The sequence below is a fragment of the Hydrogenophaga sp. UC242_53 genome (genome assembly GCF_042696965.1).
GTDB lineage: Bacteria > Pseudomonadota > Gammaproteobacteria > Burkholderiales > Burkholderiaceae_C > Hydrogenophaga.
Genome location: NZ_CP170552.1, coordinates 3,864,380 through 3,920,668, shown reverse-complemented (window position 1 = coordinate 3,920,668; position 56,289 = coordinate 3,864,380). Strand labels below are relative to the sequence as shown.

45 protein-coding genes and 8 pseudogenes (2 of these 53 only partly in view) are annotated in these 56,289 nt (G+C 68.3%); 34 read left to right on the top strand and 19 right to left on the bottom strand.

Going from position 1 to position 56,289, the window contains the following annotated elements:
- The 7 genes and pseudogenes from ACFJI0_RS19695 to ACFJI0_RS19665 all read left to right on the top strand — a co-directional run.
- Window positions 1-416: the 3' portion of an alpha/beta hydrolase gene (locus ACFJI0_RS19695; RefSeq protein ID WP_382322009.1), read on the top strand. The gene continues 850 nt to the left of window position 1, outside the view; 416 of the gene's 1,266 nt are visible here — the last part of the coding sequence; its start codon lies beyond the left edge, outside the window; it ends in the stop codon at window positions 414-416.
- A gap of 82 nt (window positions 417-498) precedes the next feature.
- On the top strand, window positions 499-2,445 hold the full coding sequence (gene htpG / locus ACFJI0_RS19690) for a molecular chaperone HtpG (protein ID WP_382322007.1): 1,947 nt from the start codon (window positions 499-501) through the stop codon (window positions 2,443-2,445).
- A gap of 115 nt (window positions 2,446-2,560) precedes the next feature.
- Window positions 2,561-3,991: a class I SAM-dependent methyltransferase gene (locus ACFJI0_RS19685; RefSeq protein WP_382322004.1), complete on the top strand. Its 1,431-nt coding sequence runs from the start codon at window positions 2,561-2,563 to the stop codon at window positions 3,989-3,991.
- The gene (locus tag ACFJI0_RS19680) at window positions 3,984-5,309 is read left to right on the top strand and encodes a sensor histidine kinase (protein WP_382325743.1); all 1,326 of its coding nucleotides are present in this window, start codon (window positions 3,984-3,986) and stop codon (window positions 5,307-5,309) included. Before ACFJI0_RS19685 ends, ACFJI0_RS19680 begins: the two co-directional genes overlap by 8 nt.
- Window positions 5,306-6,487: an ATP-binding protein gene (locus ACFJI0_RS19675; protein WP_382322002.1), complete on the top strand. Its 1,182-nt coding sequence runs from the start codon at window positions 5,306-5,308 to the stop codon at window positions 6,485-6,487. The genes ACFJI0_RS19680 and ACFJI0_RS19675 overlap by 4 nt, the downstream gene beginning before the upstream one ends.
- A 25-nt stretch (window positions 6,488-6,512) precedes the next feature.
- Window positions 6,513-7,460 (top strand): response regulator, encoded by a 948-nt coding sequence (locus ACFJI0_RS19670; protein ID WP_382322000.1) that lies wholly within the window; start codon window positions 6,513-6,515, stop codon window positions 7,458-7,460.
- 93 nt (window positions 7,461-7,553) lie between these two features.
- Window positions 7,554-7,886 (top strand): annotated as a pseudogene (locus ACFJI0_RS19665) (hypothetical protein); the annotation flags it as partial.
- A gap of 92 nt (window positions 7,887-7,978) precedes the next feature.
- Here the strand turns inward: ACFJI0_RS19665 and ACFJI0_RS19660 are convergent.
- The 3 genes from ACFJI0_RS19660 to ACFJI0_RS19650 all read right to left on the bottom strand — a co-directional run bounded on the left by ACFJI0_RS19660 (window position 7,979) and on the right by ACFJI0_RS19650 (window position 10,233).
- Complete coding sequence (locus ACFJI0_RS19660; protein WP_382321998.1) at window positions 7,979-8,407, bottom strand: organic hydroperoxide resistance protein; 429 nt, start codon at window positions 8,405-8,407, stop codon at window positions 7,979-7,981.
- Between the two features lie 61 nt (window positions 8,408-8,468).
- Entirely contained in the window at window positions 8,469-8,918 is a 450-nt protein-coding gene (locus tag ACFJI0_RS19655) for a MarR family winged helix-turn-helix transcriptional regulator (protein WP_382321996.1), read from the bottom strand.
- Between the two features lie 271 nt (window positions 8,919-9,189).
- Complete coding sequence (locus tag ACFJI0_RS19650; protein ID WP_382321994.1) at window positions 9,190-10,233, bottom strand: serine/threonine protein kinase; 1,044 nt, start codon at window positions 10,231-10,233, stop codon at window positions 9,190-9,192.
- A 54-nt stretch (window positions 10,234-10,287) separates the two neighbouring features.
- Here ACFJI0_RS19650 and ACFJI0_RS19645 point away from each other — a divergent pair, with 54 nt between their 5' ends.
- The 4 genes from ACFJI0_RS19645 to ACFJI0_RS19630 all read left to right on the top strand — a co-directional run bounded on the left by ACFJI0_RS19645 (window position 10,288) and on the right by ACFJI0_RS19630 (window position 14,057).
- Window positions 10,288-11,163: a class I SAM-dependent methyltransferase gene (locus ACFJI0_RS19645; RefSeq protein WP_382321992.1), complete on the top strand. Its 876-nt coding sequence runs from the start codon at window positions 10,288-10,290 to the stop codon at window positions 11,161-11,163.
- A gap of 154 nt (window positions 11,164-11,317) precedes the next feature.
- Entirely contained in the window at window positions 11,318-12,505 is a 1,188-nt protein-coding gene (locus tag ACFJI0_RS19640) for a cation:proton antiporter (RefSeq protein WP_382321990.1), read from the top strand.
- Window positions 12,506-12,508: 3 nt separating this feature from the next.
- Window positions 12,509-13,636: a YbdK family carboxylate-amine ligase gene (locus ACFJI0_RS19635; protein WP_291121182.1), complete on the top strand. Its 1,128-nt coding sequence runs from the start codon at window positions 12,509-12,511 to the stop codon at window positions 13,634-13,636.
- Between the two features lie 163 nt (window positions 13,637-13,799).
- Window positions 13,800-14,057, top strand: coding sequence for a hypothetical protein (locus tag ACFJI0_RS19630; protein WP_382154047.1), 258 nt, complete (start codon window positions 13,800-13,802; stop codon window positions 14,055-14,057).
- 3 nt (window positions 14,058-14,060) lie between these two features.
- Here the strand turns inward: ACFJI0_RS19630 and ACFJI0_RS19625 are convergent, their stop codons facing one another.
- Together ACFJI0_RS19625 and ACFJI0_RS19620 are read right to left on the bottom strand one after the other, a co-directional pair.
- The gene (locus ACFJI0_RS19625) at window positions 14,061-14,885 is read right to left on the bottom strand and encodes an ABC transporter permease (RefSeq protein ID WP_382321988.1); all 825 of its coding nucleotides are present in this window, start codon (window positions 14,883-14,885) and stop codon (window positions 14,061-14,063) included.
- 3 nt (window positions 14,886-14,888) lie between these two features.
- On the bottom strand, window positions 14,889-15,824 hold the full coding sequence (locus ACFJI0_RS19620) for an ATP-binding cassette domain-containing protein (protein WP_382321986.1): 936 nt from the start codon (window positions 15,822-15,824) through the stop codon (window positions 14,889-14,891).
- Between the two features lie 101 nt (window positions 15,825-15,925).
- Between ACFJI0_RS19620 and asd the strand changes: the two are divergent.
- From asd to ACFJI0_RS19595, 5 genes and pseudogenes are all read left to right on the top strand, one after another.
- Window positions 15,926-16,778: pseudogene (gene asd / locus ACFJI0_RS19615) on the top strand (archaetidylserine decarboxylase).
- Window positions 16,779-16,809: 31 nt separating this feature from the next.
- Window positions 16,810-18,012, top strand: a complete 1,203-nt coding sequence (gene purT / locus ACFJI0_RS19610) for a formate-dependent phosphoribosylglycinamide formyltransferase (protein ID WP_382321984.1) — start codon at window positions 16,810-16,812, stop codon at window positions 18,010-18,012.
- 122 nt (window positions 18,013-18,134) lie between these two features.
- Complete coding sequence (locus tag ACFJI0_RS19605; RefSeq protein WP_382321982.1) at window positions 18,135-18,683, top strand: DUF3455 domain-containing protein; 549 nt, start codon at window positions 18,135-18,137, stop codon at window positions 18,681-18,683.
- Between the two features lie 25 nt (window positions 18,684-18,708).
- Window positions 18,709-19,311 carry a sigma-70 family RNA polymerase sigma factor gene (locus ACFJI0_RS19600; RefSeq protein WP_382321980.1) on the top strand — a complete coding sequence of 201 codons (603 nt, stop codon included), beginning with the start codon at window positions 18,709-18,711 and terminating at the stop codon, window positions 19,309-19,311.
- Window positions 19,308-20,009, top strand: coding sequence for an anti-sigma factor domain-containing protein (locus tag ACFJI0_RS19595; protein WP_382321978.1), 702 nt, complete (start codon window positions 19,308-19,310; stop codon window positions 20,007-20,009). The genes ACFJI0_RS19600 and ACFJI0_RS19595 overlap by 4 nt, the downstream gene beginning before the upstream one ends.
- Here the strand turns inward: ACFJI0_RS19595 and ACFJI0_RS19590 are convergent.
- A pseudogene (locus ACFJI0_RS19590) lies at window positions 19,996-22,155 on the bottom strand (molybdopterin cofactor-binding domain-containing protein). The gene ACFJI0_RS19595 and the pseudogene ACFJI0_RS19590 sit on opposite strands and share 14 nt — an antisense overlap.
- Between ACFJI0_RS19590 and ACFJI0_RS19585 the strand changes: the two are divergent.
- The 3 genes from ACFJI0_RS19585 (at window position 22,079) to ACFJI0_RS19575 (ending at window position 24,265) form a co-directional block, all read left to right on the top strand.
- On the top strand, window positions 22,079-22,306 hold the full coding sequence (locus ACFJI0_RS19585) for a hypothetical protein (protein ID WP_382325904.1): 228 nt from the start codon (window positions 22,079-22,081) through the stop codon (window positions 22,304-22,306). The pseudogene ACFJI0_RS19590 and the gene ACFJI0_RS19585 sit on opposite strands and share 77 nt — an antisense overlap.
- A 163-nt stretch (window positions 22,307-22,469) precedes the next feature.
- A complete protein-coding gene (locus ACFJI0_RS19580) occupies window positions 22,470-23,018 on the top strand; it encodes a DUF2846 domain-containing protein (protein WP_382325741.1) in 549 nt (182 codons plus the stop codon).
- Window positions 23,015-24,265: a S1C family serine protease gene (locus ACFJI0_RS19575; protein WP_382321976.1), complete on the top strand. Its 1,251-nt coding sequence runs from the start codon at window positions 23,015-23,017 to the stop codon at window positions 24,263-24,265. The genes ACFJI0_RS19580 and ACFJI0_RS19575 overlap by 4 nt, the downstream gene beginning before the upstream one ends.
- Window positions 24,266-24,280: 15 nt before the next feature.
- Here ACFJI0_RS19575 and ACFJI0_RS19570 read toward each other — a convergent pair.
- Window positions 24,281-25,788, bottom strand: a pseudogene (locus ACFJI0_RS19570) (AMP nucleosidase).
- 61 nt (window positions 25,789-25,849) lie between these two features.
- On the opposite strand from ACFJI0_RS19570, the gene ACFJI0_RS19565 reads away from it, so the two are divergent.
- Window positions 25,850-27,130 carry an MgtC/SapB family protein gene (locus ACFJI0_RS19565; protein ID WP_382321974.1) on the top strand — a complete coding sequence of 427 codons (1,281 nt, stop codon included), beginning with the start codon at window positions 25,850-25,852 and terminating at the stop codon, window positions 27,128-27,130.
- Between the two features lie 6 nt (window positions 27,131-27,136).
- On the opposite strand, the gene gorA is transcribed toward ACFJI0_RS19565, so the two are convergent.
- Window positions 27,137-28,537 (bottom strand): glutathione-disulfide reductase, encoded by a 1,401-nt coding sequence (gene gorA, locus ACFJI0_RS19560; protein ID WP_382321972.1) that lies wholly within the window; start codon window positions 28,535-28,537, stop codon window positions 27,137-27,139.
- On the bottom strand, window positions 28,534-29,439 hold the full coding sequence (locus ACFJI0_RS19555; protein ID WP_382321970.1) for a LysR family transcriptional regulator: 906 nt from the start codon (window positions 29,437-29,439) through the stop codon (window positions 28,534-28,536). Before ACFJI0_RS19555 ends, gorA begins: the two co-directional genes overlap by 4 nt.
- 103 nt (window positions 29,440-29,542) lie before the next feature.
- Between ACFJI0_RS19555 and ACFJI0_RS19550 the strand changes: the two genes are divergently transcribed.
- Both ACFJI0_RS19550 and ACFJI0_RS19545 read left to right on the top strand, forming a co-directional pair.
- Window positions 29,543-30,166, top strand: a complete 624-nt coding sequence (locus ACFJI0_RS19550; RefSeq protein WP_382321968.1) for a glutathione S-transferase family protein — start codon at window positions 29,543-29,545, stop codon at window positions 30,164-30,166.
- Window positions 30,163-31,050 carry a pyridoxamine 5'-phosphate oxidase family protein gene (locus ACFJI0_RS19545; protein WP_382321966.1) on the top strand — a complete coding sequence of 296 codons (888 nt, stop codon included), beginning with the start codon at window positions 30,163-30,165 and terminating at the stop codon, window positions 31,048-31,050. Before ACFJI0_RS19550 ends, ACFJI0_RS19545 begins: the two co-directional genes overlap by 4 nt.
- Here the strand turns inward: ACFJI0_RS19545 and ACFJI0_RS19540 are convergent.
- Window positions 31,044-31,842 (bottom strand): annotated as a pseudogene (locus ACFJI0_RS19540) (3-hydroxybutyryl-CoA dehydrogenase). The gene ACFJI0_RS19545 and the pseudogene ACFJI0_RS19540 overlap by 7 nt on opposite strands.
- On the opposite strand from ACFJI0_RS19540, the gene ACFJI0_RS19535 reads away from it, so the two are divergent.
- The 3 genes from ACFJI0_RS19535 (at window position 31,772) to ACFJI0_RS19525 (ending at window position 34,203) form a co-directional block, all read left to right on the top strand.
- Window positions 31,772-31,927: a hypothetical protein gene (locus ACFJI0_RS19535; protein ID WP_382325902.1), complete on the top strand. Its 156-nt coding sequence runs from the start codon at window positions 31,772-31,774 to the stop codon at window positions 31,925-31,927. The pseudogene ACFJI0_RS19540 and the gene ACFJI0_RS19535 overlap by 71 nt on opposite strands.
- A 124-nt stretch (window positions 31,928-32,051) precedes the next feature.
- On the top strand, window positions 32,052-33,770 hold the full coding sequence (locus ACFJI0_RS19530; protein WP_382321964.1) for a GMC family oxidoreductase: 1,719 nt from the start codon (window positions 32,052-32,054) through the stop codon (window positions 33,768-33,770).
- A gap of 133 nt (window positions 33,771-33,903) precedes the next feature.
- Entirely contained in the window at window positions 33,904-34,203 is a 300-nt protein-coding gene (locus ACFJI0_RS19525) for an antibiotic biosynthesis monooxygenase family protein (protein WP_382321962.1), read from the top strand.
- 49 nt (window positions 34,204-34,252) lie between these two features.
- Here the strand turns inward: ACFJI0_RS19525 and rocF are convergent.
- Together rocF and ACFJI0_RS19515 are read right to left on the bottom strand one after the other, a co-directional pair.
- Window positions 34,253-35,171 (bottom strand): annotated as a pseudogene (gene rocF / locus ACFJI0_RS19520) (arginase).
- Between the two features lie 502 nt (window positions 35,172-35,673).
- On the bottom strand, window positions 35,674-35,853 hold the full coding sequence (locus ACFJI0_RS19515) for a hypothetical protein (RefSeq protein WP_382321960.1): 180 nt from the start codon (window positions 35,851-35,853) through the stop codon (window positions 35,674-35,676).
- A 41-nt stretch (window positions 35,854-35,894) separates the two neighbouring features.
- Here ACFJI0_RS19515 and ACFJI0_RS19510 point away from each other — a divergent pair, with 41 nt between their 5' ends.
- The 3 genes from ACFJI0_RS19510 to ACFJI0_RS19500 all read left to right on the top strand — a co-directional run bounded on the left by ACFJI0_RS19510 (window position 35,895) and on the right by ACFJI0_RS19500 (window position 41,489).
- Entirely contained in the window at window positions 35,895-38,792 is a 2,898-nt protein-coding gene (locus tag ACFJI0_RS19510) for a right-handed parallel beta-helix repeat-containing protein (RefSeq protein WP_382321959.1), read from the top strand.
- Window positions 38,793-38,985: 193 nt separating this feature from the next.
- The gene (locus tag ACFJI0_RS19505; protein WP_382321958.1) at window positions 38,986-40,482 is read left to right on the top strand and encodes a right-handed parallel beta-helix repeat-containing protein; all 1,497 of its coding nucleotides are present in this window, start codon (window positions 38,986-38,988) and stop codon (window positions 40,480-40,482) included.
- Complete coding sequence (locus ACFJI0_RS19500; RefSeq protein ID WP_382321957.1) at window positions 40,404-41,489, top strand: DUF6352 family protein; 1,086 nt, start codon at window positions 40,404-40,406, stop codon at window positions 41,487-41,489. Before ACFJI0_RS19505 ends, ACFJI0_RS19500 begins: the two co-directional genes overlap by 79 nt.
- 24 nt (window positions 41,490-41,513) lie before the next feature.
- On the opposite strand, the gene icmF is transcribed toward ACFJI0_RS19500, so the two are convergent.
- From icmF to ACFJI0_RS19475, 5 genes and pseudogenes are all read right to left on the bottom strand, one after another.
- Window positions 41,514-44,807 carry a fused isobutyryl-CoA mutase/GTPase IcmF gene (icmF, locus tag ACFJI0_RS19495; protein ID WP_382321955.1) on the bottom strand — a complete coding sequence of 1,098 codons (3,294 nt, stop codon included), beginning with the start codon at window positions 44,805-44,807 and terminating at the stop codon, window positions 41,514-41,516.
- A 34-nt stretch (window positions 44,808-44,841) separates the two neighbouring features.
- On the bottom strand, window positions 44,842-45,732 hold the full coding sequence (locus tag ACFJI0_RS19490; RefSeq protein WP_382321953.1) for a PPK2 family polyphosphate kinase: 891 nt from the start codon (window positions 45,730-45,732) through the stop codon (window positions 44,842-44,844).
- Window positions 45,733-45,871: 139 nt separating this feature from the next.
- Window positions 45,872-47,836 (bottom strand): annotated as a pseudogene (locus tag ACFJI0_RS19485) (TRAP transporter large permease subunit).
- A complete protein-coding gene (locus ACFJI0_RS19480) occupies window positions 47,833-48,453 on the bottom strand; it encodes a TRAP transporter small permease subunit (RefSeq protein ID WP_382321951.1) in 621 nt (206 codons plus the stop codon). The pseudogene ACFJI0_RS19485 and the gene ACFJI0_RS19480 overlap by 4 nt, the downstream one beginning before the upstream one ends.
- Before the next feature lie 85 nt (window positions 48,454-48,538).
- On the bottom strand, window positions 48,539-49,648 hold the full coding sequence (locus ACFJI0_RS19475) for a TRAP transporter substrate-binding protein (RefSeq protein WP_382321950.1): 1,110 nt from the start codon (window positions 49,646-49,648) through the stop codon (window positions 48,539-48,541).
- A gap of 226 nt (window positions 49,649-49,874) precedes the next feature.
- Here ACFJI0_RS19475 and ACFJI0_RS19470 point away from each other — a divergent pair.
- The 3 genes and pseudogenes from ACFJI0_RS19470 to cqsA all read left to right on the top strand — a co-directional run.
- Window positions 49,875-50,555 (top strand): annotated as a pseudogene (locus ACFJI0_RS19470) (MBL fold metallo-hydrolase); the annotation flags it as partial.
- A gap of 24 nt (window positions 50,556-50,579) precedes the next feature.
- Window positions 50,580-50,999, top strand: coding sequence for a rhodanese-like domain-containing protein (locus ACFJI0_RS19465; RefSeq protein ID WP_382325739.1), 420 nt, complete (start codon window positions 50,580-50,582; stop codon window positions 50,997-50,999).
- Between the two features lie 163 nt (window positions 51,000-51,162).
- Window positions 51,163-52,425, top strand: coding sequence for an alpha-hydroxyketone-type quorum-sensing autoinducer synthase (cqsA, locus tag ACFJI0_RS19460; protein ID WP_291111070.1), 1,263 nt, complete (start codon window positions 51,163-51,165; stop codon window positions 52,423-52,425).
- Window positions 52,426-52,437: 12 nt separating this feature from the next.
- Here the strand turns inward: cqsA and ACFJI0_RS19455 are convergent, their stop codons facing one another.
- On the bottom strand, window positions 52,438-53,424 hold the full coding sequence (locus ACFJI0_RS19455; RefSeq protein ID WP_291111072.1) for a response regulator: 987 nt from the start codon (window positions 53,422-53,424) through the stop codon (window positions 52,438-52,440).
- A 5-nt stretch (window positions 53,425-53,429) separates the two neighbouring features.
- Window positions 53,430-54,083: a sensor histidine kinase gene (locus ACFJI0_RS19450; protein WP_382325737.1), complete on the bottom strand. Its 654-nt coding sequence runs from the start codon at window positions 54,081-54,083 to the stop codon at window positions 53,430-53,432.
- 23 nt (window positions 54,084-54,106) lie between these two features.
- Between ACFJI0_RS19450 and ACFJI0_RS19445 the strand changes: the two genes are divergently transcribed.
- The 3 genes from ACFJI0_RS19445 to ACFJI0_RS19435 all read left to right on the top strand — a co-directional run.
- Window positions 54,107-54,274, top strand: coding sequence for a hypothetical protein (locus tag ACFJI0_RS19445; RefSeq protein ID WP_382321949.1), 168 nt, complete (start codon window positions 54,107-54,109; stop codon window positions 54,272-54,274).
- 573 nt (window positions 54,275-54,847) lie between these two features.
- Window positions 54,848-55,516: a helix-turn-helix transcriptional regulator gene (locus tag ACFJI0_RS19440; protein ID WP_291111076.1), complete on the top strand. Its 669-nt coding sequence runs from the start codon at window positions 54,848-54,850 to the stop codon at window positions 55,514-55,516.
- Window positions 55,517-55,583: 67 nt separating this feature from the next.
- On the top strand, window positions 55,584-56,289 hold the 5' portion of the coding sequence (locus ACFJI0_RS19435) for a type III pantothenate kinase (protein ID WP_382321948.1). It continues 65 nt past the right edge of the window; only the first 706 of its 771 coding nucleotides appear in the window; it begins with the start codon at window positions 55,584-55,586; its stop codon lies off the right edge, out of view.

Sequence of the window (56,289 nt, the reverse complement as noted above, 5' to 3'; positions counted from 1 at the left end):
TGCTGGCCTCGACCCCCTTCACCGCGCCGTTCACGCGCCTGGGCCAGCTGCGCAGCGCCGGCATCACCGACCTGCGCCACGGCCACGTGCGCGACGCCGACTGGCAGGGCCGCGAGCGCTTCGGCTCCAGTGCCGACCACCGCGAACCCCTGCCCCTGCCCGAGGGCGTGGCCTGCTTCACCATCGCCGCCACGCTGGCGCCGCAGCGCGGCCTGCTGGCCGACCGCCTGACCGGCGACGGCCTGGTGCCGCTGCGCAGCGCGCTGGGCCAGCACGACGACCCCCGGCACCGGCTGGTGTTCGCGCGCGAGAGCCAGCGCACGGTGCACCGCACGGGCCACCTGGAGCTGCTCTCCAGCCCGGTGGTGGCCGAGCAACTGCGGGCCTGGCTGGCGCCGGCCGTGGTCGAGGCTTGAAATCCGGCGGCCAGCCCATAATTCCGCCTCGCGTTGCGCTCTTCCGGAGCGCGTTCCTTCGTTTTCACGTCAGTCGACCCCCATGAGCAAACAAACCCTGTCCTTCCAGGCCGAAGTGGCGCAGCTGCTGCACCTGGTCACGCACTCGCTCTATTCCAACCCCGACATCTTCCTGCGCGAGCTGGTCTCCAACGCGTCGGACGCCTGCGACAAGCTGCGCTTCGAGGCGCTGAACAACGCGGCCCTGTTCGAGGACGCGCCCAATCTCGAGGTGCGCGTGGCCTTCGACCGCGAGGCGCGCACCATCACCATCACGGACAACGGCATCGGCATGAGCGCGCAGGAGGCGATCGACCACCTGGGCACCATCGCCAAGAGCGGCACCAAGGATTTCATGAGCCGCCTCTCGGGCGACCAGAAGCAGGACGCCCAGCTCATCGGCCAGTTCGGCGTGGGCTTCTATTCCGGCTTCATCGTGGCCGACAGGATCACCGTGGAATCGCGCCGCGCCGGCCTGCCGGCGGCCGAGGGCGTGCGCTGGACCAGCGGCGGCACGGGCGACTTCGAGGTCGAGACCCTCGAGCGCGCCGCGCGCGGCACCAGCGTGATCCTGCACCTGCGCGACGACGCCAGCGACTACCTCGACCGCTGGAAGCTCAAGTCCATCATCGGCAAGTACTCCGACCACATCAGCCTGCCCATCCTGATGCAGAAGGAAGAGTGGGACGCCGAGAAGAGCGAGCAGGTGCTGCTCGACGAATGGGAGGCCGTGAACTCGGCCAACGCGCTGTGGGCCCGCAGCAAGAAGGACGTGAGCGACGAGCAGTACGCCGAGTTCTACAAGAACCTGAGCTACGACACCGAGGCGCCGCTGGCCTGGAGCCACAACCGCGTGGAAGGCAGCACCGAGTACACCCAGCTGCTCTACATCCCGGCCAAGGCCCCGCAGGACCTCTGGAACCGCGACCGCAAGGCCGGCATCAAGCTCTACGTGCGGCGCGTCTTCATCATGGACGAGGCCGAGGCCCTGATGCCTTCCTACCTGCGCTGGGTCAAGGGCGTGGTGGACTCGGCCGACCTGCCGCTCAACGTGAGCCGCGAGCTGCTGCAGGAAAGCCGCGACGTGAAGGCGATCCGCGAAGGCAACACCCGCCGCGTGCTCGCGATGCTGGAAGACCTGGCGAAGAAGGACCAGGCGCCGGCGCCGGGCGAAGGCGCGGACGGCGTGACCGACGTGGTCTCGGCCGAGGACAAGGCCGCGGCCGAGAAGGACGTGGGCAAGTACACCGCGTTCTACGCCGAGTTCGGCGCTGTGCTCAAGGAAGGCCTGGGCGAGGACTTCGCCAACCGCGACAAGATCGCCAGGTTGCTGCGCTTTGCCAGCACCCATGGCACGGCGCTGACCGCGCTGGCCGACTACAAGGCCCGCATGAAGGAAGGCCAGGCCGCGATCTACTACATCACCGCCGACAACCGCGCGGCCGCGCAGAACAGCCCGCAGCTGGAGGTGTTCCGCAAGAAGGGCATCGAGGTGCTGCTGATGACCGACCGCGTGGACGAGTGGGCGCTGTCCTTCCTGCACGAGTTCGACGGCACCCCGCTGCAGAGCGTGGCCAAGGGCGCGGTGGACCTGGGCTCGCTGCAGGACGAGGACGAGAAGAAGGCCGCCGAGGCCGCCGCCGAGACCTTCAAACCGGTGCTGGAGCGGCTCAGGGAAAGCCTCAAGGACAAGGCCAAGGACGTGCGCGTCACCTCGCGCCTGGTGGACTCCCCGGCCTGCCTGGTGGTGGAGGACGGCGACTACTCCACGCAGCTGGCCCGCATGCTCAAGCAGGCCGGCCAGCCCGCGCCGGAGGTGCGGCCGATCCTGGAGGTCAACGCCGAACACGCGCTGGTGAAAAAGCTCGAAGGCAGCGCGCATTTCGACGACCTGGCCCACATCCTGTTCGACCAGGCCCTGCTGGCCGAAGGCGGTCTGCCGGACGACCCGGCGGCCTATGTGAAGCGCGTCAACGCCCTGTTGGTCTGAGGACAAACCCCGTGCCATGAGCACGGCATGGGGGTTGACTACACTCGGGGCCGGGGAGTCTTCAAAGGCGCAGTGCACCGCACCTGCCCCGTCCACCTGATCCACCGGCCACAACGTGTACCTACAGCGACCATTCGATCACGTCGTCACCTTCCGCAACAGCCAGGGAGAGAGCGCGCGCGGCACCCTCACCAGCCTGCAGCGGCGCTCGCTGGTGATGGAGATCTACAACCCGTACTCCATCGTGCAGGTGAGCGAGGTGCTCAGCGAGCTGACCATTCGGTCAGGCGACCGCATCATCTACAAGGGCAAGGCGGTGGTGGTGAGCCTGCTCAACACCGGCCTGATGGCGGTGATCTCGGTGGCGCTCATCGACGAATGGTCCGACCTCAACGCGATCCGGGGCAACGTGAGCCAGGTGCGCGAAGAGGCGGCCCGTTTCGTGGCCGACTGGGAGTCGCGCTTCAAGATCCGGCAGAGCTACCAGGTCACCATCAGCGAGTTCCGTGCCTTCCTGTCCGAGACCGCGCGCTGGATCGACCAGGCCGACATGGTCGATTCCCTGCCGCGCCTGCCCGACGGGCGCCTGACCGACGAGGTGTTCGGCGCGATGGCCGAGCCCCTGATGATCAAGGGCAAGGAGTTCCTGGTGCGGCTGGAGGACGAGGCCTCCCGCCTGCCGGTGGAAGACTCGCTGCTGCACCGGTCTTTCGCACAGACGGCGCTGCACCCCCTGGTGCTGCGCGCGCCCTTCGTCTACCGCACCTTCGCCAAGCCGCTGGGCTATGCGGGTGACTACGAGATGGTCAACCAGATCCTGGGCGACCCGCGCCAGGGCAGCAGCACCTACATCCAGCTCGTCAACGCCATGTTCCTGCGCGCGGCGGTGGCCGTGGCGCACCGCAACCGCATCGACATCCTGGTCGAGTTCCTCAAGAAGGCCGTGGCCAGCGCCGCCAGCAAGGGCCGGCCGGTGCGCATCCTCAACGTGGGCTGCGGACCGGGCGTGGAGATCCAGAAGCTCATCGCCACCGGCGAAGACCTCTCGCGCCTGCAGTTCACCCTGATCGATTTCAGCCTGGAGACCCTGAACTACACGCGCCAGAAGATCGAGGAGGCCGCGCAGCTGCACAAGTCGAAGGTGCAGGTGGAGTACGTGCAGGAATCGGTGCACGAGCTGCTCAAGCGCGCCACCCGCGACACCGCACCGGCCGACGGCGAGGGTTTCGATTTCGTCTACTGCGCCGGCCTGTTCGACTACCTGTCGGACAAGGTGTGCGCGCGGCTGATCCGTTACTTCCTCTCGCGCAGCAACCCGGGCGCCCATCTGCTGGTCACCAACGTGCACGCCGACAACCCGGAGCGCTACGGCATGGAGCACCTGCTGGAGTGGCACCTGATCTACCGCGACGAGAAGCAGATGCAGTCCGTGATGGAAGAGGTGAACGCGCCCGCGATCATGTACACCGACGCCACGGGCGTCAACATCTTCGCGGAAGTGGTGGTCAACGCAAACCTGAAGGCCATGGCACTTGAAAATGGCTGACCGGCCGAGCTCGCCCTACGAGCAGCAGCTCTCGGACTTCCGCCTGACCTACAGCAAGGCGGGCAGCATCACGTCCATCGTGCTGGTGCTCGCGGGCTTCGGCCTGGACTATTTCTCGTACCCGGACTGCCTGCTCGAATTCACCCTGCTGCGCGTGCTGGTGGTGGTGCTCACGCTGGGCATCCTGCGCGTGCTGTTCACCGAATTCGGTCGCCGCCATGTGCGCTCGCTCACCATGCTCTGGCTGCTGCTGCCGCAGATCATGATCGCCTTCATGATCTACGAGACCGACGGCGCGCAGTCGATCTACTTCGTGGGCCTGCACCTGGCGCTGTACGCGGTCGGCATCATCCTGCCGATCAGCTTCTTCGAAGGCATCGGCTTTGGCGTCGTCACGCTGGTCCTCTATGTGGTGGCCTGTGCGCTGCACCCCGACGCGGCCAGCAGCACGGCGCGCATGGTGACGAATTCGCTGTTCATCCTGTTCTCCGCCGGGGCCAGCGCGGTGTGCACCTGGTTCAACGAGAAGGCCCGTCTGCGCCTGTTCCAGTTGCAGCACGAGGTGTCCGAGAAGAACGCCTCGCTGCGCGAGATCAACCAGACGCTGGCCGAGGTCAAGGGCCAGCTGCTGCAGCGCGAGAAGATGGCGGCCATCGGCACGCTCTCGGCCGGCCTGCTGCACGAGCTCAACAACCCGGTGAACTACAGCCTGATGGCGATCAACATGGGCCTGACCTGCAAAGGCGCCCAGAGCGACGAGATGCTCAAGGAGAGCCTGGTCGATGCGCGTGAAGGCATGCAGCGCATCCAGAACATCGTCACCGACCTCAAGACCTTCGCCTACCAGAAGCCCGGTCAGGACAGCCTGCGTCCCTTCCTGCTCGAGAACGCGGTGCGCTCGGCCGTGCGGCTGGCGGGTTACGAACTCAAGGGCGTCGACGTGGTGATCGATCTGCCGCAGGACAGCCACGTGCTGGGCGACGAGCCGGCCATCATCGGCGTGCTGATCAACCTGTTGAGCAATGCCGCGCTCGCCCTGCAGGCGGCCAAGCGCGAACAGCCCCGCATCGCGGTGACGGCCACCCTGCAAGGCCACCGCCTGGGCGTTTCCGTGCGCGACAACGGCTCGGGCATCGACCCGGACAACCTGAGTCGGGTGTTCGAGCCCTTCTTCACCACCCGCGATGTGGGGGCCGGTCTGGGGCTGGGCCTGAGCGTGAGCTACGGCATCGTGCACCGGCATGGCGGTACGCTGGCGGTGGAAAGCGAGCTGGGCAGCTGGACCGAATTCACCTTTGACCTGCCGAGGCCCGAATGAAATCCGACGACGCCTCCGTGACGCGCGGCCTGCTGGGCGCCCATGCCATCCTGATGGTGGACGACGAGCTGCAGGCCTGCAAGTGGTTTGCCCGCCTGTATGGCGACGAGTTCGTGGTGCTCACCGCCGGCAGCGCGGACGAGGCCCTGGCCGTGTTGGCCCAGCGCGGCCACGAGGTGGCCGTGCTGCTCACCGACTACGCCATGCCGCAGCGCGACGGCGTGACCCTGCTCAGCGAAGTCCGCCAGCAGTACCCGCACGTGGCGCGCCTGCTGGTCTCGGCCTACGCCGACAAGGACATGGCGATGTCCGCTGTCAACCAGGGGCACGTGGAAAAGATCCTGGAGAAGCCGCTGGACGAAGCGCTGACCCGGCAGTCCCTGCGCGACGCGCTGCAGGCCAGCCAGGAACGCGCGCGCGAGCGGGCCCTGATCGAGCGGCGAGCGGCCACCTTGCGCGAGACCCTGGGTTTTCTGGCGCACGAGGTCACCACGCCGCTGGCCACGGTGCAGGGTTACCTGTCGGCCATGCGCGAGCGCCATGTCGACCCCACGGAAGGGGACCGTGGCGTGGCGCACATCCAGGAACAGAAGCCGGGCGACGTGCTGTTCATGATCGAGGCCGCGCAGCGCCGGGCGGAGTACGCGCAGTCGCTGGTGTCGACCTTCGTGCAGACCGCGCGCGACGCCTACCAGCCCGACAGCGCGCCCAGCCTGCGCGCCAGCGACCTGGTGCAGGCGGTGCGCGAGGAATACCCGTTCGACCACGACGAGGCGCAGTGGCTCACCAGCGATCTCGCCGACGATTTCGTGCTGCCCGGCCGCCGGGACCTGCTCTACCTCGTGCTCTGCACCCTGGTCAAGAATGCGGTGCTGGCACTGCGCCCGAACCCGCCGGCCCAGCCCAATGTGCACGTGGTGCTGTTGCGCGAGGCCCCCGCGCCGGGCCTGCCGGTGCAGGCCGCCATCCAGGTGCGCGACAACGGCCCCGGCATTCCGGCCGAGGTGTTGGGCCGCTTGACGCTCGAACCCCTGACCACCCGCGCCAGCAGCGGGGGCAGCGGCATGGGCCTGGTGTTCTGCCGCCGCGTGATGACCTCGCTGGGCGGCTCCATCGTCGTGAGGTCCGAGGCCGGCCAAGGCGCCAGCGTGTCCCTCTATTTCCCTTTCGCGCAATGACCAGTCAGGAGAATCCGTGAAGCCCGTGAAAATTTTGTACGTTGACGACGAGGCCATGGCCCTGAAGTACTTCGAGCGCCTGGTGAGTCCGTTGGCACCGGTGCTCACCGCGACCTCGGTGGAAGAGGGCCGGGCGATGCTCGCGGCGCATGGCGCCGAGATCGCCGTGCTGGTGTGCGACCAGCGCATGCCGGGTGAGTACGGCAACGAGCTGCTGCGCCATGCGCGCGAGTACTACCCCGGCGTGGTGCGCATGCTGACCACCGCGTATTCCGAACTGGGCGATGCCATCGAGGCCATCAACACCGGCGAGATCTACCGCTACATCAACAAGCCCTGGGAGCTGGAGAGCCTGCGCGCCGACCTGAAGAACGCGCTCGAACTGGCCGAGCTGCGCAGCGAGCGCGACAGCCTGATGCGCGACCGGCTGATGGCCCAGCAGGGCCAATTGCTGGCCAACCGCCTGTCGGCGCTGTTGATGGTGGGCGCGGCGGTGCACAGCGAGGACGTGGAGCAGGCGCTGCACCGCTTTGCCCAGGCCGCGCTGCGCGTGGGCAGCACCCAGCCGGCCATCGACTGGAACCGCTGGGACCACGCGGACCTGATGCAGGCCGAGGCCCAGCGCGGCGCGGCCATCGCGGCCCACCTGCGCCAGTGGCTGCGCGAGTTCGGCCCGCGGCGCGACGGTGCGGGCGCCCTGTCGGTGCTGGCCCAGGCCCTGGGCGGCGAACTCCAGGGGGACCATGTGCAACTGGCCGACGGCACGGTGTTGACGGCGCTGCTCTCCCTGCCGGTGGGCGAATGGCCGACGGCGCCCCAGTGCGCCTGGCTGGCCTGGCTGCTCTGGCAGGGTGGGCTGGCCGAGGCGGTGGCCGTGGACGGCGCCTGGGCGGTGCGGCCTGTGGAAGCAGCCGCTCTGCCGACGGACTGGCTCGCGGACGCGATCGAGCGCCTGGGCCAGGGGGGCGTCTGAGCGGGCTTGTGACGAAACGTTGCACAACGGAGGGCACTTTTGGCTGAACCCGCGCTCACAATGGCATCTGTTCCGCATTCAAGGACCCGTGCCATGACCACTTCACCTCAAAACCACTCTGTTGTCCTCCGCGGTGTCGCGGGGGTGTTGCTGGCGGGAGCCGCCTTGCTGGCCGGCTGTGGCTCGGCAGGCGTGGGCATCGGGGTGGGTGTGCCCCTGGGCCCGTTTTCGATCGGCGTGGGCGCGGGCACCGGCGGGGTGAGTGCCGGTGTGAGCACCGGTGTCGGACCGGTCGGCGTCGGGGTGGGTGTGAACCAGCGCGGCCAGGTCAGTGCCGGCGCGGGGGTGGGGACGAGCACGCGCATCGGCAACAGTGGGGCCAGCGTGGGCGTGGGGGTGGGCACCAGCACGGTGATCCACGATCCGCACGACCGCAACTGAGCGCCGCGAAAAGCATCAGAAAAAAAGCCCACCGGTGCGAACCGGTGGGCTTTTTTTGCTGGGTGCCAGGGAAGGGCTTACTTCAGCGTGATGGTCACGTCGATGTTGCCGCGGGTGGCGTTGGAGTAGGGGCACACTTTGTGGGCGGTGTCCACCAGGTCCTGGGCCACGGCGCGGTCCACGCCGGGCAGGCTCACGGCCAGGCGCGCGGCGATGCCGAAGCCGGCCGGGATCGGGCCGATGTCCACTTCGGCGTCGATGGAGGCGTCGGCGGGCACGGCCACTTTCTTCATGCCGGCGACGTGCTTGAGCGCGCCCATGAAGCAGGCGGAGTAACCAGCGGCGAAGAGCTGTTCGGGGTTGGTGGCGTTGCCGGCGCCGCCCATGGCCTTGGGCGGGGAGAGCTTGACGTCGAGCAGGCCGTCGTCGCTGCGCGAAGCGCCGTCGCGGCCGCCGGTGGTGTGGGCGCGGGCGGTGTAGAGAACTTTGTCGAGGGAGGTGGGCATGGTGTGGCTCCTGAGGTTGAAGGGCTTCGGGTGGAAGCTGGGGGTGGGTGAAAGGGAATGATCAGGCGGTGAGGCGGTCGCGCAGGGTTTGCACCTGCTGTGTGAGCGCCATCACTTCGGACACGTCGCATTGCGTGGCTTGCAGCACGCAGCCGGGGATGCGCGCGGCGCGGGCCTTGAGTTTGCGGCCGGCGGCGGTGAGGCGGATGAGCACGCGGCGTTCGTCCTGCACGTCGCGCAGGCGGGTCACGAGGTCGGCGGTTTCGAGCCGCTTGAGCAGGGGGGTGAGGGTGCCGGAGTCGAGGTAGAGGCGGTCACCGAGTTCGGAGACGGTGACGCCGTCGTTTTCCCACAGCACGAGCATGGCGAGGTATTGGGGGTAGGTGAGGCCCATCTCTTCGAGCAGGGGCTTGTAGAGCTTGGTCATCGCCAGCGAGGCGGAGTAGAGCGCGAAGCACAACTGGTGGTCGAGCTTGAGGGCTTGGTCGCTGGGGAGGCTTTCGGTCTTCATGGGGTGGTACTGTATGGGTTGTTTGTATTGTGTGCAATTTAATTTTGAGCAACCATTTTGGGGTTGGGGGCTTTCATTGGGGTGACATGGTGCGAGGGTGGCTGGCGTGGGTGCGCGTTCTCCGGCCCTGCTCGCGGTTGCCCTCACGTTGGATGACTGCATGCGGTGTTGACGAGAGGGTGGTGGCGAACCCAGGCAGACGCCCGCGAGCAGGGCCGGAGAACGCGGGCACCGCCACCGGCCCCCGCGAGGTCTCAAACAGAAACAGGACTCAGGCCATCAAAGGCTCACCCTGCATCTCCTCGATCTGCTCCACCAGCATGTCCACCTGTCCCTGCCAATAGTCCCGGCTGCCGAACCAGGGAAAGTTGATCGGAAAAGCGGGATCGTCCCACCGCCGAGCGACCCAGGCGCTGTAGTGGATCAGGCGCAAAGTCCGCAGAGGCTCGATCAGCGCCAACTCACGGCGATCGAACGGCCGGAACTGTTCATAGCCGTCCACCAGCGCCCCCAGCTGCTGCATCTGCTGACGCCGATCGCCCGACAGCAACATCCACAGATCCTGCACCGCCGGCCCCATGCGCGCATCGTCCAGGTCCACGAAATGCGGGCCCGCGCCCGGCTGGCCCTCGGGCGTCCAGAGAATGTTGCCCGGGTGGCAATCCCCGTGCAGGCGGATGCGCTGAATGCCGTCCTCGTCCACCACCGCGCCCGCCCGCAGCACCGGGTGCGCCTCGATCAGGGCCAGCGCCTCCTCCAGCGCAGAAGCCCAGGCACCACGCACCTCGGGCGCGATCGCCGCATGCGCCATAAGCCAGTCGCGCGGCTCGTGCGCGAAGGCCGCGGCATCCAGCGCCGGGCGCACCGCAAACGGTCGCTGCGCGCCGACGGTGTGGATGCGCGCGAGAAAACGGCCGATCCACTCCAGCACCTCGAAATTGTCCAGCTCGGGCCGGCGCCCACCCCGGCGCGGGCTCACCGCGAACGTGAAGCCGCCGAAGTGGTGCAGCGTCTCGCCCTGCACGCGCAGCGGCGGCACCGCCGGAATCTCGGCCGCCACCAGCTCCTCGGCAAAAGCATGCTCCTCGGCGATCTGCGCATCGCTCCAGCGCCCGGGCCGGTAGAACTTCGCCACCACCTGATCCACCCCCTCCACCGGCGCCTCCAGATGGATCTGGTACACGCGGTTCTCGAAACTGTTGAGCGCGCTCAGGCGCCCGTCCCCCCACAGGCCGATGTGGGCCAGCGCGTCCTGCACCACGTCGGGTGTGAGGGTGCTGTAGGGGTGGCTGCTGCTGTCGTTGTTGGAAATCATGCGCGATTGTCGCTGCTGGCCATGAGGCCAAAGGGGCTCACCTATGATCGGCGCATGTCGAAACACAAGGCGAATGCGCGGCCCACGCCCACGCTGCAAGAGCAGCTGCCCGAACTGCGGCCCGGCCAGTCCGTCGCGCTGCTCCAGGAACTGCACATCCTCACGCGCGAGGGCAAGCTCAACCAGGATACGCGGCGCAAGCTCAAACAGGTGTATCACCTCGTGCAGTTCATCGAGCCCCTGCTGGCCGAGGTGCTGGCCGCGCGCGGCGACGTGACGTTGGCCGACCACGGCGCGGGCAAGTCCACCCTCGGCTTCATCCTGTACGACCTGTTCTTCAAGGACAAGCCGGTGGGCCGCGTGACCGGCGTGGAAACCCGCGCCGAGCTGGTGGAGAAATCGCAGGCCCTGGCCGCGCGCCTGGGCTTCGAGCGCATGGACTTTCTCGCCACCACCGTGCAACAGGCGCTCACCCACCCGGCGCTGCCGCCCACGGTCGATGTGGTGACCGCGCTGCACGCCTGCGACACCGCGACCGACGACGCGATCCAGTTCGGCCTGGCCAAGCAGGCCAGCCACATGGTGCTGGTGCCGTGCTGCCAGGCCGAGGTGGCCGGCGTGATGCGCAAGCACAAGGCGCTGAGCCTGTCGCGCACACCGCTGGCCGAGCTCTGGCGCCACCCGCTGCACACGCGCGAGTTCGGCAGCCAGATCACCAACGTGCTGCGCTGCCTGCAGCTCGAAGCCCAGGGTTACAGCGTGACCGTCACCGAGCTGGTGGGGTGGGAACACTCGCTCAAGAACGAATTGATTCTGGCCCGTAGAATGGGCTCGGACCGCCATGGCACGCAGGAGCGCGCCAGGCAGCGTTTGCAGCAGGTGCTCGACGAGCTTCACCTGCAAGAGCTCACGCAGCGTTTCGCGGCTTGACCGCTTCTCGCCTTCTCACCAGGCATCCCTGTTGCCGTGTTCGCGGCGCTCCGTTCAGCTTTCGCTGATGGCCGGACGTCTTGATGTTTTCAGCGCGTGTCCTACACGCGTGGCGGCATTCGTTCATCAAACTCTCGCCGAGGAGTTTTTACCCATGCTTACCGATTACAGTTTTCTGCTCCAGTCCATTGCCTGGCCCCTGGTGTTGCTGCTCGCCTGGTTCATTGCCGAGCGCGCGCACGAGGTCTGGCACATCCCGCGCGTCACCAGCTACGTGGCGGTGGGGCTGGTCGGCGGGCTGGTCAACCTGCCCGGCCTGACCACCGACGTGCCGGGCCTGCCCTTCCTGGCCAACGTGGCGCTCTCGCTGGTGCTGTTCGAGCTGGGCTACCGCATCAACCTGCGCTGGTTCCGCCACAACCCCTGGGTGCTGGTGCTCGGCGTGGTCGAGTCCATCGTCACCTTCGCGGTGATGTACTGGGTCACTGGCTGGTTCGACCTCGCCACGGACCTGCGCCTCATCATCGCGGCGCTGTCGATCTCGGCCTCGCCGGCCGGCATCGTGCGCGTGGCGAACGAGCTGCGCAGCGCCGGCCAGGTGACCGAGCGCGTGCTGCACCTGTGCGCCATCAACTGCATGATCTCGGTGCTCGCGCTCAAGCTGGTGGTGGGTTACTGGTACCTCAGCACCTCGGGCGACCTCGTGCTTGCGGCCTTCGGCAGCATCCACCAGGTGGGCACCTCGGTGGCCGTGGGGGGCCTGCTCGGCGTGGCCGTGCCCTGGCTGCTGCGCCTGCGCAACACGCACGAGCGCGGTGTCACCGTGGTGTTCGCGCTGTCGGTGCTGCTGCTCACCACCGCGGCCTATGGCCTCAAGCTCTCGCCGCTGCTGGCCGCGCTCACCTTCGGCATCGTGGCGCGCGAGCGCCGCGTGCACCTGACCAACGCGCAGCGCGACTTCGGCACCGCCGGCGACCTGCTGTCGATCTTCCTCTTCGTCTACATCGCCTCGCTGCTCGACTGGGCCGACGTGGGCACCGGCATGCTGCTGGGCCTGCTGCTCATCCTCGTGCGCACGGCCTCCAAGGTCGGCTGCAACCTGGTGGCCGCGCGGCTCTCGGGCATCACCGAGCGCAAGGGCCTGCTCACCGGCCTGGCGCTCACGCCCATGTCGGCCTTCGCCATCCTGCTGATCGAGCAGAGCCGCCTGTATGGTTTCGCGCCCGCGGTGGAGGTGCTCTCGGTCATGGCCGGCATGATGCTGCTGCAGGAATTGCTCGGCCCGGTGGTCACGCAGCGCGCGCTGCTGGCCGCGCATGAAACCCACGTCACGAAAGGTTGAGCCATGCCTTTGGAAGCCTTCAAATCCTCCGACTCGCTGACCATGGGCGTCGAGCTCGAACTGCAGCTCGTCAACACCTACGACCTCGATCTGTCCAGCAGCGCCAACGACCTGCTGGAGCTGCTGCGGCGCAAGCCGTTCCCGGGCGTGGTCACGCCCGAAATGACGCAGAGCATGATCGAGATCGCGACCGACGTGCAGCGCGAACACGGCCCCCTGCTCGCGCAGCTGCAGCAGATCCGCGACACCCTGGTGAGCGCGGGCGACCGGCTCAACATCGAGCTCTCGGGCGGCGGCACGCACCCGTTCCAGCGCTGGTTCGAGCAGCGCATCTTCTCCAAGCCGCGCTTCGAGCAGCTTTCGGGCCTGTACGGTTACCTCGCCAAGCAGTTCACCGTGTTCGGCCAGCACGTGCACATCGGCTGCGCCAGCGCCGACGAGGCGCTGTTCCTGCTGCACTCGCTCAACCGCTACGTGCCGCACTTCATCGCGCTGTCGGCCTCGTCGCCGTTCTCGCAGGGCGTGGACACGCTGTTCGATTCGGCGCGCCTGAACTCGGTGTTCGCCTTCCCGCTCAGTGGGCGCGCGCCCTTCGTGCTGAGCTGGGAGGAGTTCACCAACGTCTACTTCACCAAGATGGAGAGCACGGGCGTGGTCAAATCCATGAAGGACTTCTACTGGGACATCCGGCCCAAGCCCGAGTACGGCACCATCGAACTGCGCGTGTGCGACACGCCCCTGACGGTGGAGCGCGCGGCGGGGCTGGCGTGTTACCTGCAGGCGCTGTGCCGCCACCTGCTGGAGCGGCGCGAGCTGCCGCCGGAAGAAGACGATTACCTGGTCTACACCTACAACCGTTTCCAGGCCTGCCGCTTCGGCCTGGACGGCATGATGGTCAACCCCAAGACGCGCGAGCAGATCAGCATCCGCGAGGACATCCTCGCCACGCTGCGCCACCTCACGCCCCATGGCGTGGCGCTGAATTCGCTCGCGGCGCTGGACGAGATCGAGCGCACGGCCGGCCGTGTGGGCAACCACGCGACCTACCTGCGCAACCAGTTCAAGGAAAGTGGCAGCGTGCAGTCGGTGGTGCGCGCCAGCGTGGAGGCGCTGCGCGGCCCCCGTTCGTGATGCAGTTCACGAACCGCCTGTAGGGACAACGCACGCTCTGTCAGCGAAGTTCCTACAGCGCGAATGGCGGGGCGCCGACTTAACGTTCCAGGGGGGCGCCGGTACAGTTTGTTTCATCGACAGCCCATTTGTCACCGTTCAAACCCACCCCAGGGAGCCCCCCATGTCCACCACCGCCACCCGCCTCAACCCCTTCGTCCTGATGCTCGATCCGGAAGCCGTGATCAGCGCCATGGAGACCAGCGCCAACCTGCGCGGCATCCGCAGCCGCATCTGCCGCCCGCTGGACAAGCCCCTGATTCCCAAGATCTTCGACACCGCCGCCCGCGAGTTCGACGCCGTGATCGAAGCCGAAGACTTCATCGACACCGGCAGCGAGCTGTACAGCGACGCCCAGCCTGCGCTGCGCGCCGTCCACTGAGGTCTACTTGGCAAACCTTTTGCGCGTGAGCGCGAGGGCGAGCCAGAAGGCGCCTACCGTGTAGGCGAGCAGCACCCCGCCGTGCAGCCAGGCCTGCGTGGGCCACTGGTCCATGAACAGGGGCCGCACCAGCTCCACCGCATTGGTCAGTGGCAGCCAGTCCGAGATCTGCCGCACCACCCCGGGCAACTGCTCGCGCGGAAAGAACACCCCCGAGAGAAACATCATGGGGGTCAGGAACAGGGTGAAGTAGTAGGTGAAGAAGTCATAGCCCTTGGCCAGGGCGTTGAACACCAGGGCGATGCACGAGAACGTGATACCCACCCCCAGCAGCACCGGCCAGGCCAGCAGCAGCTTGGGGGAATGGCTGATGCCCAGCGCGAGCATCACGCCCAGGATGGCCGTCACCGTGAACAGGGCCTTGAAGCCCGCCCACAGCATTTCCGCCAGCACCACGTCGTCCAGGCTCACCGGCGCGTTCATGATGCCGTCCCAGGTCTTCTGCACGTGCATGCGCGAGAAGGCCGAGTACAGCGCCTCGAAGCTGGCCGCGTTCATCGCGCTCATGCAGATGCTGCCGCTGGCCAGGAACAGGATGTAGGGCACGGCCACGCTGCCGCCTTGCGGCGTGCCCAGGTTGACCTGGCCCACCAGCGCGCCCATGCCGTAGCCGAAGGCGACCAGCCACATCAGCGGCTCGGCGATGTTGCCCACCAGGCTGGGGATGGCGAGCTTGCGCCAGACCAGCAGGTTGCGCAGGAAGACGGGCCACCAGCGCATGGACAGGCGCGGTGGGGACCAGGGGGAGGGGGTGTGGGTGGTGCTCATGGGTCAGCCGTCCTCGCGGATCTGGCGACCCGTGAGTTTGAGAAAGAGGTCTTCCAGGTTGGCGGGCCGGTGCAGGGTGCGCAGGTGGTGGTGCTCGCCGAGCGCGGCCAGCAGCGGCAGGGCCTGGGCGGTGTAGAAGAACACGGTCTCGCCGCTCACCTCCACGCGTGCGGCGAGGGCGCGCAGCGCGGCGTGGCCTTCGTCATGGGCCAGCGCCAGCGCGCCGTTGCCGTAGACCTCCACCACGTCGGGCTCCAGGTGCTGCGCGATCAGCTCGCGCGGCCGGCCTTCGGCGATCTTGCGGCCGTGGTCCAGCACCAGCAGGCGCGAGCACAGGCGCTCGGCCTCGTCCATGAAGTGCGTGGTCAGCAGGATGCTCTTGCCTTGCTGCAGCAGCATCTGCAGGCGCTCCCACATCAGGTGGCGCGCCTGTGGGTCCAGGCCGGTGGTGGGCTCGTCGAGCATCAGCAGGCGCGGGTCGTTGACCAGCGCGCGCGCCAGCGAGAGGCGCCGTTTCATGCCACCCGAGAGTTCGCCCGGCTTGGCGTTGGCCTTGTGCGAGAGCGCGGCGAACTCCAGCAGCTTAGGGATGCGTTCGCGGACGGTGGCCGCCGGCAGCCCGAAGTAGCGGCCGTACACCAGCAGGTTCTCGGCGCAGTCGAAGTCCGGGTCCAGGGTGTCCATCTGGCTCACCACGCCGAGCTGGGCCTTGATGGCCAACGCGTCGCGCGGCATGTCCTGGCCGAAGGCGGTGATGGTGCCGGCGTCGGGCGCGGTCAGGCCCAGGCACATGCGGATGGTGGTGGTCTTGCCGGCGCCGTTGGGCCCGATCACGCCCAGGCATTCACCGGGGCCGATGGCAAAACTCAGGTCGTTCACCACGGTGCTGTCGCCATAGCGTTTGACGAGGTGTTGGCATTCGAACAGGGCGTCTTTCATGTGCCGGCATTGTGCCCGCTCGCACCGTAGCGCCTGGGGCCGGCCCCTACAATGCGGGGCTGCCCGCCAGGGTCTTGTCCCCGCCACCGTCCTGCCCACCCATGTCATTCGCCGTTGCCCTGCAATACGTTTTCCCGAAGCGCGCACTCACTGTGTTTGGGGGCTGGGTGCGCAACGGCCGCTGGGGGGGCATCACGCAGTGGATCATCCGCCGCTTCATCCGCAAGTACGGCGTGAACATGGCGGAGGCCGCGAACCCCGACCCACAGGCCTACGCCAGCTTCAATCAGTTCTTCACCCGCGCGCTGCGCGCCGATGCCCGCCCGCTGGCCGATGCGGCCTTCGTCTGTCCGGTGGATGGCGCCATCAGCCAGTTCGGCGCGATCGCGCGCGACCAGATCTACCAGGCCAAGGGCCACACCTACAGCACGCGCGCGCTGGTGGGCGGTGACGCCGCCCTGGCCGCGCTGTTCGACGACGGCGCCTTCGCCACCATCTACCTCAGCCCGCGCGACTACCACCGCATCCACATGCCGGCTGCGGCCACGCTGCGCCGCATGATCCACGTGCCGGGCGACCTGTTCTCGGTCAACCCGGCCACGGCCCAGGGCGTGCCCGGCCTGTTCGCGCGCAACGAGCGCGTGGTGTGCGTGTTCGACCTGCAGGTGGGCGAGACCACCGTGCCCTTCGTGCAGGTGCTGGTGGGCGCGACCATCGTGGGCAGCATCGCCCACCACCTGGCACGGCGTGGTGAACCCGCCGCGCCCGGGCACGGTGCGCGAGTGGTCCTACAACGACCAGCCGCTGCACCTGCAGCGCGGCGAGGAAATGGGCCGCTTCCTGCTCGGCTCCACCGTGGTGCTGCTGTGGCCGCGCGACACGATCGCCTTCAACCCCGACTGGGCACCCGGCAACGCCGTGCGCCTGGGCGAGGCCATGGGCCAGTCCCTCTGAACATTTCCCTTTCTTTCTTCCGGAGCTTCACATGACCACGCTGGGCACCCCTTTGTCTCCTTCGGCCACCCGGGTCATGCTGCTGGGTTCGGGCGAGCTCGGCAAGGAGGTGCTGATCGCGCTGCAGCGCCTGGGCGTGGAGACCATCGCGGTGGACCGCTACGAGAATGCCCCGGGCCAGCAGGTGGCGCACCACGCGCGCACCATCACCATGAGCGACCCGGCGCAGCTCAAGGCGCTGATCGAGGCCGAGCGCCCGCACCTGGTGGTGCCCGAGATCGAAGCCATCGCCACGCCCATGCTGCAGGAGCTCGAAGCCGCTGGCGTGGTGCGCGTGATCCCCACCGCCCGAGCCGCGCGCCTGACCATGGACCGCGAAGGCATCCGCCGCCTGGCCGCCGAGACCCTGGGCCTGCCCACCAGCCCCTACAAGTTCTGCGATTCGCTCGACGAGCTGCAGGCCGCCATCGACGGCGGCATCGGCTACCCCTGCATCGTCAAGCCGGTGATGAGCAGCAGCGGCAAGGGCCAGAGCAAGATCGACGGCCCCGCCGACGTGAAGACCGCGTGGGACTGCGCGATGTCGGGCGGGCGCGTCGGCCCGGGCCGCATCATCGTGGAAGGCTTCATCGACTTCGACTACGAGATCACCCAGCTCACCGTGCGCGCGCGCGGCGCCGACGGCGGCATCGAGACGCACTTCTGCGATCCGATCGGCCACGTGCAGGTGAGCGGCGACTACGTGGAGAGCTGGCAGCCGCACCCCATGACGCCCAAGGCGCTGGCCGAGTCGCGCCGCATCGCCCAGGCCGTGACCGACGACCTCGGCGGCCAGGGCCTGTTCGGCGTGGAGCTGTTCGTCAAGGGCGACCAGGTCTGGTTCAGCGAGGTCAGCCCGCGCCCGCACGACACCGGCATGGTCACCATGATCACCCAGTGGCAGAACGAGTTCGAGCTGCACGCGCGCGCCATCCTGGGCCTGCCGGTCTCCACCACGCTCAAGAGCCCGGGTGCCAGCGCCGTCATCTACGGCGGCGTCGAGGCCACGGGCATCGCCTTCGACGGCGTGGACGAGGCCCTGCAGGTGCCGCAGACCGAGCTGCGCCTGTTCGGCAAGCCCGAGAGCTTCACCAAGCGCCGCATGGGCGTGGCGCTGGCGTTCGACGCCGACGTGGAGCGCGCCCGCACCCAGGCCAAGCTGGCGGCCTCGAAGGTCCGGCCGCGCAAGGCCTGAACCCCGGCCCGAAAGTTTTTTTTGCATCCGGCTGCATCCAAAACGCCGGTTGGCGAGTAGTGGAAGCAGTGGCGCCGTTTTTTGCGCTGCTGCCCACAACCCCAACCCCGAGGAGTTTTGCCATGCTGTTCAAATCCACCCTGGCCGCCGCAGCGGTGCTTGCCATGACCGCCTGCGCTTCCCACATGGGCTCGCCCGCCATGATGTATTCGCAGGCCAGCCTGCCCGACGCCGTGAAGGTGCCGGCCGGCCACAAGGTCGCCTGGGAAACCGTGGGCGTCGGCCAGATCACCTACGAGTGCAAGGTCAAGGCCAACATGCCTGGCCAGCACGAATGGGTGTTCGGCGGCCCCGACGCCAAGCTGCTGGACCGCAGCGGCAAGCAGGTCGGCAAGTACTACGGCCCGCCCGCCACCTGGGAAGCCATGGACGGCTCCAAGTTCACCGCCACCCAGGTCGCCGTGGCGCCCAACGGCGACGCGAACATCCCCCTGCAGCTTGTGAAGGCCAACCCCGCCATGGGCATGGGCGCCCTGAATGGCGTGACCTACACCCAGCGCGTGGCGACCAAGGGCGGCATCGCACCGACCTCCGCCTGCGGTGCCGCCAACGTGGGCGCCAAGCAGGTCGTGCAGTACCAGGCCGACTACATCTTCTACAAGGCATCCTGAGCGGGCGGGGCTGCCGTCGGCTAGGATGGCCGGCAGCCCCGCACTTTCGCGAGCACCGCCCTTGCCCCCATCCGACCCCGACGCTTTCGACCACGATGCCGCCCTGGCCGCCTGTGCGCGGGGCGATCGTGCGGCCCTGCGCCGCCTGTACGAGCACGAAGGCCGTTACCTGCTGGGGGTGGCGCTGCGCATCGTGCGCGACCGCGCCACTGCTGAAGACGTGTTGCACGACGCTTTCATGAACATCTGGACCCGCGCCGCCACTTTCGACGCCCGCCGTGGCGCGGGCCGGGGGTGGATGTACGGCATCGTGCGCCACCGCGCCCTCGATGCCGTGCGCTCGGGTGCGCGCACCGTGTCGGCCGACGAGGCGCAGATGGACGCGCTGCAGGCCGAGGACCCGCCCGCCGCGCCCGACATGGCCGAGGCCTTCGCGCTGCGCGCCGACCTCGGCCGGCTCGACGACTGCCTGGCGCGCCTGGACACGCCCAAGCGCAACTGCGTGCTCTACGCGTACCTGGACGGTTGCAGCCACAGCGAGATCGCCGAGCGCCTGGGCGCGCCGCTGGGCTCGGTGAAGGCCTGGATCCGCCGCGGGCTGGCGTCGTTGCGGGAGTGCCTGGCATGACCGCCCTTGATCCGATCGACGAACTGGCTGCGGCCTACGTGCTGGGCACGCTCTCGGCGGGGCAGCGGCGCGAGGTGCAGGCGCGCTTGCCCACCGATGCCGCCTTGCGCGACGCGGTCGACGGCTGGGAAGGCCGGCTGCTGCCGCTGACCGCCTTGGTCGAGGCGGTGGAGCCCTCGCCCGCGCTGTGGACGCGCATCGAACGCGCCATCGCCCCCCCACGCGCAGCGGCCAAGGCCAGCGCCTGGCAGACCTGGTGGAGCAGCCTGGGCTTCTGGCGCGCGGTGGCCGCCACCGGTTTCGTGGCCGCGTCGGTGGTCGCGCTGCTGCCGTCCACCGGCCTGTTCGCGCCGGCCGCGCCTCAATACATGGTGGTGCTGGTCGCGCCCAACGGCACGGCCCCGGGCTGGGTGGTGCAGACCAGCGGCGCCAACAGCTTGCGGCTGGTGCCACTGGGCACCACGGCCGTGCCCGAGCAGCGCTCGCTGCAGTTCTGGACCAAGGCCGACGACTGGAACGCGCCGGTCTCGCTGGGCCTGGTGCAACCGGGCCAGCCGCTGGAAGTGAAGCTCGACCAGCTGCCGCCGCTGGTGCCCAACCAGCTGTTCGAGATCACGCTGGAGCCCTACAACGGCTCGCCCACCGGCCGCCCGACCGGGCCGATCCTCTACATCGGGCGCGCGGTCAAGCTGACCTGAGCGGCAGGCTGCGGTGGCGCTGGCCGGTCAGCGCGAACAGCGCGTTCGCCACCGCCGGGGCGATCGGCGGCAGGCCAGGCTCGCCCACGCCTTCGGGCGGCGCGCTGCTCGGGACGATCAGCACCTCGACCGCCGTCATCTCGTGGAAACGCAGCACCGGCTGGTCGTGGAAGTTGCTGGCCTGCACCTGGCCGTTGACGATGTCCACCTGGCCGTACAGGGCCGCCGAGAGGCCGTAGACGATGGCGCTCTCCATCTGTTGCGCGATGCCGGTCGGGTTGACCGCCGTGCCGCAGTCGACGGCGCACCACACGCGGTGCACGCGGATGGTTTTGTCGGCGGCCAGCGAGACCTCGGCCACCTGCGCGACGATGGAGCCGAAGGACTCGTGCAAGGCGATGCCGCGCGCGGTCTTGGCGCCGTCGGGCGCGGGCGGCGAAGCCGTGCCCCAGCCGCCGGCCTGGGCCGCCGCCTGCAGCACCGCGAGGTGCCGGGGATGGCGCTGCAGCAGCCGTTCGCGAAAGACCAGCGGGTCGGTGCCGGCGGCGTGCGCGGCCTCGTCGACGAAGCTTTCCTTGAAGAAAGCCTGGTGCGAATGGCCTACCGAGCGCCAGAAACCCACCTGCAAGGGCAGGGCGACGGCGGCGTGCGCGATGCGCGCGGCCGGCCATTCGTAGGGCTGGTCGAACGCGCCTTCCGAGGTGGTCTTGTCCGGCCCGCCGCCGGGCAGGCCGAACAGGCGGCCCAGCACCTGCGGCACGATGGCCTGGCCCGCGCTGGTGTTCTGCCAGGCCACGAGCTGCCCCTGGGCATCGAAGCCGGCCTTGAAGCGCGAGACGCAGGCCGGGCGGTAGATGTCGTGGCGCAGGTCCTGCTCGCGCGACCACAGCGTCTGCACCGGCGCGCCGGGCACGGCCTTGGCGATGGAGGCGGCCTGGGCGATGAAGTCCACCTCCAGCCGCCGGCCGAAGCCGCCGCCCAGCAGCATCACGTGCACCGTCACCGCCTCGGCGGGCAGGCCGAGTGCGTCGGCGGCGGCCTTGCGCGCCAGGCCGGGCACCTGGGTCGAGACCCAGACCGTGGCGCGGTCGCCGTCGAAGCGCACCGTGCAGTTCATGGGCTCCATGGTGGCGTGCGCGAGGTAGGGCGCGCGGTACTCCGCCTCGATGGCGCGCACCGCGCCGGCCATGGCCGCGTCCACGTCGCCTTCGGTGAAGAAGGCAAACCCTTTTTTTCGGTGTCCAGCGTGCGCGCGAGCTGCTCCATCGCGTCGGCGCTCTGGAAGTTCGCGAGTTCGCCCGCGTCCCATTCGATCTTCAGCGCCTCGGCCGCCTGCTTGGCGCGCCAGGGGTGGTCGGCGATCACGGCCACGCCGCCGGTGCCACCGTGGCGGGGCTCGAACGGGACCACCGTGCGCACGCCCGGCATGGCCTGGGCGGCGGCCGCGTCGAAGCGGGTGGCGCGGCCGCGCAGGGTGCGGCACATCTGCACGCTCGCGTGCAGCAGGCCTTCGGGCCGCGCGTCGATGCCGAAGCGCGCGCTGCCATCGGTCTTGCTCGCGGCCTCGATGCGGTTCGTGGGCCGGCCGATCAGCTTGAACTGGGCGGGCGTCTTGAGCGTGGGCGAGCGCGGCAGGCGCTGCTGCGCGGCCGCGCCGGCCAGGCTGCCGTAGCCCGCGCGCTGCCCGGCGGGGCCGAGCACCTCGCCGTTCTCGGTGCGGCAGTGGCCGGGCTCGGTGTTCCATTGCCGGGCCGCGGCGCTCACCAGCATCTCGCGCGCCGAAGCCCCGGCCTCGCGCATCGGCAGCCACAGGTCCTTCACGCTCGACGAGCCGCCGGTCATCATCACGCCGATCTCGCGCATGGCCTTGGCCGCCATCCAGCGCGCCGCGTCCAGCACCCGACTCTCGGTGTCCGGGTGCACCGGCAAGCCGTCGACCACGGTGGCGATGTTGTTGTAGATCTTGTCGATGGGCGAGGCCTCGAAGCGCACGCGCGACCAGTCGGCGTCCAGCTCGTCGGCCAGCAGCATGCACAGCGAGGTGCGCAGCGCCCTGGCCCATCTCGCTCTTGGCCAGCATCACGGTGACGCCGCCGTCCGCATCGATCTTCACCCAGCCATTGAGGGCCGCCTCGTTCGCGCCCACCGGCAGCGGCTGCGCCGTGGTGAGCCGCTGGCGCGGCGGCAGCACCGACCAGCCCAGCACCAGCGCACCGCTGGCGGCGAGGGTGCCGAGGAGGAACTTGCGTCGGGTGGTGGCGATGGGGTTTTCCGGTGGGCGGGTCGGCGCAGCTTAAACCCGAAACGCGGCCTGCCGCGTGCGGCGCCTGCACCACGCTGGCTGGTGAAAGTCCCAGGATTTCGTCTTGTTACAAACGGTTAGCATTGGCGCCAATCATGCAATGAGGGGCGATGATGGGCGGAGTTCGTGGGTGGGCGAGCGCATTGGTCTTGCTGGCGGTGGCGCTGTTGTCGGGCTGCGCTGCGGATGGGCACAGTTATCTGGCGGTGACCAGCTCCATACCGCCTTTGAAGGACAACGGTTGCCGTGTGTTCTTCTACCGCACCGACTCGATGGTGGGCGCGGCCATGCAGCCGGAAATACGGCTGGACAACCAAGTCGTTGGCAAGTCACAGCCTGGCGGATTCTTCTACGTGGACACGCACCCTGGCCGCCATCTGGCGAGCTCGCAGACCGAGAACGAGGCGCGGCTGGAGTTCGACATCGAAGCGGGCCAGACCGTGTATGTGGCGTCCAGCATCACGTTTGGCGTGCTGGTCGGTCGGGTGCAGTTGAACCTCCAGCCCGAGGCGGTGGCCTTGTCGGCGCTGTCGCCCTTGCGCTACACCGGCGTCGGAATGGCGCCGACGGCACCGCCCGGCGCGGTGCGGGCGCCAACCACGGAGACCTCCCCACCGGTGGCCTCCAGCCCCAAGCCCCGGGCACGCGTGACGATGGCTGACTTGGAGGCCTTGTTGCCACCGTCGCCTGCCGGAGCCGCACGATGAGCTGGCGCGCCTGGGTCCTGGTGGTGGGAGCCGCCGCAAGCGCTCCCGCGTTGGCGCTTGAGCCCGATGCCCTGTTCGCCAAGGTGGCGCCCAGCGTCTGGACGGTGGTGGCCTCCGATGCCCAGGGGCGCAACCAGTCTCAGGGCAGTGCGGTGGTGATCGGCCCTGGGCGTCTGGTCACCAATTGCCATGTGCTGGCGCGCATGACCCGCTTCCAGGTCGCGAAGGACAACGTGAGCTACGGCGGCAAGCTGGAGTTTCCCGACCCGGAGAACGACCTGTGCCAGATCCGGGTGGATAACTTCCAGGCTCCGGCCATCGAGCTTGCGCCCAGGGACACCTTGCGGGTGGGCGCGCGCGTCTATGCGATCGGAACGCCGCAGGGCCTGGAGGCCACGCTGAGCGATGGCTTGCTGTCCGGCCTGCGCCGCGACGAGCAGGGGCAGTTGCTGTTCGTGCAGACCACCGCGCCCATTTCGCCCGGGTCCAGTGGCGGTGGCCTGTTCGATACCGAAGGCCGGTTGATCGGCATCACCACGCTCATGCGGCGCGAGGCGCAGAACATCAACCTCGCCGTGCCCGCCTACCGCATCACCGAGTTACCTGAGCGAGGGCGCGAGCTGCTCGAACGGCGTGCCGCCGCCAACGCCGCCCGGGTGGCGGCGGCACCGGTAGCCGCGCCTTCGGCGGGCCTGCAGCCGACGGCGCAGCGGCGGGTAGGCGACTGGTTCGAGTATGTGGTGACGGACGCGCAGACCCAGCTCAAGAGCACGGTCAGCCTGAAGGTGGATCGCGTGGACGGCGCTCGCGTCGTTTTCAACGGGGGCGGTCGGGTGGAGGATGAAACCGGCCTCGTGCTGGATTCTTCGTCGCCCGCGCTGCTGGAACTCGATCTGGTGACACCGCCTGGCGGCTGGGCGCCGGGTGGCAAGGTGCTCAACGGGGTGCAGACCTTCAATTTTTCGACCACGAAGGGAGGCGACACCACGACGTTCGACGTCACGGCTGTAGCGTCTCTCTCTCAAACGCTCCGCATGGGCGAGAGTGAGTACAACGCGGTGCGCATCGACGTCCGGGGGTGGGCCTCCCGCCTGCCCGTGCACCGCGTCGCGATGTCGAACCTTCGTTACCAGGCCACGTTGTGGTATTCGCCGGACCTGATGCGGGTCGTGCGCTTCACGCTGGAGCGGTTGGGCAGCACCGACCGCAAGGAAACCGTGGAGCTGGTGCGCGCCGGCCGGGGCTGAGGCCGGCGCCCCGGCTCACTGGAACGCGACTTCCGCGAAGCTGCGCAGCTTGCGGCTGTGCAGCTGGTCCGTGCCGCCGGCGCGCAGGATGTCGATGGCGCGGATGCCGATGCGCAGGTGCTGGTCCACGCGCTCGCGGTAGAAGTGGTTGGCGATGCCGGGCAGCTTGATCTCGCCGTGCAGCGGCTTGTCGCTCACGCACAGCAGGGTGCCGTAGGGCACGCGGAAGCGGAAGCCATTGGCCGCGATGGTGGCGCTCTCCATGTCCAGCGCCACCGCGCGCGACTGCGAGAAGCGGCGTTGCGGCATGTTGTCGGGCAGCAGCTCCCAGTTGCGGTTGTCGGTGCTGGCGCACGGTGCCGGTGCGCATGATGCGCTTGAGCTCGGCCGGCGGCACGCCGGTCACGTCGGCCACGGCGGCTTCGAGCGCGAGCTGGATCTCCGCCAGCGCGGGGATCGGCACCCACAGCGGGAGCTCTTCGTCCAGCACGTGGTCTTCGCGCACGTAGGCGTGGGCCAGCACGTAGTCGCCCAGCTGCTGGCTGGTGCGCAGGCCGGCGCAGTGGCCGAGCATGAGCCAGGCATGCGGGCGCAGCACGGCGATGTGGTCGGTGATGGTCTTGGCGTTGGCCGGGCCCACGCCGATGTTGACCATGGTGATGCCGCTGCGGTCTTCGCGCAGCAGGTGGTAGCCCGGCATCTGCGGCAGGCGCGGCGGTGCGCTGCCGAGTTCGTCGCCGTTCTCGGCGGCCAGGCCGGTGCGGCGCATCACCACGTTGCCCGGTTCGACGAAGGCCACGTACTCGCTGTCGGGGTCGGACATCTCGGCGCGGCCGAGCTTGATGAACTCGTCGATGTAGAACTGGTAGTTGGTGAACATCACGAAGTTCTGGAACCACTCGGGCGCGGTGCCGGTGTAGTGGCGCAGGCGCTGCAGCGAATAGTCCACCCGGGGCGCGGTGAACAGCGAGAGCGGGTGCGCCTCGCCTGCGCGGGGCTCGTGCGTGCCGTTGGCGATGCCGTCGTCCATGGCGGTGAGGTCGGGCAGGTCGAACACGTCGCGCATGAGCGCGCGGCGCATCACGTCCATGCTGCCTTCCACGTGGTCGTGTTCGGCGAACGAGAAGTGGATGGGGATGGGCTGCGTGCTGGTACCCACCTCCAGCTCACCGCCGTGGTTGCGCCAGCAGCAGGCGGAACTGCTCCAGGTAGTAGTCGCTGTACAGGTCGGGCCGGGTCAGGGTGGTTTCGTAGCGCCCGGGGCCGGCCACGAAGCCATAGCTCAGGCGGCTCAGCGGCTGGCCGATGGTGCTGTCCTGGCGCAGCACGCTGTGGGTGTGCAAGCGCACGTAGGGGTAACACGCCCGCACATGGGTCTGCGTGAAATCGCCGCCGGCGACGAAATCGCGCATGGCCTGGCGCAGGAATTCCACGTTGTCCTGGTAGATGCGCTGCACCTGGGCCAGCGCCTCGGCCGGGTCCTTGAAAACGAGCGGTGCGGTGTAGGCAGGTGTTTTTTGCATGCGCTATTGTGGCGCGCCGTTGCCTGGCACCGCAGGACGGCCGAAACTGGAGGAAAACCGCATGTTGCCCATCACCCTGCCCGAATGGACCACCGCCGCCGCCCCGCTGGCGGCCGCGCTGGGCTGCGGGTTGCTGATCGGTGTCGAGCGCGAGCGCCGCAAGGGCGAGGGCCCGGCGCGGGCCTTTGCCGGCCTGCGCACTTTCGCGCTGGTGTGTGTGAGCGGCGCGCTGGCCGCGCTCCTGGGGCACACGGGTCTGGTGCTGATCGGCGCGGCGTTCGTGGCGGCGCTGGGTGTGGTGGCCTATGCGCGCGACCGGTCCGAGGACCCGGGTGCGACCACCGAAGTGGCGCTGCTGCTGACCTACCTGATCGGCGTGGTGTGCGTCTGGCAACTGCCGCTGGCGGCCGCCATGGCCGCCGGGCTGACGGCGCTGCTGGCCGCGCGCGAGCGGCTGCACCATTTCGTGACCGAGTGGCTGCGCCCGGCGGAGATTCGCGACGGCATCGTGCTGGCCGCGCTGGTGCTCGTGGCGCTGCCGCTGATGCCGAACCGGCCCTTGTGGGGGCCGGTGCTCAATCCGGCCACCATCGTGCAGTTGTTGGCGCTGCTGCTGGCGGTCCAGTCGCTGGCCCACCTGTGCCGGCGGCTGCTGCAGGCGCGGCAGGCGGTGGCGTTCTCGGCCTTCGCCTCCGGCTTTGTCTCCAGCACGGCGACCATCGCCACGCTGGGCATGGGCGTGCGCCAGCAGGGCGGCGAGGCCCGTCTGATGGCCGGTGGGGGCTTGTTGTCGTGTGTGCCCACCTTGCTGCAGATGTTGCTGGTGGCGGTGGCGGTCCGCCCGACCTGGCTCCCGGGTTTGTGGTTGCCGGCGTTGGCGGGCGCGCTGCTGGCCGCCTTGTGGGGCGGGTGGCTGGTGCGCGGGGCGCCCATGGAAATGGGCGGCGCGATGGGGTCGTCGCCGCACACCGAGGGCCTGGGAGGGCCGCAGGGCGATCGGATGTTCAGCCTTTGGGGCGCCATGGCCATTGCGGCCTTGCTCGCGGGCATCCAGGTCCTGGTGCATGCGCTGGACCTCTGGCTGGGCGAGGCCGGCGTGTTGGCCGGGACCTTGCTCGCCTCGCTCGTCGACCTGCACTCGGCGCTGGCGGCGGTCTTCGCGTCCGGCGGGCCGCCTGCGGAGGGCGTGCCGTGGGCGGTGATGCTGGCACTGGGCGTGCACGCCCTGAGCAAGAGCGTCACCGCCGTCCTGAGCGGCGGGGCTCGCTACGCGGCGTGGCTGGTGCCCGGGTTGCTGGCGCACACCGCCGTGTGCATGGCCTTGCTGGCCGTGCTTCGCTGAGCCTGTTCAGGCCTTGACGGGTTCGCGCATGGTCACGAACTCTTCCGCCGCCGTCGGGTGAATGCCGATGGTGCTGTCGAACACCGCCTTGGTGGCGCCGGCCTTGAGCGCCACCGCAAAACCCTGCACGATCTCGCCCGCTTCGGCGCCCACCATGTGCAGGCCCACCACGCGGTCGCTTTTCGTGTCCACCACCAGCTTCATGAGCGTGCGCTCGCTGCTGCCCGAGAGCGTGTGCTTGAGCGCCTTGAACTCGCTGCGAAAGATGGTCACGTCGCCATGCCGCTTGCGCGCGTCCGCCTCGCTCAGGCCCACGGTGCCGATGCTGGGGTGGGTGAAGACGGCGGTGGGAACGAAGTCGTAGGCCATGCTGCGCGGCGGCTTGCCCGCGGCGGGGCCGAAGAGCTGGTCCACCACCACCATGGCCTCGCCCAGCGCCACGGGGGTGAGCTGGAGGCGGCTGGTGACGTCGCCCACGGCGAAGATGGAGGGCACGTTGGTGCGGTACTGCTCGTCGACGATGACCTCGCCGCCCTTGCCCTGGGCCACGCCCACCGCGTCCAGGCCCAGGCCCCCTACCGTGGGCACGCGGCCGGTGGCGTACAGCACGGCATCGGCCATCACCTCGCCGCCGCCCTGGAGCTTCACCTGCAGGCCGTCGGGGGTCTTCACGATGGCGGCCACGTCCGCGCCCAGCCGCAGGTCCACGCCCGACTTGATCATCTCGTTCGCCACGAAGTGGCGGATCTCGTCGTCGAAGCCGCGCAGGATCTGCTCGCCCCGGTAGAGCTGGGTCACCTTCGCGCCCAGGCCGTTGAAGATGGAGGCGAACTCGCTGGCGATGTAGCCACCGCCCACGATCAGCAGGCGCTGGGGAAAGGGCTCGAGGTCGAAGATGGCGTTGGAGTCGATGACGTGCTCGCGGCCTTCGATGTCGGGCACGCTGGGTTTGCCGCCCGTGGCGATGAGGATGTGCTTCGCCGTCACGCGTTTTTCGCCGGCCTCGCCATGGAGCTTGAGCACCACGGCCTGTGGGCCGTCGATGCGCGCGAAGGCATCGAACACGGTCACGCCCGAGCCGGTCAGCAGGTTGCCGTAGATGCCGTTGAGGCGGCTGATCTCTTTGGCGCGGTTGGCCTTGAGCGTGGCCCAGTTGAAACGGGGCTTGTCCAGCTCCCAGCCGAAGCCGTGCGATTCCTCGAAGGCTTCGGCATAGTGCGCCGCGTAGCTGTAGAGCTTCTTGGGGATGCAGCCCACGTTCACGCAGGTGCCGCCCAGGCCGTCGGTGCCCAGCATTTCGGCCAGCGCCACGCGCGCGCCGCGCTGCGCGGCCATGCGGGCGGCGCGCACGCCGCCGCTGCCGCCGCCGATCACGAAGAGGTCAAAGTCGAAAGAGGAAGTGCTCATGGTGGGGGGTGTCCGGGCTCGAAGCCTTTGAGTTCCTGTCGGATGAAATCGATGAAAGCCCGCGTGCGCGTGGGCAACAGGCGGGCATGGGGGTAGACGACGTGGATCGGGCGCGGCGCGTCCGCGAAGTCGTCCAGCACGGTTTCCAGCGCGCCGGATTGCAGCAAGGGCGCCACCTGGTAGGAGAGGAACTGGCCGAAACCCGCGCCGTCCGCGCAGGCCTGCACCGCCGGGGCAATGTGATTGAACTCCAGGTTGCCACCGACGGTGAGTTTGAAGGTCTTGCTGCCTTCCTGGAAACGCCCCCAATGGGGTGCGTAGCCCACCAGGCGCACGCAGTTGGCCTTGAGCAGGTCGTTGGGGTGCTGCGGGCGGCCGTGTTCCCGCAGGAAAGCGGGGCTGGCCACGATCACGCGGCGGATCTCGCCCAGCGGCAGGGCGACCAGGCTGGAGTCTTCCAGGTGCGCGATGCGGATGCCGACGTCGACCCCTTCTTCCAGCAGGTTCACCACCCGGTCCATCAGCATCACGCGGCAATGCACCTGAGGGTGGCGCCGCACGAAACGCGTGACGACGGGGGCCACGTGCATCTGGCCGAACAGCACCGGGGCGGTGATGGTGAGCTGGCCGGTGGGTTCGGTGGCATCGTCCTTCAGCGCGGCCTCGGCGTCGTCCACCGCCGCCAGGAGCTGGCGGCAGCTCTCAAGGTGGCGCCGGCCTTCTTCGGTGAGCGAGATGCGGCGCGTGGTGCGGTTGAACAGGCGCACCCCCAGCTCGGCCTCGTAGGCCGCGAGCGAGCGCACCACGGCCGGCAGCGAGGCGCCCAGCGCCCAGGCCGCCGCGGTGAGGCTGCCGGCGTCGGCGATCTGCACGAAGGTGACCATGGCGCGGAACTTGTCCATGCGCCATTAAACCGATTTGTGGAGCAGTCTTGTGCGTGCAGGGGTATTTGTGAATGCGCTTGCAAGAAAGAAGATGGCGCCTTTCCTCTTTCAGGAGCGATCCATGGCACCTTCCATCCAGCTGCACCGAAGCGCCATCTCCGGCCACTGCCACCGCGTCGAGTTGTTTCTCTCGCTGCTCGGCTTGCCGTTCGAGACGGTCGAGATCGACCTGCCGCAGAAGCAGCAGAAGTCCGCCGCCTTCCTGGCGCTGAACCCCCTGGGTCAGGTGCCGGTGCTGCGCGACGGCGACCTCATCCTGAGCGACTCGAACGCCATCCTGGTGTACCTCGAAGCCCGTTACGCGCCGGGCCAGTGGCTGCCGCGCGATCCGGTGGGCGCGGCCCGCGTGCAGCGCTGGCTCTCGTTGGCCGCCGGCCCGCTGGCGTCCGGACCGGCCGCCGCGCGCGTGGTGCAGCTCTTCGGGCTGCCCACCGACCCGGCGGAGGCGATCGCTCGTGCGCAAGCCCTGTTCGAGTTCATGGAAGGCGCACTGGGGCGCACGCCGTTTCTGGTCGGCGAGCGCGCCACGCTGGCCGACCTGGCGCACTACGCCTACGTGGCCCGGGCGCCCGAAGGCCTGGTGTCGCTGCAGCCGTATCCGGCCATCCGCGCCTGGCTGGCGCGCATCGAGGCCCTGCCGGGCTTCGTGCCGATGGTGACCTCGCCAGTGGGGTTGGCGGCATGAGCGCCGCCTTTCACACCGGTGAACAGGCGATGCAGGCGCGCGCCGGTGTGCAGGCGCAGATGGCGCAGATCGGCCCGCGCGTGTTGCGCGATCACATGCCCGACCAGCACCGCGAGTTCTTCGGCCTGTTGCCCTTCGTGCTGGTGGGCAGCGTAGACCCGTCGGGCCAGCCCTGGGCCAGCGTGCTCGCGGGCGCGCCGGGCTTCATGCAATCGCCCGACCCCACGCACCTGCACATCGGTGCGCGGCCCCTGCCGCACGACCCGCTGAACACCACGCTGCGCGATGGCGCTGCCCTGGGTCTGCTCGGCATTCAACCGCACACGCGCCGGCGCAACCGCATGAACGGCACGGCGCGGCTGCAGGACGGCGGTGTCACGGTCGAGGTCGGTCAGAGCTTTGGCAATTGCCCGAAGTACATCCAGGCGCGGGAGCCGGTGTGGGTACCCGGCGCACCTGCGGGGCAGATCGCTTTCGAAGGCCCGGGCCTGGACGAGGCGTCGCGCGGGCTGATCCGCGCCGCCGACACCTTCTTCATCGCCACCGCCCACCCCCAGGCGTCTGCGGGCGGCGAGCGCAGCCATGGGGTCGACGTGTCGCACCGGGGCGGCCCGCCGGGGTTCGTGAACGTGGCCGGCGAGGTGCTGACCGTGCCCGACTACCTGGGCAACCACTTCTTCAACACGCTGGGCAACATCGCCCTGCACCCGGCGGCGGGCCTGCTGTTCGTGGACTTCGAGCGGGGCGACCTGCTGTATCTCGCGGTGCAGGCGAAGGTGGTGTGGGACGGCAGCCTGCGCCTGCTGCGCATGCAGGTGACCCACGCGCGGCGGGTGCAGGGGGCCTTGCCGCTGCGCTGGGCGGCCCCCGGCGACGCTCAGTAGGTGTAGACGCCGCGCCCGGTCTTGCGGCCCAGGTAGCCGGCGGCCACCATTTCCTTGAGCAGCGGGGCGGGGCGGTACTTGCCGTCGTTGAACTCGGCCATGTAGACGTTCATCACGGCCAGGCACACGTCCAGGCCGATCATGTCGGCCAGGGCCAGCGGGCCGATGGGCTGGTTGGTGCCCAGCTTCATGCCGGCGTCGATGTCCTCCGCCGTGGCGATGCCTTCGGCCAGCACGAAGAAGGCCTCGTTGATCATGGGCACGAGGATGCGGTTGACCACGAAGCCGGGCGCGTTCTTCACCGTGATGGGCGACTTGCCCAGGGCCTCGGCCAGCGCCTTCACCGCGTCGTGCGTGGCGTCGCTGGTTTGCAGGCCGCGGATGATCTCCACCAGCGCCATCATGGGCACCGGGTTGAAGAAGTGCATGCCGATGAAGCGGTCGGGCCGCTGGGTGGCGGCGGCCAGCTTGGTGATGCTGATCGAGCTGGTGTTGGTGGCCACGATCACCTCGGGCGCGAGCAGGCCGTCGAGCTGCTGCAGGATCTTGACCTTCAGGCCTTCGTTCTCGGTGGCGGCCTCGATCACGAGCTGCGCGCCCTTGAGGTCTTCGTAGTTCGTCGAACCCTTGATCAGGGCGAGCGCCTGGTCCTTGTCGGCAGCGGTGATCTTCTCTTTCTTGATCAGCCGGTCCAGGCTGCCAGCCACCGTGCGCCAGGCCCTTGTCGACCGCGGCCTGCGCGATGTCGACCATGACCACGCGGATGCCGCGCGTGGCGCAGGCCTGTGCGATGCCGTTGCCCATGGTGCCCGAGCCGATGATGCCGACCGTGTTGATGCTGTTCATGAAGACGCTGCTCCTGTTCAAAAATCCGTGAAAACCCGGCGTCGCCGGCGTGTCTTTCCTAGGCGGTGCTGCCTAACCGGGCGCGAGGCCCTGTGCTACCTTGGCCTTTGATTGTCGCGCACGCCTTGCATGGCGCTGACCACCACGGAGACACCATGTTCGACTACATCATCGTTGGCGGCGGATCGGCCGGCTGCGTGCTGGCCTCCCGCCTCAGCGAAGACCCCGGCACCCGGGTGGCCCTGCTGGAGGCCGGCCCGCCCGACAGCAGCGTGCTCATCCACTGCCCGGCGGGCCTGGCGCTGCTGGCGAAGAACGGCCAGGCCAACTGGGGCCTGCAGACCGTGCCCCAGCCCGGTCTGAACGGCCGGCGTGGTTACCAGCCGCGCGGCAAGGTGCTGGGAGGCTCGAGCTCGGTCAACGCCATGATCTACGCGCGCGGCCACGCCAGCGACTACGACGGCTGGGCCGCGCTGGGCAACCCGGGCTGGTCGTTCCAGGAGGTCCTGCCGTACTTCAAGCGCGCCGAGCACAACGAGCGCGGTGCCGACGCCTGGCACGGCCAGGGTGGGCCGCTCAATGTGATGGATCTGCGCAGCCCCAATGCCTTTCTGCCCGCTTTCGTCGAAGCCGGCGCGCAGGCGGGCTATCCGCTCAACACCGACTTCAACGGCCCCGAGCAGGAGGGCATCGGCGCCTACCAGGTCACGCACAAGAACGGCGAGCGTCACAGCGCGGCCAAGGCCTACCTCACGCCGCACCTGGCGCGGCCCAACCTGCAGGTGATCACGAACGCGCTCACCACCCGCGTGGTGACCGACACCGAAGACGGTGGCACGGTGCGCGCGGCGGGCGTGGAGTACCGGGGCAACGGCGGGCGCGGTCCGCTGCAGATCCTGCGGCTCAAGGACGGCGGCGAGGTGGTGCTGAGCTCGGGCGCCTTCGGCTCGCCGCAGTTGCTCATGCTCTCGGGCATCGGCCCGGCCGCGCATTTGCGCGAACACGGCATCACCCCGGTGCACGACCTACCGGGCGTGGGCCAGAACCTGCACGACCACGTGGACGTGGTGATGGTGGTCAACGCGCCGAAGGTCAAGGACCTGTTCGGCCTCTCGCTCACCGGCGTGGCGCGCGCGGTGCGCGGCATCTTCGAATGGCGGCGCCAGCGCAGCGGCATGCTGACCACCAACTTCGCCGAAGCGGGCGGCTTCATCAAGAGCGCGCCCGAAGAGCCCATTCCCGACCTGCAGCTGCACTTCGTGGTCGGCAAGCTGGTGGACCATGGCCGCAAGACGGTGTTCGGCCACGGTTACTCGTGCCACGTGTGCCTGCTGCGCCCCAAGAGCCGCGGCAGCCTGCGCCTGGCCAGCGCCGACCCGCAGGCCGCGCCGCTGATCGACCCCGCCTTTCTGCAGGACAGCGACGACACCGCGCGCCTGGTGCGGGGCTTCAAGCGCATGCGCGCGCTGCTGCAGCAACCCGCACTCACGCGCCATGGTGGCACCGAGTCGGCCTCGTCGGCCCAGGCGCAGAGCGACACGCAGATCGAACAATTCATCCGCGGTCATGCCGACACCATCTACCACCCCGTGGGCACCTGCCGCATGGGGCCGGATGGCGCGCCGGGGGGCTTGGACGTGGTGGATGCGCGCCTGCGCGTGCACGGCGTGGCGGGCCTGCGCGTGGTGGACGCGTCGGTGATGCCCAGCGTGGTGGGGGGCAACACCAATGCCCCGGTGATCATGATGGCGGAGAAGGCGGTCGATATGATGAGAGCCGATCGTCCCCCCCGCGCCGCGCCTGACGGCGCGTCACCCCCCGAAAGGGCAACCGCAGTGGCCCGGCAAAGCCGGTTCCACGCGGTTCCCGGTTAACCTTGCTTCTCCGATCCACCACTCTCCTCCGGCGCGCACGCACGTCATCCAGGATGCCGCGGAACTGGCTTTGCCAGGCCGCAGGCATCGCCCCCTGGGGGGTGACGCGAGGCGGCGCGGGGGGCTCCACAAGATGATTCTCGAGCACGCCGACATCCGCATCGACCCCCTGAAGAGCGCAGCCTTTGAAGAGGCCATTCTTCGTGGGGTGAGCACCGTCATCGCCCATTCGAAGGGCTTCAAGGGCTACCAGGTCCAGCGCAGCATCGAGACCCCCGGGCGCTACCTGTTGCTGATCCAGTGGGAGACGCTGGAAGACCACACCGTGGCCTTCCGGGGCTCCGATGCCTTCCCGCAGTGGCGCGCCATCGTCGGGCCGTTTTTCGCCCAGCCTCCGGTGGTCGAGCACTTCGAAGTGGTTGGCAAGAGCTGATGGCTGCTTGCCCTCGTGGGCAGCCTTTGGTTGTAATTGAGTTACAACTTTAGTTTTTGCGCATCAGGGTGGACTTGCCGAACAGGCTTTCGATCAGGTCCACCGCCAGCTCGGCGGTGCGGTTGCGCACATCGAGCGCGGGGTTGAGCTCCATCACGTCGAGCGAGCACAGCCGGCCGGTGTCCGCGATCATCTCCATGCACAGCTGCGCCTCGCGGTAGGTCGGGCCGCCGAGCACGGTGGTGCCCACGCCGGGCGCGATCTCCGGGTCGAGAAAGTCCACGTCGAAGCTCACGTGCAGGTGGGTCTGCTCGTCCACGCCCATCAGCGCTTGCTCCATGGTGTGGCGCATGCCCATTTCGTCGATGTAGCGCATGTCGAACACCTCCAGGCCGGCCTGGTGCACCAGGCGCTTCTCGCCCGCGTCCACGCTGCGGATGCCGATCTGCCGCACCACGCCGGCGTCGATGGCCGGCGTGGTGCCGCCGATGCCGGTGAGTTCGGGCGGGCCCATGCCGCAGAGCAGGGCCACCGGCATGCCGTGGATGTTGCCGCTGGGCGTGAGCGCGGCGGTGTTGAAGTCGGCGTGGGCGTCGAGCCAGAGCACGCGCAGCTTCTTGCGCGCCTCGCGGCAGTGGCGCGCCACCGCGCTGATCGAGCCCAGGCCCAGACAGTGGTCACCGCCGAGCACGATGGGCAGGCGGCCCAGCGCAAGTTCGGCGTGCACGGCCTCGTGAAGGGTCTGGTTCCAGGCCACCACTTCACCCAGGTGGCGGTAGCCGTCGGTGGGCGGCAACCAGGGATTGGCCGGACCGCCGAGGTTGCCGCGGTCGGCGACGCTCAGGCCCTGGCCTTCGAGCACCGTCGCGCAGGCCCGCGACGCGCAAGGCCTCGGGCCCCATGGAGGCACCGCGGGCACCGGCGCCGATGTCGGTCGGCACCCCGATGAGGCTGAGGTTTTTTTGCATGGCGGTATTGTGAGTCGGTGAATCCCGAGTGTGACGGCCTTCGGGCTGGTTTCAAAACGTATGGCGTGTTACCAGCCACCGGTCGGCGGGCGGACATTGCACACACACCCTCCACCGGGCACCTCTTTTCGGGCGGGGAATTTTGTTACCAACCCACACCTTTCGTGCCGGACTCCAAGCCGTTGGGAAGCTGATACTCCGTTCGCGCTGAGCGGGTCTCCGCCCATCGTGGTGATTTATCTCACGTTCCTGGCCTGTCCGACACTGCAGCGCAGTGTGACCTGGAACCCTTTCCCGATCGCCCCTGCCGCCGCCCTCGTGTGAGCGTCAAGGTGTTTTTGTGCCGCCGATATGAACCCGACTCCGATTCCGACCCCGACGCCCTGGATGGAGGGCCCTTCGACCCGCAGGTCGCTGCCCTTGCTGGCCGCGCTGTTCGCGGCCACGCTCACCGCCTGCGGTGGTGGGGGCGGCGGAGGGGCGGCCACGGGTGGTGGCACGGTCAACGAACCGGTGGCCGGGGCACCAGCGCCGAGCCCGGCTCCTTCGCCAGCACCTCGCCCTTCGCCAGCGCCAAGCCCTGCTCCTGCTCCTGCTCCTGCTCCTGCTCCTGCTCCTGCTCCTGCGCCAGCTCCTGCGCCAGCTCCTGCGCCAGCTCCAGCCCCCGCACCGGCACCGGCACCGGCCCCCTCGGCCACCGCCTGCGATGCCGCCACCGGCCGCGTGTTGCAGGTCGGACCGGGCAAGGCCTACGCCATGCCCAGCGCCGCGGCGGCTGCGGCGCAGTCGGGTGACGTGATCAAGATCACCGCCGGCGACTACCGGGGCGACGTCGCTTCCTGGACCGTCAACAACCTGACCATCTGCGGCGTGGGTGGCAAGGCCCGCCTGTTCGCCAACGGCAACAACGCCCGTGGCAAGGGCCTGTGGGTGGTCACCGGCTCGAACATCACCATCGACAGCGTCGAGTTCCGCGACACCACGGTGCCCGATCAGAACGGTGCCGGCATCCGCGCCGAACACGGGGGCGACCTGCGCATCATCAACAGCGGCTTCTACGACAACCAGAACGGCATCCTGGCCAACGCGGGTTCGTCGACCATCACCATCGAAGGCTCCGAGTTCGCGCGCAACGGCCTGGGCGATGGCTACACGCACAACATCTACGTCAACCAGATCAACCGGCTGACGGTGAGCCGCAGCTACTTCCATGAAGCCAAGGTGGGCCACAACCTCAAGAGCCGGGCCCGGGAGACGGTGATCGAGAACAGCTACTTCATGGACGGCCCCACGGGCACGTCGAGCTACCTCGCCGACTTCCCGAACGGCGGCCGCGTCTACCTGCGCGGCAACCTGTTCCACAAGGGGCCGCAGGCGAGCAACCCGAATGCCATTTCCTACGGTGCGGAGGGCCTGTCGAACCCGACCAACACCTTCGAGGCCGTGCACAACACCGTGGCCATCACCCGCTCGGGCGGCGCCTTCCTGGCCATCGCCAGCGGCACCTCGTCGGTCACGCTCGCGGCCAACCTGTTTGCCGGCACGGGCAGTCCGTCGCTGATCACGGGCGGCTACGCCGCCGGCAACGCGGCGCAGTCGAACAACGTGACCTCCGTGGCGCAGCAACATCCCGGGCGCCAGCAGCATCGCCAGCCCGAACTTCTGGCCCAACGCGGCGCTGCAGGCCCTGATCGGCCTGTCGGTGGTGCCGGACTCGAATTACACGCGCGATGCGCCCACGCCCTATGCCTCGCGGGCGATCTCGGGCAGCCGCAAGGCGGGCGCACTGCAGTCATCCCCATAAACCGCCGGACCGCCAGGCAGGAGGGCACGGAAGACCCGTGTTCAGGAGGCGGCCGTTCTTTCTTCAGCTCTCAGGTGATTCTTCCCATGTCCCAACTCGATTCCCTCTCCCGTCCGGCTTCGCACGCCGGTGTGTTGGCCGCCTGTGCGGTCATGTTCTCGATGGTGGCCGCCACAGCCCCGGCCCAGGCTCAGACGGCCTCCGCGACCTGGACCAAGGTCGCCAACGAAGGCAAGATTTTCTGGTTCTCCGGCACGAAGAACGTGCGTTATGGCACCGGCACCCGCTGGGCCTACAAGACGGTCCGCACGGCCGGCATGTGCACCGCCAGCTATTTCGGCAGCGATCCCGCCAAGGGCGCGACCAAGACTTGTGAAGTGATGGCCGCTGCCGCGCCAGCCCCGGCGCCTGCACCCGCGCCGGCTCCCGCCCCGGCGCCTTCACCCGCACCAGCCCCCGCTCCTGCGCCGGCCCCTGCTCCCGCACCGGCACCCGCGCCAGCCCCTGCGCCGGCTCCCGCGCCTGCACCGGCGCCAGCCCCTGCTCCCGCACCCGCGCCGGCACCCGCTCCCTCGGGCACGGCCTGCGACACGGCCACCGGCCGCGTGCTGCAGGTGGGCCCGGGCAAGACCTACAGCGTGCCGAGCGCCGCCGCCGCCGTGGCGCAGGCCGGTGACGTGATCAAGATCACCGCCGGCGACTACCGCGGTGACGCGGCGACCTGGAAGGCCAGCAACCTCACCATCTGCGGCGTGGGCGGCAAGGCCCGCCTGTTCGCCGATGGGAAAAACGTGCAGGGCAAGGGCCTGTGGGTGGTCTCCAGCCCCAACATCACGATCGACAACATCGAGTTCCGCAACGCCACCGTGCCCGACCAGAACGGCGCCGGCATCCGCGTGGAACCCGGCGTCAACCTGACGGTGCGCAACAGCGGCTTCTTCGACAACGAGAACGGCATCCTGGCCGCGGCCGGCGCGACCACGATCACGATCGACCGCTCCGAGTTCGGCCGCAACGGCCGGGGCGATGGCTACACGCACAACATCTACGTGAACCAGATCAACCGCATCGCGGTGACCTCCAGCTACTTCCACGAAGCCAAGATCGGCCACAACTTCAAGAGCCGGGCGAAGGAGTCGGTGATCGAGAACAGCTACTTCATGGACGGCGCCACCGGCACGTCGAGCTACCTGGCCGACTTCCCCAACGGCGGCAAGGTGGTGCTGAAGGGCAACATGTTCCACAAGGGCCCGAACGCGGACAACCCCAACGCCATCTCCTACGGCGCCGAGGGCCTGTCCAACCCGAGCAACACCTTCGAGGCCGTGCACAACACGGTGGTCATCACCCGCTCGGGCGGCGCCTTCCTGGCCATCGCCAACGGCACCAGCTCGGTCAAGCTCACGGCCAACCTGTTCGCCGGCACGGGCAGCCCCGCGCTGATCACCGGCGGGTACGCCGCCGGCAGCGCGGTGCAGTTGAACAACGTGACCTCGGTTGCGCAGCAACATCCCGGGCGCGTCCAACGTCGCCACCCCGAACTTCTGGCCCAACGCGACGCTGCAGTCCCTGATTGCCCTGTCCGTGGTGCCCGACGCCAGCTACACCCGCGACGCGCCCGCGCCCTACGCACTGCGCGCGATCTCGGGCAGCCGCAAGGCCGGCGCGCTGCAGTCCGCGCCCTGAGCCCGGTCCGCGCACCGCTTACCAGGCCCGCCTCGCGCGGGCCTTTTCATGCATCAAAGCGTATGAGCTGTTACGGCCGAAGCCGCGCCCAGCGGGGCTGCGGGGCAGGGCGGCGAATCTCGGTTACATAAAAACACGTTCTGTGGCAGGCGATCCGGTGCCAGCGGCCACACTGGCGGCCGTTTCCCGGTCCTGGCGCGGGGCAGGGCGCTGAGCGGCGATACTCCACCCCGCACCCTTGTCTTCGATGGATCCGGACCCCTTCATCAGAACGCGGACGATTGGCCTGCCTGGCCGGTGTCTGTTTTTCTTCCGTTGCCTATCTTGAACATCCAACCCACTCCGCACCTGAGCGCCCCTGCTCGCCGCCTGTCCTCTTCCCTCGTTGTTCCCGGCTTCGCGCTGTTGCTGGCTGCCACCTTGAGCGCCTGTGGTGGCGGTGGTGGTGGAGGGGGCGGCGGCGGTAGTGGCGACAGCCCGTCAGGCGGTGGTGGCGGAGGGGGCGGCAGCGCCACGCCATCGCCGGCGCCTCCCTTGTCGGCCGGCGCGGCTTGCGACACCGCACCGGGCCGCGTGCTTCAGGTGGGCCCTGGCAAGACCTACGCCATGCCCAGCGCGGCGGCCGCGGTGGCGCAGGCCGGCGATGTGATCAAGATCGCGGGCGGCGACTACCGGGGCGACGTCGCTTCCTGGACCGTCAACAACCTCACCATCTGCGGCGTGGGCAGCCGCGCGCGCCTGTTCGCCAACGGCAACAACGCCCGGGGCAAGGGCCTGTGGGTGGTGTCGGGCGCGAACATCACCATCGACAACATCGAGTTCCGCGACACCACGGTGCCCGACCAGAACGGCGCCGGCATCCGCGCCGAGCACACGGGCGACCTGCGCATCCTCAACAGCGGCTTCTACGACAACCAGAACGGCATCCTCGCCAACGCCGGTTCGGCCACCATCACGATCGAAAGTTCGGAGTTCGCGCGCAACGGCCTGGGCGATGGCTACACGCACAACATCTACGTCAACCAGATCGACCGGCTGACGGTGAACTCCAGCTATTTCCACGAGGCCAAGGTCGGCCACAACCTCAAGAGCCGGGCGCGCGAGTCCATCATCCAGAACAGCTACTTCATGGACGGGCCCAGCGGCAATTCCAGCTACCTGGCCGATTTCCCCAACGGCGGCCGCGTGGTCCTGAAGGGCAACTTGTTCCAGAAGGGCCCGAACGCGCAGAACAACAACGCGATCGCCTATGGCATGGAGGGCCTGTCGAACCCCAACACCTCGCTGGAGATGGTGCACAACACCGTCGCCATCACCCGTTCGGGCGGCGCCTACCTGTCCGTGGCCGGCGGCGCCTCGGTCGCGCTCACGGCCAACCTGTTCGTGGGGACCGGCAACCAGTCCTTGTTCGCCAGCAGCTTCTCCAACTTGACGCAGTCGAACAACGTGAACTCGGTTGCGCACCAACATCCCGGGCGCAAGCAACATCAGCAGCCCCAACTTCTGGCCGAATGCCACGCTGCAGGCCCTGATCGGCCTGGCGGGCGTGCCGGATGCGACCTACACGCGCGATGCGCCCGCGCCCTACGCCTCGCGGGCGATCACGGGCAGCCGCAAAGCCGGCGCCTTGCAGGCCGCACCCTGAACCCGCGGCGCCCCGGCGCCGCCGCAGGTGAACGACAATGCGTTCACCCCTCGACTCCCAACCCGCCACGCGCCCCCGCGCGCAGCGGGTTTTCTTCATGTCCGACGCCTCTTCACTCCCCATCTGGTCGTCCTGCGGCCACGAATTGCTCAACCGCGATGCGCGCGGCTGGCTGAGCCCCACCGACGGCTACTGGCGGCTCTGGCTCCAGCGCCCGGAACTCGCGCTGGTTGAGGAATCCTGTGCAGCCGAGCGCGCGCTGCACGCTGCCTTGATGGCCGCGCCCACGCGCGCCGTGACGGCAGCCGAGCTGGACGCCTTCGAGGACGACGACGCGCGCGCCAACCACCGCCTGTTCCTGGACTTCCGGGACGCGGTGATCGCCGCCGGCTCGCTCGAAGCCGCCTACGCCGGCTTCTTCCAGGCCGGCGCCATCCAGATCCCGCCGCTGTTCCTGGACCTGGTGGTGCAGGCCCTGGTGTGCCGCCTGCTGGAGGACGAGCCCGACGCCTGGGCCTGGCGCGCGGCCGAGATGCTGTTTCGCCGCCAGCGCGTGAGCGTGCAGGACGGCCGCGTGCTCAGCGGCGACAGCGAGGTGCTGGACCTGCTCAATGAAACCGGTGGCCTGGGCGAGCTGGGGCGCCTGCTGGTGCAGGGCGGCGCGGCCCTGCCGGCCACGCAGATCGAGGTGCTGGGCGACGACAACGCGCCGCGTTACCTGCGCAGCCGGGAGGGGGCTGGGCGCTTCAACTTCGTGCTCGACCTCACGCACGAAATCCAGAACGAATTGCCGCATGGGCTCACGCTCACCATGGCACGCTCCCGCTCGGGTCTGAAGGCGCTGGCATCGGTGCTGGAGAAGTGGGTGCGCCATTTCCACGGCGTGGCCGTGAAGATCCAGCCCGAGTCACGGGTGGAAGACCCGTCCTGGCGCTGGCATGTGGGGCTGGATGTGGCCTCGACCGCGCTGCTCAACGACCTCTACCTGGGCAACGAGGTGGACCCCGAGCGCCAGCGCCGGCTGATCAGCCTGTTCCGGCTGAGCTTCGCCGACCCGCAGGACATGCGTGCCGACGTGCGCGGCAAGCCGGTCTACCTGGGCCTGGCGATGGGGCCCGATGGCCTGCTCAAGCTCAAGCCGCAGAACCTGCTGCTCAACCTGCCGCTGGCGAACCCGATGTGAACCTGGGGCCGCGAGGCCCGAGGCTCACATGTTGCGGCGGTACTGCCCACCCACCTCGAACAGCGCGCTGGTAATCTGGCCGAGCGAGCACACGCGAACCGCGTCCATCAGCACCTCGAACACGTTGCCGTTCTCGATCACGGCCTGGCGCAGGCGCTGCAGCATGGCGGGCGACTCGTGGGCATGGCGCGCGTGGAAGTCGGCCAGGCGCTTGAGCTGGTTCTGCTTCTCGTCGTCGGTCGAGCGCGCGAGCTCCAGCGTCTCGGGCGTGAGGTCGCCGTGCGGGTTGCGGAAGGTGTTCACGCCCACGATCGGGTACTCGCCGGTGTGCTTGAGCATCTCGTAGTGCATGGACTCGTCCTGGATCTTGCCGCGCTGGTAGCCGGTCTCCATCGCGCCCAGCACGCCGCCGCGTTCGGCGATCTTCTCGAACTCCTGCAGCACGGCCTCTTCCACCAGCTCGGTGAGCTCGTCGATGATGAAGGCGCCCTGGTTGGGGTTTTCGTTCTTGCGCAGGCCCCACTCGCGGTTGATGATGAGCTGGATCGCCATCGCGCGGCGCACCGAGTCTTCGGTGGGGGTGGTGATGGCCTCGTCGAAGGCGTTGGTGTGCAGGCTGTTGCAGTTGTCGTAGATCGCGATCAGCGCCTGCAGCGTGGTGCGGATGTCGTTGAACTGGATCTCCTGCGCGTGCAGGGAGCGGCCGCTGGTCTGCACGTGGTACTTCAGCTTCTGGCTGCGCTCGTTCGCGCCGTAGCGGTCGCGCATCGAGGTGGCCCAGATGCGGCGCGCCACGCGGCCGAGCACGGTGTACTCCGGGTCCATGCCGTTGCTGAAGAAGAAGCTCAGGTTGGGCGCGAAGTCGTCGATGTGCATGCCGCGCGCCAGGTAGGCCTCCACGAAGGTGAAGCCGTTGGAGAGCGTGAAGGCGAGCTGGCTGATGGGGTTGGCGCCGGCCTCGGCGATGTGGTACCCGCTGATGGACACCGAGTAGAAGTTGCGCACGTCGTGGTGCACGAAGTACTCGGCGATGTCGCCCATCACCTTGAGCGAGAACTCGGTCGAGAAGATGCAGGTGTTCTGGCCCTGGTCTTCTTTCAGGATGTCGGCCTGCACCGTGCCGCGCACGTTCGCCAGCACCCATTCACGGATCTTGGCGGCCTCGGTGGCGGTGGGCTGGCGCCCGTTCTCGGTTTCGAACTTCTCCAGGTTCTGGTCGATTGCGGTGTTCATGAACATCGCCAGGATGCTGGGCGCCGGGCCGTTGATGGTCATGGAGACCGAGGTGGCCGGGTGGCAGAGGTCGAAGCCGCCGTAGAGCACCTTCATGTCCTCGAGCGTGGCGATGCTCACGCCGGAGTTGCCCACCTTGCCGTAGATGTCGGGGCGCGGGTCGGGGTCGTTGCCGTAGAGCGTGACCGAGTCGAAGGCGGTGGACAGGCGCTTGGCGGCCATGCCTTCGGAGAGCAGCTTGAAGCGGCGGTTGGTGCGGAAGGCGTCGCCTTCGCCGGCGAACATGCGCGTGGGGTCCTCGCCCTCGCGCTTGAAGGCGAAGGTGCCGGCGGTGTAGGGGAAGCTGCCGGGCACGTTGTCCAACATCAGCCACTTCAGGATCTCGCCGTGGTCCTCGTACTTGGGCAGCGCGACCTTGCGGATGGTGGTGCCCGACAGGCTCTTGGTGGTGAGCGCGGTGCGGATCTCCTTGTCGCGGATCTTCACCACGTACTCATCGCCCGCGTAGGCCTTCTGCATGTCGGGCCACTGGGCGAGCAGCTTGCGCGCGGCCGGATCCTGGTCGAGTTCGCGCAATTGAGCGAGGTCGATCACCGCCTCGGCGGCGCGCGCGCGTTCGGGCTTGTCCTTGCGCAGCATGGCCGCGCTGGCGTTGAGCTGCTGGATCTCGCGCGCCAGGCGCGACTGCTCGATCGCCTTCTTCTTGTAGCCGCGCACCGTGTCGCTGATCTCGGCCAGGTAACGCGTGCGCGCGGGCGGCACGATGGGCGTCTGGTTGGTGCTGTGGCGCACCTTCACGGCGGGCAGCCGGCCCTCCTGCAACGGCAGGCCGAGGTCGCCCAGGCGGACTTTCAGCGCCTGGTACAGCGCGGTCACCCCGTCGTCGTTGAAGCGCGCGGCCATGGTGCCGAACACCGGCATCTGGTCGGGCGGCGTGCTCCAGGCTTCCTGGTTGCGCTGCACCTGCTTGGCCACGTCGCGCAGGGCGTCGAGCGCACCCTTGCGGTCGAACTTGTTGATGGCCACGAAGGCGGCGAAGTCCAGCATGTCGATCTTCTCGAGTTGGCTGGCCGCGCCGAACTCGGGCGTCATGACGTACATGGGCAGGTCCACGTGCGGCACGATGGCCGCGTCGCCCTGGCCGATGCCGGAGGTCTCGACCACGATCAGGTCGAAGCCCGCGCACTTGCAGGCCGCGATCACGTCGGGCAGGGCGGCGCTGATCTCGCTGCCGAAGTCGCGCGTGGCCAGCGAGCGCATGTAGACGCGCGGCCCCTGGCCCCAGGGGTTGATGGCGTTCATGCGAATGCGGTCGCCCAGCAGCGCGCCGCCGCTCTTGCGGCGCGAGGGGTCGATGGAGATCACGGCCACACGCAGGCGGTCGTCCTGGTCCAGCCGCAGGCGGCGGATGAGCTCGTCGGTAAGCGAGGACTTGCCCGCGCCGCCCGTGCCGGTGATGCCGAGCACCGGCACCTTCCTGGTCTGGGCCTGCTCGCGCAGGGCGGAGACGATGGCCGCGTCCGCGCTGCCGTTCTCCAGCACCGTGATGAGCTGGGCCAGCGCGCGCCAGTTCATCTCGCCCTGGCCCTCGATGGCCGCCAGCGCCTTGGGCGCGTAGGGGCTGAGGTCGCGGTCGCAGCGCATCACCATCTCGCCGATCATCCCGGCCAGGCCCATCTTCTGGCCGTCTTCGGGGCTGTAGATGCGCGTCACACCGTAGTCCTGCAGCTCGCGGATCTCGGCCGGCACGATCACGCCGCCGCCGCCGCCGAACACCTGGATGTGCTCGCCGCCCCGGCTCTTGAGCAGGTCCACCATGTACTTGAAGTACTCCACATGGCCGCCCTGGTAGGAGCTGATGGCGATGCCTTGCGCGTCTTCCTGCAGCGCGGCGGTGACCACCTCGTCCACCGAGCGGTTGTGGCCCAGGTGGATCACCTCGGCGCCCATGCCCTGCAGGATGCGCCGCATGATGTTGATGGCGGCGTCGTGCCCGTCGAACAGGCTGGCGGCGGTGACGAAACGCACCTTGTGCGTGGGGCGGTAGTTCGCCAGTGCCTGGTACTCGGCGGCGAGGTTGCTCATGGTGTCTCTCTCTGGGGGCGGATGGCGGAAAGCCTCATTCGATGCGCAGGCCGGCCAAGGCGGGCTTGGGCGGCGGGTAACGCAGGTCGAGGGCCTTGAGGGTGTCGCGCACGATGGTCGCGATCATCAGGTTGCGGTGGGTCTTGGAGTTGGCGGGGACCACGTTCCAGGGTGCCCAGGGGGTGCTGGTGCGGGCCAGCAGCGCCTCGTAGGCGCGCTGGTAGTCGGCCCACTGCTTGCGCACGTCGATGTCGCCTTCGCTGAACTTCCAGTGTTTGGTCGGGTCGTCCACGCGCTCCTGCAGGCGTTGGCGCTGCTCGTCGCTGCCGATGTGCAACATGAACTTCAGGATCACGGTGCCGGTCTCGGCGAGCAGGCGCTCGAAGTGATTGATCTGCGCGTAGCGCTGAGCGGTCTGGGCGGGCGTGATCCAGCGGTTGACCACGGGCACCAGCACGTCTTCGTAGTGGCTGCGGTTGAAGACCATGGTCTCGCCGGCGCCGGGCACCTGCTGGTGGATGCGCCAGAGGTAGTCGTGGTCGCGCTCGACCTCGGTCGGGGCTTTCCAGCCCACGGTGTGCACGCCCAGCGGGCTGGTGCGTGCGAACACGCCTCGCACGGTGCCGTCCTTGCCGGCGGTGTCGGTGCCCTGCAGCACCACGAGCAGCTTGAAGCGGCGGTCGGCGTAGAACAGGTCCTGCAAGCCGTCGAGTTCTTCGGCGATGGCCTGCACGCTGGCTTGGTCGGCCGCCTTGTCGCCGCTGGAAAAGGGCTTGGCGTCCGGCTTGAGCTTCTTGAGAGAGACCTTGGTGGCCGGCGCGCCCTCGGCCACAGGCTCGATCTGCCAGCCGCGCCACGCGCCGTTCTTGCCCGCACGCAGGGCCGCACGCGGAAAGGGCAGGGAGGCGTCGTTCGGGCGGGGCATGCGGTCTCCAGCTAGGGGGCTCGGACACGATTCTTCGCGCATCCGGTCAATTGACGTTTACGTAAACGTAATATAACCCGTTTCCCCCAAAAAAGAAGGGGCGCCGAAGCGCCCCCTAGGGTGGATCGAACCCGTCAGATCACTTGTAGAGCAGCTGCGGCAGCCACAGGCCGATGCCGGGGAACATGTACAGCAGCACGATGGCCAGGATCTGGATGCCCATGAACGGCAGCATGCCCAGGAAGATCTGGTTCAGCGTGACGTGCGGCGGGGCCACGCCCTTCAGGTAGAAGGCGGCCATCGCACCGGCGGGCTGAGGAAGGCGGTCTGCAGGTTCAGCGCCACCAGCAGGCCGAAGAACAGCGGGTCCACGTCGAAATGGGCCAGCAGGGGAATGAAGATCGGCATGAAGATCACGATGATCTCGGTCCATTCCAGCGGCCAGCCCAGCAGGAAGATGATGATCTGGGTCATCACCAGGAACTCGATCTTGGTGAGTTCCATGCTGAGCACCCACTGCTCCACCAGCGCCTGCCCGCCCAACAGCGCGAACGCCGCGGAGAAGATCGCCGAGCCCACGAACAGCCAGCACACCATGGCCGAGGTCTTGGCGGTCAGGTAGACCGATTCCTTGAGCACGGCCATGTTGAGCCGCCGGTAGGCGGCTGCCAGCAGCATGCCGCCCAGCGCCCCCATGGCCGCCGCCTCCGTCGGCGTCGCCAGGCCCAGCACGATCGAACCCAGCACGCTCAGGATCAGCAGCACCAGCGGGAAGAACGAGGCCAGCAGCATCTTGAAGATTTCAAGCCGGGCGAAGCTGAGGAACAGGTAGAACAGGGTGACGAGCGCGCCCATGACCGCAAACACCACCCACCACCAGGTGGGGGCGGGCTGGGTCGTGGCGATTTCTTCGTCCACCTCGACCCCTTCGACCGCTGCTTGCGCCGCAGCGGCGGGTTCGGCCGCGGCGGCGTCGGCACCGGGAGGGGGTTGCAGGGCGCCAGCGGACTCGGGCACATCGGGGTCCGCCGGAGGTTCGGCCAGGCCGCCCGATTCGGATGGCGGTTCGGCCAGGCCCCCTTCGGCCGGGGGCTCGGCCAGGCCACCGCCTTCGGAGGCGCTGGAGCGGCTGGCGCCGATTTCCTCGATCTCGTACACCGCCTCGGCTCTCACCGTGGTAACCGCCTGGTAGCTCGGGATCATCACCGCAGCGAAGATCAGCGCGGGCAGCGCGGCCATGCCGATCTGCTTGAGCAGGTGCGACAGGGGCACATCGGCATTGCGCCGGCCCTTGAGCAAGCCCAGCACCGCGTGGGCGGTCGGGTCGGTGGTCAGGCGCTGGGTCAACGTGGGCAGGTGGACCTGGCGCTCTTCGGCGCTCAGCGGCGGTGCCCATTGCGGCTTGAGCTTGGCCACGATGATCACGTACACGATGTACAGGGAAGCCAGCATCAGCCCGGGGAAAAACGCGCCAGCGTACAACTGGACCACAGACACGCCGGCCGTGGCACCGTAGACGATCAGCAGCACCGAAGGCGGGATCAGGATGCCCAGGCAGCCCCCCGCCGTGATGGCGCCAGCCGCCAGCGGCACGCTGTAGCCGGCGCGCAGCATGGCCGGCAAGGCCAGCAGGCCCATCAGCGTCACCACCGCGCCGACGATGCCGGTGGCCGTGGCGAAGATGGTGCAGGTCACCAGCGTTGCGCACTGCCAGCGCGCCGGGCAGCCGGGCCATGGCCAGGTGCATGCTCTTGAAGAGCGACTCGATCAGGTTCGCGCGCTCCACGAGGTAGCCCATGAAGACGAACAGCGGGATGGCGATGAGCACATCGTTGGCCATGGTCTTGTAGGCCGATTGCACCATCAGGTCCAGCGTGTGCGTGACGTCCCTGTCGTAGGCCAGCCAGGTGAACAGCATGCCCATGCCCATGAGCGTGAACGCGGTGGGAAAGCCCAGCATGATCGCCACGACCACCAGCGAGAGCATCAGCAGGCCCAGGTGACCCTGGGTGATGGTTTCGGCGCGCAGCAGCACCACGGCCGCCAGGACCACGATGAGGGCCATGAAGCTGAGGCCGAACCAGAGTTCCTTGCGCAACTTCATTGTTTTTTCTCCTGGGCGACGACCACGGCGTCGAGTGCGGCGATGTCTTCGTCTTTCACGTTGACCATTTCCTTGAGTTTTTCGACGTCAACTTCCTGCACGTCGTCTTCACGCGCCGGCCAGGCGCCGGTCTGGATGCATTGGACGCAGCGCACGATCTCCACCAGGCCCTGCAGCAGCAGCGTGATGCCCGCCAGCGGAATCACATACTTGAAGGGGTACAGCGGCAGGGGGTCGGCCGAGAAGGTCTGTTCGCGGATCGCGAGCGATTCGCCGGCGTAGATCCAGCCGGCCCAGGTCAGCGCGACGATGCCGGGCAGGAAGAACACGATGTAGAGCACCAGGTCCACGGTGGCCTGGGTTCGCGGCTGAAAGAAACCATAGAGCACGTCCCCCCGGACGTGCCCGTTCTTGGACAGGGTGTAGGCGCCGGCCGTCATGAACATGGTGCCGTACAACATGATCTGGGCGTCGAGCACCCAGGCGTGGGGTTCGTTCAGCACATAGCGCGAAAACACCTCCCAGCTGATCAGCAGCGTCAGCAGGAGGGCGCACCAGGCAAAGACCTTGCCGATCAGCGTGGACAGCCGATCGATGGTCCACAAGATGGATTGCATCGTGATTCCTCAGCCGGCGCGGTGAAACGGGCAAAAAAAGGGGGCATCGCGCCGGCGCCATGCCCCTCGTTCCCCTGTGCCGGGATCAGCTCTTCTTGGCGAAGTAGTGGTTGAAGGCCATCTTGAAGTCGACCGTGTAGTCGTTCTGCCATTGGCCGGCGCGCTGCGCGAAGGCCTTCTGCGAGTCGAGCACCTTCTTGAACAAGGGGTTCTCGGCCGCCTTCTTGGCAATGGTCTTGTCCCACGAAGCCAGCTGCGCGCGCAGGATCGGATCGGGCGTCTTGTAGAACTTCACGCCACCCTTCTTCAGCGCTTCATAGTCCTGCGAGTTGCGGTCGATGGCCTTCCAGCTCATGTCGGCGCTGGAGGCTTCCGACGCGTACTCGATGATGGACTTGAGTTCGGCAGGCAGGGCGTTGAGCTTGGTCTTGTTGAACAGGATCTCGAACTGCTCGCCGGACTGGTGGAAGCTCTGCAGCATGCAGTTCTTGGCGACGTCGGGGAAGCCCAGCACGCGGTCGCTGGAGGCGTTGTTGAATTCGGCCGCGTCGATCAGGCCGCGGTCCAGCGCCGGCACGATCTCGCCGCCGGGCAGCGGGTTGACGGCGGTGCCCATGTCGGTGAACACGTCCACCGCCAGGCCCACGGTGCGGAACTTCAGGCCCTTCATGTCCGTGACCTTGGACACCGGCTTCTTGAACCAGCCCAATGGCTGGCAAGGCATGGGGCCGTACAGGTAGGAGACCACGTCGAGGTTCAGGCTCTTGTAGATCTCTTCCATCAGCGCCTTGCCGCCGCCGTACTTGTGCCAGGCGAGCACCATGTTGGCGTCCATGCCGTAGCCCGGGCCGGAGCCCCACAGGGCCAGGGCGGAGTTCTTGCCGTACCAGTAGGCGACCACGCCGTGGCCGCCGTCCAGCGTGCCCTTGGCCACCGCGTCCAGCAACTGGAAGGCCGGTACCACCGAGCCCGCTGGCAACACCTCGATCTTCAGACGACCGCCGGCCATGTCATTGACCTTCTTCGCGAAATCACCTGCGTACTCGTGGAAGATGTCCTTGGCCGGCCAGGTGCTCTGGAAGCGCAGCGTGGTGGTCTGCGCGGTGGCAATCATGGGCACGGACATGGCGCCGGCCGCGACGGCGGCGCCTTTGAGCATGCCTCGGCGCGAAGTGACGGTCTTCTTGTCAGTCATCTGTTGTCTCCAGTCGGGTTGATGAGGCGCCGATGATGCGCCCAAGGTGCCACGGCGGAGCGCAGGGTTTTCACCGACCAGTGAATAGCACGTGGCTGCAAGCCCTTGTTTTTGGCTGTTCCAGCACCAAAAATGGGCGTGAAAATATCTTCACGCCCTGTTGAAAATCCATAACGCCCAGCCTCGGGCATGATGGTCGGCCCCCGAGTTCCACTTGTGCTTTCAGATGAAACCGATCCAGCTGTTCGACCCCGCCTCCAGCACCTACACCTACGTGCTGTTCGACCAACTCAGCCGCGACGCGCTGCTCATCGATCCGGTGGACGAGCAGATCGAGCGCGATCTCGCGACCCTGCGGGAATACGGCCTCAAACTGGTCTGGACGGTGGAAACCCACGCCCACGCCGACCACATCACCAGCGCGGGCCGGCTGGCCGAGCTGGCTGGCGCCAAGACCGCCGCGCCCCTGGGGTGTGGCATCGGCACCGCGGGCGTGCAGCTCCAGGATGGCGACACCCTGAAGTTCGGTGGGGAGGTGCTCAAGGCCCTGCACACCCCGGGCCACACCGCCGGCAGCATGAGCTTTCTCTGGCGCAACCACGTGTTCACCGGCGACACCCTGCTGATCAATGGGTGCGGCCGCACCGATTTCCAGTCGGGCAGTGCCGAGGCCCTGTACCGCAGCCTGACCCAGGTGCTGTTCGCGCTGCCGGACGACACCATCGTCTGGCCCGGCCACGACTACCAGGGCCGTTCGTGTTCCAGCATCGGCCGCGAGAAAACCACCAACACGCGGGTGGCGGGCAAGACCGAGGCCGAGTTCGTGGCCCTGATGAACTCGCTGAACCTGCCGCGCCCCCGGCGCATCGACGAGGCCGTGCCGGCCAACCTCACGTCCGGCCTGCGCCACGACGCCGACGGCGCGCTGCAGATGCAGCCCCTGCCGCCCTCGGGCACCCACCAGGGCACCTACGCCGGTGACGTATCGCCCGAACTGGCCTGGCGCTGGGTCCAGAGCGGCGAGGCGGTGATGGTGGACGTGCGCACCGACGCGGAGCGGGAGTGGGTGGGCTTTGTGCCGGGCGCGGTGCCCGTCGCCTGGAAACAGTGGCCCGGCATGGCGCTGAACCCGACCTTCGATCAGCAGGTGCGGGAAGCGGCCGGCGGCAAGAAGCTGGTGCTGCTGTGCCGCAGCGGCGTGCGCTCCATTGCCGCCGCCAAGCGGGCCACCGAGCTCGGGCTGGAGGCCTACAACATCCTCGAAGGCTTCGAAGGCGACCCCGATGCCGACGCCCACCGGGGGCGCAAAGGGGGGTGGCGGTTCCGCGAATTGCCCTGGCGCCAGAACTGAGCCAGCCGTTCAAGGGTTGTTACGCCGCGTAACCGCCTGTCGGCAGAACGAGCCGAAACTTGAGAAGAAAGCCTCATAACCCCTGTCAAACCTGACAGGGGTCGTGTGATTTTTCACGGATTTCTTTTTTTAATGGGGTTTTCTATCCGCTAAGGGGAATCCCATGGAAACGCTGGAACGCGCTCAAGACGCCGTTTACAAGAACCCACCGCTGGCCGCCACCCTGGTTCAGCGGATGGAACGTGATTTCAAACCCCGCTGGGAAGGCAACTGGGGCGGCAAGTTCGTGCTGCACGGTTCTTCGCCCGGCCCCAATGCGGTGCGCCTGGACGGCAACGACTACCTGAGCGTGACGGGCCACCCGAGCATCGTCGCGGCCCAGGTCGAGGCCATCACCAAGTCCAGCGAGTTCGTGGTGCAGTCGGGTGTGTTCCTCCTCCAGCAGCACCCCACGCGCGCGCTCGAAATGGCCCTGGCGGGCTGGGTCGGCAAGGAAGACGCCTTCGTCTGCCAGTCCGGCTACTCGGCCAACGTCGGCCTGCTGCAGTCCATCGCCGACGCCAACACCCCGGTGTACCTGGACACCCAGGCGCACGCGTCCCTGTGGGAAGGGGCCCATGCCGCGCGCGCGCCGGCTTTTGCCTTCCGCCACAACGACGCCGCCCACCTGGACAAGATCATGGCCAAGAACGGCCCGGGCGTGGTGGTGGTGGACTCGGTCTACAGCACCACCGGTTCCGTGTGCCCGCTGGAAGCCATGATCGAGGTGGTGGAAAAGCACGGCAGCATGATCCTGGTCGACGAGTCGCATTCCCTGGGCACGCACGGCCCGGGCGGCGCGGGCCTGTGCGCCGAACTCGGTCTGACGGACCGGGTGCACTTCATTTCCGCCAGCCTGGCCAAGTCGGTCGCGGGGCGCGCCGGCTTCTTCACCGCACCGGCCAGCATGCGCTACTACATCCTGAGCTCAAGCTTCCCCAACATCTTCAGCTCCTGCCTGCTGCCCCATGAGATCGCCGGCCTGCGGGCCACGGTCGAGGTGCTGCAGAAGGCCGACGACGAGCGGGCCCGCCTCAAGGCCATCACCCGCCGGGTGCGCGACACCCTGGGCGGCCTGGGTTACTGGATCCACCAGGGCACCGAGCAGATCATTTCGCTGGAAGCCGGCACCGAGCCGGACACCATGCGCCTGCGCGACGAGCTGGAAAAGCGCGGCGTGTTCGGCGCCATCTTCTGCGCCCCGGCCACCAGCAGCAAGCGCGCCCTGGTGCGACTCACGCTCAACGCGGCGCTGACCGAGGCCGAACTCGATCACCTGGAGGCGGTGGCGCGCGAGATCGCGCCGATCGTCAAACCCTGGGATTGGCCTTGTGCCCGGCGCGCCCGCGTGCAGGCCGGCGCCCAGGAGGAGGCCCTGGCGGCATAGGGTTGACAGGCCCTAAGTGTCGTGAACCTCGCGCCCGCCCTGGGCTTCCAGAAAGTGCCGGTAGGCATAGATGGGCTGGGGCAGGTCGGCGCGGTCCAGGCTGAACAGGGCGCCGGAGAGCACGCCGTCGTCCCCGACCGGGAAGGCCTGCGCGGTCCGCACCGGGCCCCGCAGGCCCATTTGCTGGTGCAGTTCCACGGCAGCCAGCCGTTGCCCGGCCTGCACGGCGCGCACGGCATCGAAGCCCAGCCCGGCCGAGCCCGCGAGCTCGGCCAGATCGGGCAGGCTAGCCGTGGGTTCGAGCTGCAGCCAGTGGCAGTTGCCCATGGAGTCCAGGCCGACCAGGCCGAAGGGCTCGCCGAGCACCACGTACTCCACCCAGTGCTGCTCGGTGTACGCGCGCAGCGCCTGCGCCACCGACGGGATCTGCAGCATGGACTGCTGCGCCGGCCGCAGGGCGGCACGCCACAGCGTGTTGAGCCGGGGGTGTGGCGTCTGGGACAGCTTGCGCAGCACACCGAGCAGGTGGCGCGTGATGTCCGTGGTCTGTTTGGGCACGAACTGGTCGATCAGGCCGTTGTTGAAGGCCTGGATGGCGATCTGCTCGTCCGCCTGGCCCGTCAGCAGCACGCGCGAGCCCGGCCAGTCGAGCAGGGTGTTGAGCACCCGCAGGCCGTCGGTGCCGGGCATGGCGTAGTCCACCACGCAGATCTGGGCCAGCTCGTAGCGCGAGGCGCTCACGGCCCAGTACCGCAACACCTGCGGCAGCAGCGGCTGACCCTGCCGCCAGCGCTCGATCATCTGCAGCTGAGCCATAGCGTCGGCCTCCCAGCGCGCGGGCTCGTTCTGCATGCGGGCGGCGAAGCCCGAGGGGCGTGAATAGAGCTCGACCTGCCAGTGCGAGGGGATGACCATGCCCAGCATTTCCAGGTAGTCGGTGTCGTCATCCAGGAAGAGGACGCTGCCAGGGCGGTGAAAGAGTGAGATCGTCAGTGCCATCGTGGTCAGCCTGAGACGGCCAAGGTCTGGGCCGCAGATGTGTTGAGGGGGAGGTCGATCATGAAGACCGCGCCCAGCCCAGGTTGGGAGTGCACGCTGAGGCGGCCATGGGCGGCCTCGACCACGTTCTTGCAGAAGGTCAGGCCCAGGCCGTTGCCGGCCCCGCTCTGGGTCGAGAAGAAGGGCTCGAAAATGCGCTGCTGCTGCTCGTGCGTGATGCCGATGCCGTCGTCCGACACGGCGATGCGGCCCTTGCCGTGGTGCAGGCCCACGTCCACCCGCAGGTCGCCCGGGCTGGGTGCCGTGCTGGCCGCGGCCAGTGCGTGCAGCGCGTTCTTGATCAGGTTGGTGAGCACCTGGGCGAACAGCGGGCGGGAAGCCGAAAAGCAGAAGTCGCTCTGGATGTGCACCTGAACGCAGTCGCGCTCCCGCGAGGAGCGGTAGGGGTACTGGTTCACCACCTCCTGCACCAGCTCGGCCGCCATGATCAGGGACTGCTCGCGCGGCAGGCGCATGAGCTGCGCGTTGGAAATCTGGGTGTCGATCTGGCGGTTCATGCTGCGCACCAGGTTCTGCAGCCGCGTTGCCAGTTCCTCCAGCTTCTTGCGTTTGGGGTCCGGGATGTCGTGTTGCACCAGGTTGCGCAGCACGTCGCCCATGAGGTTCACCGTGGCGCAGCGGCGTGCGCAGCTCGTGCGCCATCACGCCCATGGTGCTCAGCGTGTTGAGCAGGCGGGCGCGGCGCAGGTTGGCGCTGGAGAAACCCAGCATCAGGCCCATGAGCCAGGAGAAGGTGATCACCACCACGTTCGCCAGCGGCTCCTCGAACGGGCGGGTGCTGCCGCCATAGAACTCCGCCGTGGCCCAGCCCGCGATGCCGCCGGTGATCAGGCCGAGCGTCGCCAGGCGCCAGTCGGTCGCGTGGTAATAAATGAGGATCATGGCGGCGACGCTGCCCAGCCAGGCGGCATTGCCTCCGTTCATCCAGTACATCCAGGTGAAGAACCAGGGCAGCTGGATCCAGGTTGCGCAGGCTGAAGAGGCGCCCACTTTCCGTGGACGACGGGTCGCGCGAAATCCGGGGCAACACATAAATGAGTGCCAGGAAGGCCATCACCAGGCGGGCCCACACATTTTCATAGGGCTGGGGCACCAGATGGCCCCAAATGCCATAGATGACCAGGTGGCCGACGAACGTGAATGCCCCGATCCACAGCAGCCGGTACCGCGATGGGTGCAAAATAGGCTCCACAGGCGCGTGGACAACCTCGTCCAGCACCCACCGCCACATGCGGGCTTTGGCGCTGAGCATCCACAACCGGTCAAAAGACAATATGCACTCCTTCGATCGCCAAACACCTGTGGCGCGTGACTCCCATCCTGATTCATCAGGCATTGTGTATGCAACAGGGTGTTATCAACCATGACCCTGCCTGTCAACTTTGACAGTGTCGGGCTGGACGGTATTCTGGCCGACTGGGTGTGCGCGCTGCGCGATCAAGGGGTGGACGCCGTGCTGGTTCTTGGTCCGAACCCCCTGGGTGGGCGGGATCAGCGCGAGGTGCTGGCGGTGCATCCCCCCCGGCTGGTGGGGGCCGCGGAGGCCTTGGCCGAAAGCCGGGACTTCGGCGCGGGCTGGCGCGACAGCGATGCGCCGCTGGTGGCCTGGCAGGACATTTCCAAATCCTCGTTCGAACAGTCGAGCCGTTGGCGCCGCCTGTGGCTGGCGCACGGCTACCAGACACTGGTGCGCGTGGCCTTCAGCCTGCCGGCGGGCCGTGCCTTCGAGTGTTTCATGTTCAGCCCACGGGCCTTTGCCGACCGCTCCGAGGCGGCGGTGCTGGCTTGGTCGGCCTTCAACGTGTGGCCCATGTTGCGACGCACCATCGCCGAGCAGCGCGTGGGCCTGAGCCCGCGCGAACTCGAAAGCCTCAACCTGGCCTTCGAAGGTCTGACCGCGCGCGAGACCGCGTTGCGCATGGACTGCTCCGAGCGCACGGTGAATTACCACCTCGCCAACGCGATGTCCAAGTTGCAGACCGACAACAAGCTGGCCGCCGTGCAGCGCGCCTGCTGGATCGGACTGATCTGAACCCGCCCACCGCGCCCCATGCTGCACTGCGGCAATCCGGGCACGGTGGCTTGGTCATAATCCGCGCATGACTTTTCTGGCCCTGGACGTAGGGAACACCCGCCTCAAGTGGGCCCTTTACGACGCGCCACGCGTGGGGGCCACGCTGTTGGCCAGCGGTGCGCAGTTTCTGGAAAACATCGAAACCCTGGAAGACGGCGACTGGCGCCACCTGCCCGCCCCGCAATGGGTGCTGGGTTGTGTGGTCGCTGGCGACGCGGTCAAGCGGCGGGTCGGCGAGCAGCTCGAGCTGTGGGACGTGACGCCGCACTGGGTCGTGTCCAGCAGCGCCGAAGCGGGGTTGGTCAACGGCTACGACCACCCGGCCCGGCTGGGGTCGGACCGTTGGGGTGCGATGATCGGTGCGCGCCAGCGGCTGCTCGCCCGGGGCCCTGCGAAGCCCTGCGTGGTGGTGATGGTGGGCACGGCCGTCACGGTCGAGGCCATCGACATCGAGGGGCGCTTCCTGGGCGGCATCATTCTGCCCGGCCACGGCATCATGCTGCGCGCGCTGGAGTCGGGCACGGCGGGTCTGCACGTGCCCACCGGCGAGGTCTGCGACTTTCCCACCAACACCAGCGACGCGCTCACCAGCGGCGGCACCTTCGCCATCGCCGGTGCGGTGCAGCGCATGGTGGAGAACCTGCGGCGCCATTGCGGCGAGCAGCCGGTCTGCATCATGACCGGGGGCGCGGGCTGGAAGATGGCGCCCAGCATGTCCACCGAGGTGGAGC

What these genes read in the sequence shown, in the direction of transcription:
- htpG (WP_382322007.1), top strand. Translation starts at nt 499, where the DNA reads ATGAGCAAACAAACCCTGTCCTTCCAGGCCGAAGTGGCGCAGCTGCTG.
- ACFJI0_RS19680 (WP_382325743.1), top strand. Translation starts at nt 3,984, where the DNA reads ATGGCTGACCGGCCGAGCTCGCCCTACGAGCAGCAGCTCTCGGACTTC.
- ACFJI0_RS19675 (WP_382322002.1), top strand. Translation starts at nt 5,306, where the DNA reads ATGAAATCCGACGACGCCTCCGTGACGCGCGGCCTGCTGGGCGCCCAT.
- ACFJI0_RS19660 (WP_382321998.1), bottom strand. Translation starts at nt 8,407, where the DNA reads ATGCCCACCTCCCTCGACAAAGTTCTCTACACCGCCCGCGCCCACACC.
- ACFJI0_RS19655 (WP_382321996.1), bottom strand. Translation starts at nt 8,918, where the DNA reads ATGAAGACCGAAAGCCTCCCCAGCGACCAAGCCCTCAAGCTCGACCAC.
- ACFJI0_RS19650 (WP_382321994.1), bottom strand. Translation starts at nt 10,233, where the DNA reads ATGATTTCCAACAACGACAGCAGCAGCCACCCCTACAGCACCCTCACA.
- ACFJI0_RS19645 (WP_382321992.1), top strand. Translation starts at nt 10,288, where the DNA reads ATGTCGAAACACAAGGCGAATGCGCGGCCCACGCCCACGCTGCAAGAG.
- ACFJI0_RS19640 (WP_382321990.1), top strand. Translation starts at nt 11,318, where the DNA reads ATGCTTACCGATTACAGTTTTCTGCTCCAGTCCATTGCCTGGCCCCTG.
- ACFJI0_RS19635 (WP_291121182.1), top strand. Translation starts at nt 12,509, where the DNA reads ATGCCTTTGGAAGCCTTCAAATCCTCCGACTCGCTGACCATGGGCGTC.
- ACFJI0_RS19630 (WP_382154047.1), top strand. Translation starts at nt 13,800, where the DNA reads ATGTCCACCACCGCCACCCGCCTCAACCCCTTCGTCCTGATGCTCGAT.
- ACFJI0_RS19625 (WP_382321988.1), bottom strand. Translation starts at nt 14,885, where the DNA reads ATGAGCACCACCCACACCCCCTCCCCCTGGTCCCCACCGCGCCTGTCC.
- ACFJI0_RS19620 (WP_382321986.1), bottom strand. Translation starts at nt 15,824, where the DNA reads ATGAAAGACGCCCTGTTCGAATGCCAACACCTCGTCAAACGCTATGGC.
- purT (WP_382321984.1), top strand. Translation starts at nt 16,810, where the DNA reads ATGACCACGCTGGGCACCCCTTTGTCTCCTTCGGCCACCCGGGTCATG.
- ACFJI0_RS19605 (WP_382321982.1), top strand. Translation starts at nt 18,135, where the DNA reads ATGCTGTTCAAATCCACCCTGGCCGCCGCAGCGGTGCTTGCCATGACC.
- ACFJI0_RS19600 (WP_382321980.1), top strand. Translation starts at nt 18,709, where the DNA reads ATGGCCGGCAGCCCCGCACTTTCGCGAGCACCGCCCTTGCCCCCATCC.
- ACFJI0_RS19595 (WP_382321978.1), top strand. Translation starts at nt 19,308, where the DNA reads ATGACCGCCCTTGATCCGATCGACGAACTGGCTGCGGCCTACGTGCTG.
- ACFJI0_RS19575 (WP_382321976.1), top strand. Translation starts at nt 23,015, where the DNA reads ATGAGCTGGCGCGCCTGGGTCCTGGTGGTGGGAGCCGCCGCAAGCGCT.
- ACFJI0_RS19565 (WP_382321974.1), top strand. Translation starts at nt 25,850, where the DNA reads ATGTTGCCCATCACCCTGCCCGAATGGACCACCGCCGCCGCCCCGCTG.
- gorA (WP_382321972.1), bottom strand. Translation starts at nt 28,537, where the DNA reads ATGAGCACTTCCTCTTTCGACTTTGACCTCTTCGTGATCGGCGGCGGC.
- ACFJI0_RS19555 (WP_382321970.1), bottom strand. Translation starts at nt 29,439, where the DNA reads ATGGACAAGTTCCGCGCCATGGTCACCTTCGTGCAGATCGCCGACGCC.
- ACFJI0_RS19550 (WP_382321968.1), top strand. Translation starts at nt 29,543, where the DNA reads ATGGCACCTTCCATCCAGCTGCACCGAAGCGCCATCTCCGGCCACTGC.
- ACFJI0_RS19545 (WP_382321966.1), top strand. Translation starts at nt 30,163, where the DNA reads ATGAGCGCCGCCTTTCACACCGGTGAACAGGCGATGCAGGCGCGCGCC.
- ACFJI0_RS19530 (WP_382321964.1), top strand. Translation starts at nt 32,052, where the DNA reads ATGTTCGACTACATCATCGTTGGCGGCGGATCGGCCGGCTGCGTGCTG.
- ACFJI0_RS19525 (WP_382321962.1), top strand. Translation starts at nt 33,904, where the DNA reads ATGATTCTCGAGCACGCCGACATCCGCATCGACCCCCTGAAGAGCGCA.
- ACFJI0_RS19500 (WP_382321957.1), top strand. Translation starts at nt 40,404, where the DNA reads ATGTCCGACGCCTCTTCACTCCCCATCTGGTCGTCCTGCGGCCACGAA.
- icmF (WP_382321955.1), bottom strand. Translation starts at nt 44,807, where the DNA reads ATGAGCAACCTCGCCGCCGAGTACCAGGCACTGGCGAACTACCGCCCC.
- ACFJI0_RS19490 (WP_382321953.1), bottom strand. Translation starts at nt 45,732, where the DNA reads ATGCCCCGCCCGAACGACGCCTCCCTGCCCTTTCCGCGTGCGGCCCTG.
- ACFJI0_RS19480 (WP_382321951.1), bottom strand. Translation starts at nt 48,453, where the DNA reads ATGCAATCCATCTTGTGGACCATCGATCGGCTGTCCACGCTGATCGGC.
- ACFJI0_RS19475 (WP_382321950.1), bottom strand. Translation starts at nt 49,648, where the DNA reads ATGACTGACAAGAAGACCGTCACTTCGCGCCGAGGCATGCTCAAAGGC.
- ACFJI0_RS19465 (WP_382325739.1), top strand. Translation starts at nt 50,580, where the DNA reads ATGCAGCCCCTGCCGCCCTCGGGCACCCACCAGGGCACCTACGCCGGT.
- cqsA (WP_291111070.1), top strand. Translation starts at nt 51,163, where the DNA reads ATGGAAACGCTGGAACGCGCTCAAGACGCCGTTTACAAGAACCCACCG.
- ACFJI0_RS19455 (WP_291111072.1), bottom strand. Translation starts at nt 53,424, where the DNA reads ATGGCACTGACGATCTCACTCTTTCACCGCCCTGGCAGCGTCCTCTTC.
- ACFJI0_RS19450 (WP_382325737.1), bottom strand. Translation starts at nt 54,083, where the DNA reads ATGGGCGACGTGCTGCGCAACCTGGTGCAACACGACATCCCGGACCCC.
- ACFJI0_RS19440 (WP_291111076.1), top strand. Translation starts at nt 54,848, where the DNA reads ATGACCCTGCCTGTCAACTTTGACAGTGTCGGGCTGGACGGTATTCTG.